Source organism: Salinicoccus halodurans, from assembly GCF_900114445.1.
GTDB lineage: Bacteria > Bacillota > Bacilli > Staphylococcales > Salinicoccaceae > Salinicoccus > Salinicoccus halodurans.
Genome location: NZ_FOTB01000001.1, coordinates 409,293 through 466,963 on the forward strand (window position 1 = coordinate 409,293; position 57,671 = coordinate 466,963).

At 46.4% G+C, this 57,671-nt stretch carries 51 protein-coding genes and 2 riboswitches (2 of these 53 cut by a window edge); of the genes, 48 read left to right on the forward strand and 3 right to left on the reverse strand.

Translation table 11 applies throughout. The features are described from left to right. The 27 genes from BM271_RS02015 to rny form a co-directional block, all read left to right on the forward strand. Window positions 1-641, forward strand: partial view of an isoprenyl transferase gene (locus BM271_RS02015; protein WP_046789972.1) — the 3' portion only. It extends 112 nt beyond the left edge of the window; the window shows 641 of its 753 coding nt (coding positions 113-753); the start codon falls outside the window, past its left edge; it ends in the stop codon at window positions 639-641. 1 nt (window position 642) lies between these two features. Continuing rightward, the gene (locus BM271_RS02020; RefSeq protein ID WP_046789973.1) at window positions 643-1,431 is read left to right on the forward strand and encodes a phosphatidate cytidylyltransferase; all 789 of its coding nucleotides are present in this window, start codon (window positions 643-645) and stop codon (window positions 1,429-1,431) included. 11 nt (window positions 1,432-1,442) lie between these two features. After that, entirely contained in the window at window positions 1,443-2,567 is a 1,125-nt protein-coding gene (gene dxr, locus BM271_RS02025; RefSeq protein ID WP_046789974.1) for a 1-deoxy-D-xylulose-5-phosphate reductoisomerase, read from the forward strand. Between the two features lie 4 nt (window positions 2,568-2,571). Then, window positions 2,572-3,855, forward strand: coding sequence for an RIP metalloprotease RseP (gene rseP, locus BM271_RS02030; protein WP_046789975.1), 1,284 nt, complete (start codon window positions 2,572-2,574; stop codon window positions 3,853-3,855). Window positions 3,856-3,867: 12 nt separating this feature from the next. After that, complete coding sequence (locus BM271_RS02035; protein WP_046789976.1) at window positions 3,868-5,556, forward strand: proline--tRNA ligase; 1,689 nt, start codon at window positions 3,868-3,870, stop codon at window positions 5,554-5,556. A gap of 50 nt (window positions 5,557-5,606) precedes the next feature. After that, a complete protein-coding gene (locus BM271_RS02040) occupies window positions 5,607-9,893 on the forward strand; it encodes a PolC-type DNA polymerase III (RefSeq protein ID WP_046789977.1) in 4,287 nt (1,428 codons plus the stop codon). A gap of 120 nt (window positions 9,894-10,013) precedes the next feature. Beyond that, window positions 10,014-10,481 carry a ribosome maturation factor RimP gene (gene rimP, locus BM271_RS02045; RefSeq protein ID WP_046789978.1) on the forward strand — a complete coding sequence of 156 codons (468 nt, stop codon included), beginning with the start codon at window positions 10,014-10,016 and terminating at the stop codon, window positions 10,479-10,481. 16 nt (window positions 10,482-10,497) lie between these two features. After that, entirely contained in the window at window positions 10,498-11,550 is a 1,053-nt protein-coding gene (gene nusA / locus BM271_RS02050; RefSeq protein WP_046789979.1) for a transcription termination factor NusA, read from the forward strand. 19 nt (window positions 11,551-11,569) lie between these two features. Beyond that, window positions 11,570-11,854 (forward strand): RNase P modulator RnpM, encoded by a 285-nt coding sequence (gene rnpM, locus BM271_RS02055; RefSeq protein ID WP_046789980.1) that lies wholly within the window; start codon window positions 11,570-11,572, stop codon window positions 11,852-11,854. Further along, window positions 11,851-12,159 (forward strand): L7Ae/L30e/S12e/Gadd45 family ribosomal protein, encoded by a 309-nt coding sequence (locus BM271_RS02060; RefSeq protein WP_046789981.1) that lies wholly within the window; start codon window positions 11,851-11,853, stop codon window positions 12,157-12,159. Before rnpM ends, BM271_RS02060 begins: the two co-directional genes overlap by 4 nt. Window positions 12,160-12,163: 4 nt before the next feature. Then, the gene (infB, locus tag BM271_RS02065; protein WP_046789982.1) at window positions 12,164-14,320 is read left to right on the forward strand and encodes a translation initiation factor IF-2; all 2,157 of its coding nucleotides are present in this window, start codon (window positions 12,164-12,166) and stop codon (window positions 14,318-14,320) included. Window positions 14,321-14,326: 6 nt separating this feature from the next. Continuing rightward, window positions 14,327-14,662 carry a 30S ribosome-binding factor RbfA gene (gene rbfA, locus BM271_RS02070; RefSeq protein WP_046789983.1) on the forward strand — a complete coding sequence of 112 codons (336 nt, stop codon included), beginning with the start codon at window positions 14,327-14,329 and terminating at the stop codon, window positions 14,660-14,662. 50 nt (window positions 14,663-14,712) lie between these two features. Beyond that, a complete protein-coding gene (gene truB, locus BM271_RS02075) occupies window positions 14,713-15,636 on the forward strand; it encodes a tRNA pseudouridine(55) synthase TruB (RefSeq protein ID WP_046789984.1) in 924 nt (307 codons plus the stop codon). Then, window positions 15,633-16,574 carry a bifunctional riboflavin kinase/FAD synthetase gene (locus BM271_RS02080; RefSeq protein ID WP_046789985.1) on the forward strand — a complete coding sequence of 314 codons (942 nt, stop codon included), beginning with the start codon at window positions 15,633-15,635 and terminating at the stop codon, window positions 16,572-16,574. The genes truB and BM271_RS02080 overlap by 4 nt, the downstream gene beginning before the upstream one ends. A 99-nt stretch (window positions 16,575-16,673) precedes the next feature. Beyond that, window positions 16,674-16,943, forward strand: a complete 270-nt coding sequence (gene rpsO / locus BM271_RS02085; protein ID WP_046789986.1) for a 30S ribosomal protein S15 — start codon at window positions 16,674-16,676, stop codon at window positions 16,941-16,943. 106 nt (window positions 16,944-17,049) lie between these two features. Then, window positions 17,050-19,164 (forward strand): polyribonucleotide nucleotidyltransferase, encoded by a 2,115-nt coding sequence (gene pnp, locus BM271_RS02090; protein WP_046789987.1) that lies wholly within the window; start codon window positions 17,050-17,052, stop codon window positions 19,162-19,164. A 1-nt stretch (window position 19,165) separates the two neighbouring features. Beyond that, window positions 19,166-19,423: a hypothetical protein gene (locus BM271_RS02095; RefSeq protein ID WP_046789988.1), complete on the forward strand. Its 258-nt coding sequence runs from the start codon at window positions 19,166-19,168 to the stop codon at window positions 19,421-19,423. A gap of 18 nt (window positions 19,424-19,441) precedes the next feature. Continuing rightward, complete coding sequence (locus BM271_RS02100) at window positions 19,442-21,115, forward strand: ribonuclease J (RefSeq protein WP_046789989.1); 1,674 nt, start codon at window positions 19,442-19,444, stop codon at window positions 21,113-21,115. A gap of 56 nt (window positions 21,116-21,171) precedes the next feature. Continuing rightward, the gene (locus BM271_RS02105) at window positions 21,172-23,595 is read left to right on the forward strand and encodes a DNA translocase FtsK (protein WP_046789990.1); all 2,424 of its coding nucleotides are present in this window, start codon (window positions 21,172-21,174) and stop codon (window positions 23,593-23,595) included. Between the two features lie 10 nt (window positions 23,596-23,605). Continuing rightward, window positions 23,606-24,871: an EF-P 5-aminopentanol modification-associated protein YfmF gene (yfmF, locus tag BM271_RS02110; protein ID WP_046789991.1), complete on the forward strand. Its 1,266-nt coding sequence runs from the start codon at window positions 23,606-23,608 to the stop codon at window positions 24,869-24,871. Further along, window positions 24,858-26,141, forward strand: a complete 1,284-nt coding sequence (gene yfmH / locus BM271_RS02115) for an EF-P 5-aminopentanol modification-associated protein YfmH (RefSeq protein WP_046789992.1) — start codon at window positions 24,858-24,860, stop codon at window positions 26,139-26,141. Before yfmF ends, yfmH begins: the two co-directional genes overlap by 14 nt. Further along, window positions 26,134-26,820: an SDR family NAD(P)-dependent oxidoreductase gene (locus BM271_RS02120; RefSeq protein WP_046789993.1), complete on the forward strand. Its 687-nt coding sequence runs from the start codon at window positions 26,134-26,136 to the stop codon at window positions 26,818-26,820. Before yfmH ends, BM271_RS02120 begins: the two co-directional genes overlap by 8 nt. Window positions 26,821-26,846: 26 nt before the next feature. Continuing rightward, window positions 26,847-27,650, forward strand: a complete 804-nt coding sequence (locus BM271_RS02125; protein WP_046791466.1) for a DUF3388 domain-containing protein — start codon at window positions 26,847-26,849, stop codon at window positions 27,648-27,650. An 8-nt stretch (window positions 27,651-27,658) separates the two neighbouring features. Beyond that, entirely contained in the window at window positions 27,659-28,486 is an 828-nt protein-coding gene (locus BM271_RS02130; protein WP_046789994.1) for a helix-turn-helix domain-containing protein, read from the forward strand. Between the two features lie 4 nt (window positions 28,487-28,490). Beyond that, the gene (gene pgsA, locus BM271_RS02135; RefSeq protein WP_046789995.1) at window positions 28,491-29,078 is read left to right on the forward strand and encodes a CDP-diacylglycerol--glycerol-3-phosphate 3-phosphatidyltransferase; all 588 of its coding nucleotides are present in this window, start codon (window positions 28,491-28,493) and stop codon (window positions 29,076-29,078) included. A gap of 169 nt (window positions 29,079-29,247) precedes the next feature. Beyond that, window positions 29,248-30,309 (forward strand): recombinase RecA, encoded by a 1,062-nt coding sequence (gene recA / locus BM271_RS02140; RefSeq protein WP_046789996.1) that lies wholly within the window; start codon window positions 29,248-29,250, stop codon window positions 30,307-30,309. A 166-nt stretch (window positions 30,310-30,475) separates the two neighbouring features. Beyond that, the gene (rny, locus tag BM271_RS02145) at window positions 30,476-32,035 is read left to right on the forward strand and encodes a ribonuclease Y (protein ID WP_046789997.1); all 1,560 of its coding nucleotides are present in this window, start codon (window positions 30,476-30,478) and stop codon (window positions 32,033-32,035) included. Window positions 32,036-32,079: 44 nt separating this feature from the next. Here rny and BM271_RS02150 read toward each other — a convergent pair whose 3' ends face one another. After that, window positions 32,080-32,301 (reverse strand): hypothetical protein, encoded by a 222-nt coding sequence (locus BM271_RS02150; RefSeq protein ID WP_234960372.1) that lies wholly within the window; start codon window positions 32,299-32,301, stop codon window positions 32,080-32,082. Window positions 32,302-32,380: 79 nt separating this feature from the next. Here BM271_RS02150 and BM271_RS02155 point away from each other — a divergent pair, with 79 nt between their 5' ends. The 15 genes from BM271_RS02155 (at window position 32,381) to hfq (ending at window position 50,087) form a co-directional block, all read left to right on the forward strand. Beyond that, window positions 32,381-33,154 (forward strand): TIGR00282 family metallophosphoesterase, encoded by a 774-nt coding sequence (locus tag BM271_RS02155; protein ID WP_046789999.1) that lies wholly within the window; start codon window positions 32,381-32,383, stop codon window positions 33,152-33,154. A gap of 87 nt (window positions 33,155-33,241) precedes the next feature. Beyond that, window positions 33,242-34,981, forward strand: a complete 1,740-nt coding sequence (locus tag BM271_RS02160; RefSeq protein ID WP_046790000.1) for a 2-oxoacid:acceptor oxidoreductase subunit alpha — start codon at window positions 33,242-33,244, stop codon at window positions 34,979-34,981. Further along, window positions 34,981-35,847, forward strand: coding sequence for a 2-oxoacid:ferredoxin oxidoreductase subunit beta (locus BM271_RS02165; RefSeq protein WP_046790001.1), 867 nt, complete (start codon window positions 34,981-34,983; stop codon window positions 35,845-35,847). Before BM271_RS02160 ends, BM271_RS02165 begins: the two co-directional genes overlap by 1 nt. 123 nt (window positions 35,848-35,970) lie before the next feature. Next, complete coding sequence (locus BM271_RS02170) at window positions 35,971-37,692, forward strand: ABC transporter ATP-binding protein (protein WP_046790002.1); 1,722 nt, start codon at window positions 35,971-35,973, stop codon at window positions 37,690-37,692. Further along, a complete protein-coding gene (locus BM271_RS02175; RefSeq protein ID WP_046790003.1) occupies window positions 37,685-39,511 on the forward strand; it encodes an ABC transporter ATP-binding protein in 1,827 nt (608 codons plus the stop codon). Before BM271_RS02170 ends, BM271_RS02175 begins: the two co-directional genes overlap by 8 nt. A gap of 51 nt (window positions 39,512-39,562) precedes the next feature. After that, window positions 39,563-39,655: riboswitch (TPP riboswitch) on the forward strand. 63 nt (window positions 39,656-39,718) lie between these two features. Beyond that, window positions 39,719-40,300 (forward strand): ECF transporter S component, encoded by a 582-nt coding sequence (locus BM271_RS02180; protein WP_046790004.1) that lies wholly within the window; start codon window positions 39,719-39,721, stop codon window positions 40,298-40,300. Between the two features lie 3 nt (window positions 40,301-40,303). Continuing rightward, window positions 40,304-41,719 (forward strand): ABC transporter ATP-binding protein, encoded by a 1,416-nt coding sequence (locus BM271_RS02185; RefSeq protein WP_046790005.1) that lies wholly within the window; start codon window positions 40,304-40,306, stop codon window positions 41,717-41,719. Beyond that, the gene (locus BM271_RS02190; protein ID WP_046790006.1) at window positions 41,703-42,494 is read left to right on the forward strand and encodes an energy-coupling factor transporter transmembrane component T family protein; all 792 of its coding nucleotides are present in this window, start codon (window positions 41,703-41,705) and stop codon (window positions 42,492-42,494) included. Before BM271_RS02185 ends, BM271_RS02190 begins: the two co-directional genes overlap by 17 nt. Before the next feature lie 141 nt (window positions 42,495-42,635). Then, a complete protein-coding gene (locus BM271_RS02195) occupies window positions 42,636-43,058 on the forward strand; it encodes a YlbF/YmcA family competence regulator (RefSeq protein WP_046790007.1) in 423 nt (140 codons plus the stop codon). Between the two features lie 80 nt (window positions 43,059-43,138). Next, window positions 43,139-43,636, forward strand: coding sequence for an energy coupling factor transporter S component ThiW (thiW, locus tag BM271_RS02200; protein ID WP_046790008.1), 498 nt, complete (start codon window positions 43,139-43,141; stop codon window positions 43,634-43,636). Window positions 43,637-43,677: 41 nt separating this feature from the next. After that, the gene (gene mutS, locus BM271_RS02205) at window positions 43,678-46,194 is read left to right on the forward strand and encodes a DNA mismatch repair protein MutS (protein ID WP_046790009.1); all 2,517 of its coding nucleotides are present in this window, start codon (window positions 43,678-43,680) and stop codon (window positions 46,192-46,194) included. 4 nt (window positions 46,195-46,198) lie between these two features. After that, window positions 46,199-48,076 carry a DNA mismatch repair endonuclease MutL gene (mutL, locus tag BM271_RS02210; RefSeq protein ID WP_046790010.1) on the forward strand — a complete coding sequence of 626 codons (1,878 nt, stop codon included), beginning with the start codon at window positions 46,199-46,201 and terminating at the stop codon, window positions 48,074-48,076. Between the two features lie 14 nt (window positions 48,077-48,090). Next, window positions 48,091-48,966: an alpha/beta fold hydrolase gene (locus BM271_RS02215; RefSeq protein WP_046790011.1), complete on the forward strand. Its 876-nt coding sequence runs from the start codon at window positions 48,091-48,093 to the stop codon at window positions 48,964-48,966. Next, window positions 48,959-49,903: a tRNA (adenosine(37)-N6)-dimethylallyltransferase MiaA gene (gene miaA / locus BM271_RS02220; RefSeq protein ID WP_046790012.1), complete on the forward strand. Its 945-nt coding sequence runs from the start codon at window positions 48,959-48,961 to the stop codon at window positions 49,901-49,903. The genes BM271_RS02215 and miaA overlap by 8 nt, the downstream gene beginning before the upstream one ends. After that, a complete protein-coding gene (hfq, locus tag BM271_RS02225) occupies window positions 49,890-50,087 on the forward strand; it encodes an RNA chaperone Hfq (RefSeq protein WP_046791467.1) in 198 nt (65 codons plus the stop codon). Before miaA ends, hfq begins: the two co-directional genes overlap by 14 nt. Window positions 50,088-50,137: 50 nt before the next feature. Here the strand turns inward: hfq and BM271_RS02230 are convergent, their stop codons facing one another. Next, entirely contained in the window at window positions 50,138-50,629 is a 492-nt protein-coding gene (locus tag BM271_RS02230) for a glutathione peroxidase (protein ID WP_046790013.1), read from the reverse strand. Between the two features lie 135 nt (window positions 50,630-50,764). Here BM271_RS02230 and hflX point away from each other — a divergent pair, with 135 nt between their 5' ends. The 6 genes from hflX to BM271_RS02260 all read left to right on the forward strand — a co-directional run bounded on the left by hflX (window position 50,765) and on the right by BM271_RS02260 (window position 56,603). After that, window positions 50,765-52,000, forward strand: coding sequence for a GTPase HflX (gene hflX / locus BM271_RS02235; protein ID WP_046790014.1), 1,236 nt, complete (start codon window positions 50,765-50,767; stop codon window positions 51,998-52,000). A gap of 4 nt (window positions 52,001-52,004) precedes the next feature. Continuing rightward, entirely contained in the window at window positions 52,005-53,252 is a 1,248-nt protein-coding gene (locus BM271_RS02240) for a methionine gamma-lyase family protein (protein ID WP_420806923.1), read from the forward strand. Between the two features lie 156 nt (window positions 53,253-53,408). Next, a riboswitch (SAM riboswitch) is annotated at window positions 53,409-53,519 on the forward strand. A 100-nt stretch (window positions 53,520-53,619) separates the two neighbouring features. Further along, complete coding sequence (locus BM271_RS02245; protein WP_046790016.1) at window positions 53,620-55,002, forward strand: LLM class flavin-dependent oxidoreductase; 1,383 nt, start codon at window positions 53,620-53,622, stop codon at window positions 55,000-55,002. Window positions 55,003-55,139: 137 nt separating this feature from the next. Further along, a complete protein-coding gene (locus BM271_RS02250; RefSeq protein WP_046790017.1) occupies window positions 55,140-55,622 on the forward strand; it encodes a DUF2975 domain-containing protein in 483 nt (160 codons plus the stop codon). A 10-nt stretch (window positions 55,623-55,632) separates the two neighbouring features. After that, window positions 55,633-55,845 (forward strand): helix-turn-helix domain-containing protein, encoded by a 213-nt coding sequence (locus BM271_RS02255; protein ID WP_046790018.1) that lies wholly within the window; start codon window positions 55,633-55,635, stop codon window positions 55,843-55,845. A gap of 71 nt (window positions 55,846-55,916) precedes the next feature. Next, window positions 55,917-56,603, forward strand: a complete 687-nt coding sequence (locus tag BM271_RS02260; protein WP_046790019.1) for a cyclase family protein — start codon at window positions 55,917-55,919, stop codon at window positions 56,601-56,603. 523 nt (window positions 56,604-57,126) lie between these two features. Here the strand turns inward: BM271_RS02260 and BM271_RS02270 are convergent. Next, window positions 57,127-57,671, reverse strand: partial view of a 2-dehydropantoate 2-reductase N-terminal domain-containing protein gene (locus tag BM271_RS02270; RefSeq protein WP_046790021.1) — the 3' portion only. 325 nt of this gene lie beyond the right edge of the window; the window shows 545 of its 870 coding nt (coding positions 326-870); its start codon lies off the right edge, out of view; it ends in the stop codon at window positions 57,127-57,129.

Below are 57,671 nucleotides of genomic sequence, written 5' to 3' on the forward strand. Positions count from 1 at the left end.
GGGTCAATGGCCATTACGAAGGCATGCAGAATGTCAAACGCATAACCAGGCATGCATCAGATATTGGTATAAAGTATTTGACGCTTTATGCTTTTTCCACAGAGAATTGGAGCCGTCCGAAAAGTGAAGTCAGCTATCTGATGAAACTTCCCGGTGACTTCCTTGGTGCGTTTCTTCCTGAACTTATCGAGAAAAATGTTAAAGTGATAACGATAGGGAATAATGAGGCACTTCCTGAACACACGGTGAATGCTGTTTCGGAAGCGGTGGAAAAGACCCGGGACAATACTGGAATGAGACTTGTATTTGCACTGAATTATGGCGGCCGTGATGAACTGATCAGAAGCATAAAAGCAATTGCAGAGGAAGTTTCGCAAGGTACCCTGGATAAAGAGGAAATCAACCAGGATACTGTAGATGCACACCTGTATACCAAAGGAATTCCGGAGCCGGAAATGATGATCCGCACGAGCGGCGAATACCGTCTGAGCAATTTCCTGCTTTGGCAGTCATCCTACAGTGAACTGTTTTTCACAAATACATTCTGGCCGGAATTTACAACAGAAGAACTGGACGGGATGATCTCACAGTATCAGAGACGGTCAAGAAGGTTCGGAGGTCTGGACGAAGAGGAGGTATAACATGAAGACAAGAACAATCACAGCCATCATCGCCCTGCTGCTGTTCATACCACTTGTGGTAATCGGCTCGTGGCCTATGCTTATTTTAGTCTATCTTCTTGCTTATACTGCACTTTACGAAATATTGAAGATGAACCGCATTCATATATTATCGATTCCGGGCATGCTGTCCATGGTGGCCTTGTTCATTGTCATGGTGCCGCGTGAGAATTATGCACCGAATATTTCCGCTTTCCAGGGGGATATGATCATAGTCATGGCCCTGGTCATGCTCAGTTTCACCGTCGTGAGTAAGAACAGGTTCTCATTCGTGGACATGGGCTTTTGTGTACTTGCAGTGGCCTATGTCGGTATTGGATTCATGTACTTTTATGAGACGCGTGAAGCAGGATTAATCTACATACTTTATGGACTTCTCATAGTCTGGGTGACAGACACGGGCGCCTACCTGTTCGGACGGGCCATAGGGAGACGGAAACTGTGGCCGCAGATCAGTCCCAACAAGACTGTCGAAGGATTTTTGGGCGGAATACTGTGCAGCCTCCTTCTTGCTGTCCTGTTTTGGACAACCGGCTGGATACAGGGAGGATCTGTCTTCCTCTTTGTGATCCTGACAATGATTCTGAGCATGTTCGGACAGCTGGGTGACTTAGTCGAGTCTGCATTGAAGCGTCATTTTGACGTCAAGGACTCGGGCAGGCTTCTGCCGGGTCACGGTGGTGTACTTGACCGTTTCGACAGTTTCATTTTCGTGCTGCCTCTGATGAATATTCTACCGCTCATAAATTAGGAGAATGATAAATGAAGAAAATATCCATACTCGGTGCCACGGGTTCCGTCGGCTCCCAGGCACTTGAAGTAATCAGTAACAATCCGGAGTCATTTTCGCTCTGCAGCATTTCTGCAGGCAGAAACATAGAAAAACTGGAAGAGATCATAACAACGTTCAAGCCCGCCCTTGTCAGCGTAGTGGATGATGATGACAGAAAATCATTGGCATCCAAGTATGCTGACATTGAATTTTTATCCGGTAAAGAAGGACTTTTATCAGTAGCGCGTGATGAGTCCGATATGCTGCTGACTGCAATAATGGGAAGCATCGGGCTCGAGCCTACACTGGCCGCGATAGAATCAGGAAAAGACATTGCGCTTGCCAATAAGGAAACACTCGTCGCTGCCGGAGAAATAGTAATGGAGAGGGCAAAGGAAAAAGGTGTATCAATCGTTCCGGTGGATTCCGAGCATTCAGCGGTCTTCCAGTGTCTGCGCGGTGAAAAGCTGAGCGAGATGAAGCGCATCATCCTGACAGCAAGCGGCGGTTCTTTCAGGGATTTATCCAGAGAAGAACTGGCAGATGTGACACTTGAAATGGCACTCGATCATCCGAACTGGTCGATGGGCAGGAAAATTACGATTGATTCCGCCACCATGATGAATAAAGGTCTCGAGGTCATTGAGGCAAAATGGCTCTTTGATGCTGATGTGGATCAGATTTCGACAATACTCCACCGTGAAAGCACAGTCCATTCCATGGTGGAATTCACAGATAATAGCATCATGGCCCAGATGGGGACAGCAGATATGAAGACTGCCATCCAATTTGCATTCAGTCATCCGGACCGGCTGCCGATGAATAATCCGATGGATCTGGATAAATTGTCCCAGCTTAACTTCAAACCGATGGATCTGGAACGGTTCAAAATGCTGCAGTATGCATATGATGCGCTGAGAACCGGCGGTACGATGCCTGCGGTGATGAACGCCGCCAATGAATATGCAGTGGCAAAATTTTTAGACGGGGAAATTTCTTTTACAGATATAGAAAAGGTAGTAGAATTACGGATGGATGATCATAATCCGGTTAAAAATCCGGATCTCGAAACCATTCTGTATTACGACCGGCTGTATAAGTCTGACATGAGGTGATTAAATGACCGGCATTTTAGCATTTATAGTAGTTTTCGGTGTGCTGGTGACTGTGCACGAATTGGGGCACTTGATTGTGGCGAAACGTTCGGGCATCATGTGTCCTGAATTTGCTATCGGCATGGGACCGAAACTTTTTTCATATAAATTCAATGATACACAATATACTTTGAGGCTGCTGCCGATCGGCGGGTATGTCCGCATGGCTGCAGACGACATGGAAGTGAACCCTCTGAATTCAGGCATGCGCATACAGCTCAAGGTGAATGACAGGGAAGAGATTACACATATCATCCTTGACGACAAGCACAACTTCACACAGATTGAAGAAGTGGAAGTGGTCGAATCTGACATCAAGGACAAAATGACAGTAAAAGCTTTACGGCTTCATGACAATGAGGAAGTGGAGTATAAACTTGCACACGAAGCCTACTTTGTACAGAACTCGGAGCTTGAACGCATAGCCCCACGGTCTGCAAGGTTCGAATCGAAATCGGTGCTTGCAAGGTTCCTGACACTGTTTGCAGGACCTGCGATGAACTTCGTGCTGGCTTTTGCCCTGTTCACACTGCTTTTCTATATAAACGGTAAACCTACTGAGGACCCGGTTGTCGGCACAGTAGCTGAAGAGACTCCGGCCGAAGAAGCGGGACTCGCTGAAGGGGACAGGCTACTGTCAATCAACGGTACAGAAGTGGACAGCTGGGATCACATGTCTGCCATCATTCAGAATGAAGGGGAATCCGAACTGGATATCCTTGTTGAAAATGATGGCGAAGAGCGGACACTTGAGATGACGCCAATGGTCAACACGACGGAACTTCCGGATGGGGAGACCGTGGACCAGCTCATCATAGGAATTGGAGCTGAAATGGAACGCGGCACTGTTTCACCGTTATGGTGGGGTGTACAGCAGACCTATGAAATGGGCACGATGATCTTCCATCTTGTGGTGGACATGTTCATCAGCATATTCGAGGGAACATTCTCATTCGACATGCTGAACGGTCCGGTGGGTATATACAAGGTCACTGAAGAAGTGGCGGCCCAGGGCATCCTGACACTAATCAATTTTACAGCAATACTCAGTGTAAACCTCGGCATAATGAACCTGCTCCCGATACCGGCACTTGACGGCGGACGCATCCTTTTCGTCCTGTATGAAGGGATTTTCAGAAAGCCGCTCAATAAGAGGGTGGAAATCAACATTCAGCTTGTTGGTGTCCTGTTCGTATTGATGGTGATGATATTAGTAACATGGAATGACATTAAAACATTTTTCCTTTAGGAGTGAAGTCCAATGAAACAATCCAGAATGTTTATACCTACGATGAGGGAAACACCACAGGACGCAGAGAGCCTGAGTCATCGTTATATGCTGAAAGCCGGCATGATCAAGCAGATGGCAAGCGGGATCTACACTTATCTTCCGATCACAAAACTCGTGCTCAACAATATCGAGCAGATTGTGCGTGAAGAGATGAATAACATAGGCGGTGTGGAAATCCAGATGCCGGTGCTGCATCCAAGGGAGCTTTGGGAAGAGTCCGGGAGATGGCAGGCATACGGATCTGAACTGATGCGTATGAAAGACCGCCACGACAGGGATTTCGCGCTCGGACCGACACATGAGGAAATCATTACGGCACTGCTTCGGGACGAGCTGAAAAGCTATAAGAAGCTGCCGCTCACTTTATTCCAGATTCAGACTAAATTCCGTGATGAACTAAGACCGAGATTTGGGCTTCTCCGCGGCAGGGAATTCATCATGAAGGACGCTTATTCATTCCACAGTAACGAAGCGTCACTCAATGAAACATACAGGGATATGTACAATGCGTATTCCAATATCTTTTCACGGGTTGGTCTGAACTACCGTGCGGTAGAGGCTGATTCCGGTGCAATCGGCGGCAGTCATACGCACGAATTCATGGCGCTGTCTGAAATCGGCGAAGATATCATCGCGTATACGGATGAAAGCGGCTATGCTGCGAACGTCGAAAAAGCGGCATGCCCGGTGCCTGAAATGATGGCAGACGCAGAACAGAGAGCTCTTGAAAAAGTGGCGACGCCGGGGGTGGATTCATGTCTTGCTCTGGCCGATCATCTGAACATCGAGCTTATTGATACGACGAAAACGATGGTGCTCAAAGTGGACGGGGAATTTGTCATGATCCTGATCCGCGGAGATCATGAACTGAATGAGATCAAAGTCAGGGATTACTTCAGGGCGGGTGAAATTGAATTCGCTTCTGATGAAGAAATCAGGGGTGTCATGAAAGCTTCACCGGGCAGCCTTGGTCCTGTGGAAGCCTCGGTTCCTGTATATATCGATCATCAGGTGAATGTGATGAGCAATTATCCAACAGGTGCCAATATCGATGGCTACCACTTTATCAACGTCAATCACGGCAGGGATTTTGAAACTGCCGGGACCGGTGATTTCCGCTTCATAACCGAAGGAGAAAGAGCAGAAGATGACAGCGGTGCAGTGAAATTCATGAAAGGGATTGAAGTGGGACAGGTATTCCAGCTTGGAACCAAGTATTCGGAAGCCATGAACCTCAATGTCCTGGATGAAAACGGCCGCAGTGTTCCTGTGCTGATGGGCTGCTACGGTGTAGGCGTCTCCCGTACGCTGTCTGCGATCATTGAAAGTCATCATGACGATCGGGGAATCATCTGGCCGAAATCTGTAACGCCTTTTGATATCCATATCATTACGGCAAATCCAAAAGACGAGGAAGCCCGAAATGCGGCTGAATCGCTTTATGAAACGCTCGGCAGAGAGTACAAAGTGCTCTATGACGACAGAAAAGAACGCGCTGGCGTCAAATTTGCCGATTCCGACCTGATCGGCCTGCCTTACAGAGTGGTTGTGGGCCGCGGCATCAAGGAAGGCAAAGTGGAAATAAAGGCCCGTGACAGTGAAGAGACAGCCGAAGTGGATATCAGTCAGGTCACTGAATATTTAAAAGCAAACTATTAATCGAAATTTTCAGCGCGTAAATCAATGATTTACGCGCTTTTACAGGAGTGTTGTCAGTGAAAGGGAAGGAACAGTTCAAGGTGCTTCTTGAACAGGCGGGCATACAGGATAATCAGCATTTATCCGGTGGCCAGCTTGAAAAGATAGTGGCGGACGATGAAGAGAGAGTATGGGAATTCCATATCCATTTTGACAGAATGATACCTGCTTCCCTGAGAGATCTGATGGAAGGAAGCATCCGGGAGGCCTTTTCATCGATTGCAGCGGCAAAAATTCATATTTCGGCAGATTCCTATGAAGATAAGGATGTCATAGATTATCTGGAATCTGCGCTTATGCAAGTTAAAGTGAACGATAATATCAGATTCCAGCTTTTGAATTGTGACAAGGAATTCAAGGACGGTGTGCTGACGTTTTCTGTTCAGAATGATATCGAAGTGGCCCATTTCAATAAGCATATCAACGGCAACCTGACTTCTGTTTACAAAATGTTCGGTCTGCCGATCACCGCCATCGAATTCAGGGCGGATGCAAACCTGGATAATGATAAGCGCTCAAAACTCGAAGCAAGGCTGAAAGAGGAGAAGACTGAACTGGTTCAGGGCTTCATCGAAAACCGCAAGGAAATGGAAGAGGAGCGGGAGAACCGCAAAGAGGATGTCGTCAAACAGATTGGCAAATCAATGGATCTGAATGGTGTCAGGCCGCTGCATGAAGTCGTGGATGAGGAATTCAATGTCAAGGTGGAAGGTGTCATATTCGCAAGCGAGGTCAGGGAACTCAGGACAGGACGCAAGATCCTTCAGCTTAAGATTACAGATTACACGGATTCCATCGCAACCAAAATGTTCTCAAGACACGGTAAAAATGATGAAGACGTCTTTGACGCCCTGTCTAAAAACGACTGGGTCGTCATCGAGGGCAACGTGGAATATGATGAGTTTGCGAGGGACATGGTACTCATGATCCGCAATCTGAATGTCATCCATAAGCCCGCCAAGCAGGATACGATGGAAGATAAGCGCGTGGAACTCCATCTGCATTCAGAGATGAGCCAGATGGATGCACTCAGGAATGTCGGGGAATATGTGCAGCGTGCAAAAGATTACGGTCACAAGGCGATCGCCATCACCGATCATAATAATGTCCAGGCCTACCCTGATGCGTATCATGCCGCACAGGCAGCAGGCATCAAGATGATCTACGGCATGGAAGGCCTGCTGGTTGACGACGGCGCACCGATTGCCTATAAGCCGCAGGATATCGTCCTTGAAAATCATGATTTCGTCGTGTTTGACGTGGAGACTACCGGCCTGTCTTCCAAATATGATCAGATTATAGAGCTTGCCGGTGTAAAAGTTCGAAATGGCGAAATTGTCGACCGTTTCGAACGTTTCAGCAATCCGAATGAACCACTGACGGAGACAATCAAGGAAATTACAGGCATCACCGACGACATGCTGGTTGGTGCACCGCCGATCGATGAAGTGATCACAGACTTCAAAGAATGGGTGGGGGACGCAATATTTGTTGCCCATAACGCGAGCTTTGATATGGGGTTCATTGAAGCTGCCTATAAACAGGTGGGCCTGGAATCGTACACGAACGGTGTCATCGATACGCTCGAATTGTCCCGCACAATCAACAAAGAGTTCAAAAAGCATGGTCTGAACATACTCGCCAAGAAATATAATGTCGAGCTGACCCAGCACCACCGGGCGATCTATGATGCAGAGGCGACAGCCTATATCTTTATCAAGATGCTTTCACAGATCAAAAAACTCGGCATTGAAAACCATAAAGAAATCAACAGCACACTGGCGGATCCGGATGCGTATAAACGTTCGATGCCGACACACGTCACCATCCTGGTTAAAAACCAGACAGGGTTGAAAAATCTTTTCAAAATCGTATCCAATTCGCTGACGGACAACTATTATAAGTCTGCGAGAATCAGAAAACAGCTTCTTGAGGAACACAGGGAAGGTCTGCTTATCGGCAGCGCCTGTGATTCGGGTGAAGTGTTCACAGCTATGATGCAGAAGCCATATGAAGAAGCGAAGAAGGCAGCCAAATTTTATGACTACCTGGAAGTATTTCCAAAACCACTCTACAGACGGCTGATGGATCGTGAGATCATCCGTGATGAATCCACGCTTGAAGAGATCATTAAAAATATCATCAAGCTGGGCGGGGAACTGGATAAGCCGGTTGTTGCGACAGGAAATGTCCATTACATTGATGAATCGGAGAAACTGTGCCGTGACATACTCGTCAAAAGTAACCCGGGGAATCCATTGAGCCGCGGCATACTGCCGGATGCACAGTTCAGGACGACGACGGAGATGTATGAAGAATTTGCATTTCTGGATGAAGAGACCCGCCGGGAAATCGTCATCGATGCACCGAACCGCGTGGCAGACAGCATTGATGACGTCACTCCGATAAAAGACGATCTATATACACCGAACATCGACGGTGCGAATGAAGAGATGAGGGAACTGAGCTACAGCAATGCCAGAGCACTCTATGGCGAAGATCTGCCCAAGATAGTTACAGACCGCCTGGAAACTGAACTTGAAAGTATCATAGGCAACGGTTTTGCTGTCATATACCTGATCAGTCAGAAACTCGTGAAAAAATCTTTGGACGACGGTTATCTGGTCGGTTCCAGAGGATCGGTGGGTTCAAGCTTCGTCGCAACCATGACGGAGATTACAGAAGTGAACCCGCTGCCTCCGCATTATGTATGCCCGACATGTAAGAAATCCAGATTCTTTACAGACGGAAGTGTAAACTCCGGATATGACCTTCCGGATAAGTCATGTGAAGAGTGCGGCGTCCCCCTCATCAAGGAAGGACACGATATCCCATTTGAAACTTTCCTCGGCTTCAAGGGGGACAAAGTTCCCGATATCGATTTGAACTTCAGCGGAGATTATCAGGCGGAAGCCCATAACTATACTAAAGTGCTGTTCGGTGAGGATAAGGTGTTCCGGGCGGGTACAATTGGCACCGTGGCCGAGAAAACGGCGTTCGGTTACGTTAAAGGTTATCTGAATGATAACGGCCTGCAGAGGCGCGGCGCTGAAATCGACAGGCTCGTCCTTGGGTGTACGGGCGTCAAACGGACAACCGGCCAGCATCCAGGCGGTATTATCGTTGTCCCTGATGACATGGACATCTATGATTTTACACCGATACAGTATCCTGCAAATGATATTGAAGCGGAATGGAAGACTACGCACTTCGACTTCCATTCGATTGATAATAACCTTCTGAAGCTGGATATCCTCGGCCATGATGATCCGACTATGATCCGTATGCTGCAGGACCTCTCAGGCATCGACCCTAAAACGCTCCCTGTAGATGACAAGGAGACAATGTCTTTATTCAGCTCTCCGGAAACGCTCGGCGTAACTGAGGAGGATATTATCTGCCGTACAGGCACCCTTGGTGTACCTGAGTTCGGTACGGGCTTCGTAAGACAGATGCTCGAAGACACGAGACCTTCGACGTTCAGTGAACTGGTTCAGATTTCAGGCCTTTCACATGGTACTGATGTATGGCTCGGCAATGCCCAGGACTTGATCAGAAGCGGTACATGCGATCTTAAGAACGTGATCGGCTGCCGGGATGACATCATGGTCTTCCTCATGTATCAGGGGCTTGAACCTTCTCTCGCCTTCAACATTATGGAGAAAGTGAGGAAAGGCAAGGGACTTTCAGAAGAACATGAGTCAGCGATGAAGGAACAGGGTGTCCCGAACTGGTATATCGATTCATGCAAGAAGATAAAATATATGTTCCCGAAAGCCCATGCTGCAGCCTATGTATTGATGGCTGTCAGAATTGCGTATTTCAAAGTGCATTATCCACTCTACTATTATGCCAGCTACTTTACTGTCCGTGCTTCGGACTTTGATCTGCTGACGATGGTGAAGGATAAGGCGACCATCCGTCACAGGGTGAAAGAGATGAATCAGAACTTCCAGGAACTTACCAAAAAGGAAAAGGATACGCTGGTCGTGCTGGAGATCACCAATGAGATGGCCCAGCGTGGTTACCGGGTGAAACCGGTCGATATTGAGAAATCCGACAGCTTTGATTTTAAAATTGAAGAGGATGCACTTATCCCGCCATTCATCGCGGTGCCGGGACTCGGTGAGAACGTTGCGAAGCGGATTGTGGAAACAAGAGAAACTGAACCATTCATCTCAAAGGAAGATATCAACAAACGTGCAGGAGTCTCCCAGAAGATCATCGATTATATGACAGAAATGGGCAGTCTGAATCACCTTCCGGACAAGGCCCAGCTCTCTATATTCGACATGTAGCTTGATGTTGCGGCGATTTCAGCCGTGTGGTATAATTATTATGATATTAAAGACTCACGTCACACGGAGAAGAACGGGCTTGCCCGTTCTTCTCTTAGTTTTGAAGGAGGCGAATGGACAATGAACCGCACTGAGCAAAACGTTATGGACAAAGCACAGCCGGTTGTCGAAACGTTGGGGTATAAGCTTATAGAAGTGGAATATGTCAAGGAAGGTCCGGATTTCTATCTTAGACTCTATCTTGATAAGAAGGGCGGTATCTCACTTGAGGACTGCGCACGTGCAAGCGAAGTCCTCAGTGAAAAATTTGATGAATGGGATCTCATCAAAGGAGGATACTTCCTGGATGTTTCTTCGCCGGGAGCCGAACGTCCCATTAAAGATGATGATGATCTTGAAATGACATTGGATCATGGTATCTATGTCAAAACTTACCAGCAGATTGCCGGTGAGAAGGAATGGACAGGTATTCTCAAGGAATATGATGAAAAATCAGTCACTGTAGAATACAAAGTCAAAACCCGTAAAAAAACGATTACTATCGAAAGAGAAAAGATAGCCACTATTAGAAAGGCGGTCTTATTATGATTGGAGGCGCTGGACAGTGAATCAGGAACTATTGAATGCGATCAATTACCTTGAAAAGGAAAAGAGCATTCCCCGTGAAGTGCTGATAGAAACAATTGAAGCGGCACTGATGACAGCTTATAAAAAAAATTATACACAGCATAAAAATGTAAAGGTTGACCTGAATATCGAAAACGGTTCGTACCGTGTCATTTCGAGAAAAGATGTGGTGGAGGAAGTAGAGGATACGACTGCCGAAATCGACCTTGATACAGCACGCACAGTAAACCCGGCTTATGAAATCGGAGATCCCTATGACGAGGATGTTACACCGAAAGATTTCAACCGTGTCGGTGCCCAGGCTGCAAAACAGGCAGTAATGCAGCGTCTTCGGGACGCTGAACGCGGCATACTGTACAATGAGTTCATCGATAAGCAAGATGAAGTGATGACAGGTCTGATCGACAGGGTCGACAATCGCTTTGTCCATATCCAGCTCGGACGGACAGATGCGGTGCTCAGTGAATCCGAAAGGATGCCGAATGAGACGTACACCCCCAACGAACGCATCAAAGTGTATGTCAATAAGGTGGAGCAGACGACAAAAGGACCCCAGATCTTTGTCTCAAGAACCCATCCGAACCTTCTGAAACGGCTGTTTGAAAAAGAAGTGCCGGAGATTTATGACGGCACAGTTGAAATCATGAGTGTGGCGCGTGAAGCGGGCGAACGTTCCAAAATCAGTGTATATGCTGAAAATCCGGATGTGGATGCGGTCGGTTCATGTGTCGGCGCCAGAGGTACACGCGTTGAGGCAATCGTAAACGAGCTTTCCGGTGAGAAAATCGACATCGTCCTCTGGGACGAGGATCCGAAAGTATTCGTTAAAAATGCACTGAGCCCTTCGCAGGTAGTGGACGTGGTCGTCAGTGAAGAGAACCAGTCGACTATGGTGATTGTTCCGGATAACCAGCTGTCACTGGCAATCGGCAAAAAAGGACAGAATGCGCGTCTCGCGGCGAAGCTCACAGGCTGGAAGATTGATATTAAAAGTGAATCTGATGCTGCAGAAGAAGGCAGCATAGAATAAATTTCGGGGTGAAAGGCTTATGAAAAAGAAAGTTCCACTCAGAAAATGCATACTGACACAGGAAATGCATCCTAAAAAAGATCTTCTCCGGATTGTAGTCAATAAGGAGAATGAAGTTTTCGCGGATGCGACCGGCAAGAAGAACGGGCGGGGCAGCTATGTTGTCAAAGATCTTGAAAAGGTGAATGAAGCCCGCGCCAACAAGGTACTGGAATCAAGGCTCGGTTTCGACAGTGAAAAACTGGAACCTGTATATGACGAAATAATACGTCTGATCTACAGGGAGGACATCCCTAAACGATGACGGATAAAGTACTCAATCTACTTGGGATTGCGAAACGTGCAGGCAGGCTGACGACAGGAGAGGAAAAGACGATAGAGTCTATCCGGAAGCAGACTGCAAAACTCGTTTTCATAGCGGGTGATGCCAGCAGAAACACCAGTAAAAAAGTTAAAGATAAATGTAGCTATTATAATATACCGCTGATTGATAAGTATTCCAACATGGAGTTGAGTCAGGCTACAGGCGCATCCAACAGGGTGGTTCTGTCAATCACGGACTCAGGCTTCGGCGACAAGCTGCTGGAGCTCGCAGAGAAAGGAAAGTGATTCAATGAGTAAAATCAGAATCCACGAATATGCAAAAGAAAATGGAGTTTCCTCCAAAGAGATTATGGAATTCCTTCAGAACAAAGGAATAGAAGTGAAAAGCCATATGAAATCATTGGAAGATGATGAAATCTCTGTACTGGATAAGAAATTCAAAAAATCTGCAACCAAACCGGAAGCAGGAAAAACGAACAAACCGGCCCAGAATAAGCAACAAGGCCAAAAGACTTCAAATACTACTGGTAATAATAAGCAAAATCAAAACCAGAACAAAACTCAGGGCCAGAACAAAGGCCCTCAGAATAAAGGGCCTCAAAACAAGAGAAACCAGAAAAGCAGACACCATAAACCAGGACAAAAAGGAATTAAAAAGGCTCAAAATCAAAAGCCTGCACCTAAAAAAGAGGTGGAACTGCCTAAGGAGTTCAAATATCAGGAAGGTATCACTGTCGGTGAGCTTGCCGAAAAAATCGGCGTAGAGGCTTCCAAAATAGTAAAAGATCTCTTCATGGTCGGTGTAATGACCAATATCAACCAGTCTCTCGATAACGACTCTGTTGAACTGATTGCGTCAGACCATGGTTTTACAGCCGAACTTGAAGTGGTTGTCGACAATACCGATCTTGAAAACTATTTCGAACTGGATGACAGTTTAAATGAAGAAAGACCAAGTGTCGTAACAATCATGGGTCACGTCGATCATGGTAAAACAACACTTCTCGACTCCATCCGTCATACTAAAGTGACTGCCGGGGAAGCCGGCGGCATTACGCAGCATATCGGTGCGTATCAGATTGAATATAACGACAAGAAAATCACGTTCCTCGATACGCCGGGCCACGCAGCCTTCACTACAATGCGTGCCAGAGGTGCCCAGGTGACAGATATCACAATCCTTGTGGTTGCAGCTGATGATGGTGTGATGCCTCAGACCATCGAAGCGATAAATCATGCAAAAGCGGCGGAAGTGCCGATCATTGTTGCGGTGAACAAAGTGGATAAACCGACAGCAAACCCTGACCGTGTAATGACGGAACTGGGTGAACATGGACTATATCCTGAAGACTGGGGCGGCGACACAATCTTTGTACAACTTTCTGCACTGAGCGGAGACGGCATCGACAGCCTGCTTGAAATGATTACACTTGTTGGTGAAGTTGAAGAGCTCAAAACCAAAAGTGACATGCCTGCAATCGGTACAGTGATTGAAGCGGAACTGGATAAATCCCGCGGGCCGGCAGCATCACTGCTTGTCCAGCATGGTACACTCCAGGTCGGTGATTCCATTGTTGTCGGAAACACGTTCGGTAAAGTCCGTGCCATGGTTGATGACCTCGGACGCAGAATCCAGAAAGCAGGGCCGTCCACGCCTGTGGAAATTACAGGGCTTAATGATGTCCCTCTGGCCGGTGACCGTTTCGTAGTGTTCACAGATGACAAGAAAGCGCGCAGCATCGGGGAAGCCCGTTCTGAACAGCAGGTCCTGAAAGACCGCGAGCAGACACAGAAGGTAAGTCTCGATAATCTGTTCGAACAGATGAAAGAAGGAGAGATGAAAGATCTCAACCTGATCATCAAGGGTGACGTACAAGGTTCTGTTGAGGCACTCAGTGCATCACTTATGAAAATTGATGTAGAAGGTGTCAATGTGCGGATCATCCATACGGGTGTAGGCGCAATCAACGAGTCCGACGTTACACTTGCTTCAGCTTCCAGTGCAATCATCATCGGATTCAACGTCCGTCCGGACGTCAATGCCAAAAAAGCGGCAGATCGTGAAAAAGTGGATCTCAGACTCTACAGCGTCATCTATAAGGTGATCGAAGAGATCGAATCCGCGATGAAAGGCATGCTGGATCCTGAATATGAAGAAAAAGTGATCGGTAACGTAGAAGTCCGACAGACATTCAAAGTATCCAAAGTGGGTACCATCGCCGGCGCTTATGTGACAGACGGCAAAATCACCCGTGATTCAAGTGTAAGAGTCATCAGGGAGGGTATAGTCATCTATGAAGGTGAACTGGATACTCTGAAGCGCTTTAAGGATGATGCAAAAGAAGTTGCGGCAGGATACGAATGCGGTATAACAATCAAAAAATTCAATGACCTTAAAGAAGGAGACCAGATTGAACCCTACATCATGGTCGAGATTGAAAGGTGATAATCTATGAGTAACAGACAGGAACGTGTTGCTGAGGAGATTAAAAAAGTGGTGAGCGAAGCTCTCAGGACGAAAGTTGACAATCCGGATATCGGAATGGTAACAGTCACTGATGTGGAGCTTACCAAAGAGATGGAAACAGCAACAATCTATTATACTTCACTGAACGAAAACAAGGAAGAAGTAGGAAACGCCCTGGAGAAATCAAAAGGGCTCATCCGTTCTGAAGTTGCCAAAGAGATCAGAATCAGAAAGGCACCGGAACTTGCTTTCAAATATGATAATTCCATCGAATACGGTAATAAAATCGAATCGTTGCTGAATGAGATCAAAGATCAATAAGCCTGTGGGGTCTCCCCCGGGCTTTTATTTTTACATATGGAGGTGACGGGATGCTTCATGGTGTAATCCCGATCAATAAACCGCGCGGCATGACGAGTCATGATGTGGTATTCAAGATGAGAAAAATTTTGGGAATGAAAAAAGTAGGACATACAGGGACCCTTGACCCTGAAGTGACAGGTGTACTGCCAATCTGCATCGGTGAAGGGACGAAACTCACGGAGTACATGCAGACGAAGCGTAAAAGCTACCGGGCGCGGGTGACCCTCGGCTTTGCTACCGATACAGAAGATCAGACAGGAACAGTCACCGGAAAAAGTGATATCTCGGGTATAACAGATGACCAGATTGACCGAGTGATTGCATCTTTTCCCGAGGATTATGAGCAGCAGGTACCGATGTATTCTTCTGTGAGAGTGGACGGAAGGAAACTATATGAGTATGCAAGAGAGGGCAAAACAGTAGAGCGCCCGAAAAGGACTGTTAAAATATACAGCCTGGAACGGACTTCCGGTATTACAAGGGAAGATGGTCTCATACATTTTTATGTGGATGTGGAGTGTTCAAAGGGCACTTATGTAAGGACGCTGGCAGTTGATATCGGCCGTCATCTTTCTGTGCATGCCCATATGTCCCACCTTATCAGAACCGCTTCCTGCGGCATCGACATCGAAAATGCGATCACAATGGAAGAACTGAAGGAAATGGATCATGAAGATGCTGTGGTGCCGCTGCTGGAAATCCTGAAAGATGAGCCTGCAGTGGACATTAAAGATGATGGTTTTTTATTTAAAATCCGTAATGGGCAGAAAATGCCCAAATCTGATATTATGGAAAGTGTCGAGGATGACGGGGCAGAACTCGTCGTTTTTACACACGAAGGGAAACCGCTTGGTATATATTACCCGCACCCGGCGAAACCTGACGTAATGAAACCATATCAAATGTTCAATATCCAAGAGGCGATGAAATGAAAATTATCCGATTACATTATCCATTAGACAACCGGCAGGATGAATTGAAGGATTCTGCTGCTGCAATTGGCTTTTTTGACGGTCTGCACAGAGGCCATCAGAATGTCATCAACAAAATGATTGAAATTGCGGAGGAAAAAGGTCTGAAGAAGGCCGTGATGACGTTTGATCCGCACCCTTCAGTCGTGCTCAGTCCCAAAAAACAACGTACAACTTATCTGACCCCGCTTGACATCAAGCTTGAAATGCTAGACGGCATGGGTGTCGACTACTGCTTTATCATCAACTTCTCAAGTGCATTTGCTGCACTCGAATCTGAGTATTTCGTGAGTGAATATCTGATCAACAATAAAGTCAGGGAAGTGATTGCCGGCTTTGATTTTTCCTACGGCCGTTACGGGAAAGGGAATATCGATACGCTGAAAGCAAACGATGCTTTCAATACGACGGCTGTCGCCAAACTGACTTCCGGAAGCGAAAAGATTTCCACAACGAAGCTGAGAGATGACCTGGCAGCGCACAGACTCGAAGAAGTGAATGATGCACTCGGCAGACCTTTTGAAGTGCAGGGTGTTGTCGTCCAGGGCGAGAAGCGCGGGCGGACCATAGGCTTTCCTACAGCGAATGTTGAGCCTGAATACCGTTATCATCTTCCTGCGAAAGGCGTCTATGCAGTGACTCTTAAAATTGATAATGAAGAGGAAATCTATAAAGGTGTCTGCAATGTCGGTGTGAAACCCACATTCCATGATAATATGACACGTGTTTCCATAGAAGTCCATCTGTTTGATTTCAACAGGAGCATCTATGGTGAAAATGTGACTGTATACTGGCACAACTTCATCCGCAAAGAACAGAAGTTCTCGGGCATAGATGAACTGACTGAACAAATTGGAAAAGACAAAGAAAAAGCGGCGGAACTGCTTGAAAATCATTAATGGTTGCCGTATAATGAATCAAGTGCCTTATCTTGGTGGAAAGAGACTCCGACGTCCACTCGGATGCAGGTGAACAATAATTAAAGGAGGCGTTTCTTCATGGCAATTACACAAGAGCGCAAAAATGAACTTATTCAGGAATACCGTACACACGAGTCCGACACAGGATCACCGGAAGTGCAGATCGCTGTTTTGACAGCTGAAATCACTGCACTCAATGAACACCTCGGATTTCATAAGAAAGACCACCACTCCAGACGCGGTCTTCTTAAAATGGTAGGACGCAGAAAACACCTGCTTAACTATCTTCGTGAAAAAGATATTCAAAGATACCGTGAACTTATCGGAAGACTTGGTCTTCGCCGCTAATTCACGTTTCGGCATATCCTTGCGGTATGCCTTTTTTTTATGTATATTTTTTTGCAAAAGTGATATGATTGAAATAAGCAGCCATACTAAGGAGAGTAGACAAATTATGATAGAATCAACAAAAAAGGTATATGAAACACAGTGGGGCAGACACAAGCTCACAGTAGAATACGGTGAAGTTGCCAAACAGGCAAACGGCGCCGTATTGGTACGCTATGGAGAGACTGTGGTACTGAGTACTGCAACAGCGTCAAAAGAGCCGAAAGACCTGCCTTTCTTTCCATTGACTGTGGCATATGAAGAAAAGCTTTACGCTGCCGGAAAAATTCCGGGCGGCTTCAATAAGCGTGAAGGACGGCCGAGTGAAGAGGCGACATTGACAAGCCGTCTCATCGACCGCCCGATCAGGCCTCTATTCCCGGATGGCTACAGACATGACCTGCAGGTAATGAATATCGTATTATCCGTTGACCCTGATGCATCCCCTCAGATGGCGGCGATGCTTGGTGCATCCATGGCACTTGGTGTAAGTGACATCCCGTTCGAAGGACCGATTGCAGGTGTCACAGTAGGGTTGGTCGATGGTGAGTTCATCATCAATCCGTCGACAGAGGAAATGGAGAAATCAGAAATCGATCTGCAGGTTGCGGGTACGAAGGATGCGGTGAACATGGTTGAAGCAGGGGCAAAAGAAGTTACTGAAGACACTATGCTTAAAGCAATCATGTTCGGACATGAGAGCATCAGGGAAATGGTAGTTTTCCAGGAAGAAATACTCTCCCAGCTCGATGTTGTCAAAAAGAATTTTGAACTGCCTGAACAAGATGCTTCATTGACAGCGGAAATGGAAGAAAAAGCAGTGTCCATGGGTCTGTACAGTGCAATACAGGATCCGGATAAGCAGGCGCGTGAAGAAGGCATCAACGCTGCCAAGGACAGCATTCTCCAAACGTTGGATGAAGAAGCTGAAGATTATGAGGAAACACATGCTGAAGCGTCGGCAATCATCGAAAAGCTTCTGAAGAATGAAGTGCGCAGATTGATTACAGAGGAAAAAATCCGGCCGGACGGGCGCGAGCCGTCAGAGATCAGACCGCTCAACTCCCAGATAGGACTCCTGCCGCGGGCACATGGTTCCGGTCTGTTCACACGCGGTCAGACCCAGGCGCTTTCAATCGCCACTCTGGGCGGGCTAGGTGAACACCAGATCATTGATGGACTGGGTGTCGAAGAGAATAAACGGTATATGCACCATTATAATTTCCCGCAGTTTTCAGTCGGTGAAACCGGACCGATCAGGGGGCCGGGCCGACGTGAAATCGGACATGGTGCCCTCGGGGAACGTGCATTGCTTCAGGTGATTCCCGATGAGACAGCATTTCCGTATACTATCCGTGTCGTATCCGAAGTGCTGGAATCCAACGGTTCCAGTTCACAGGCTTCCATCTGCGGTTCAACCCTGGCTCTGATGGATGCAGGTGTGCCGATCAAGGCACCGGTTGCCGGAATTGCCATGGGTCTCGTAATGAAAGACGACAAGTATACAATCCTTTCAGATATACAGGGCATGGAAGATGCACTGGGTGACATGGATTTCAAAGTTGCCGGCACTGAAAAAGGAATCACAGCGATCCAGATGGATATCAAAATCGAAGGTTTGAGTGAAGATATACTTAGGGAAGCACTTGCACAGGCACATGAGGGCAGAAGCAGGATACTTGAGAATATGCTTGCCACCATCAGCGAGCCCCGCACTGAACTGAGTAAATATGCACCGAAAGTGGAAGTAATGCATATCAATCCGGATAAGATCAGGGATGTCATTGGGCCGGGCGGTAAGAAAATCAATGAAATCATTGATGAAACCGGTGCAAAACTCGATATTGAACAGGATGGAACAGTCTATATCGGTCACAGCGACTCCTCGATGATTGAAAAAGCTAAGAAGATCATTGAAGACCTTACGCGTGTTGCTGAAGTGGGCCAGGTCTACATGGGTGAAGTCAGACGTGTTGAAAAGTTCGGTGCTTTTGTTAATCTGTTCCCGGGCAAAGATGCACTGGTCCATATTTCACAACTGGATACCAAACGTGTGGCAAAAGTTGAAGATGTTGCAAAAATCGGAGATAAATTCCTTGTGAAAGTAACCAACATTGACAACCAGGGCAGAGTGAATGCATCAAGGAAGGAATTACTGGAGGATAAAAAGGAGAGTAATTGATTTGATTTTTAACAAAATAAAACTCAATGGTACTGAATACGATATTACAGGGCAACTGAGAATCAAAGAGGACAATGAAGTGAAAATCATTTTTGACGACCTTATGTTCGGCAATACTTTAAAAGATATGTCCAACAGGAAGCAAAAGGCGGAATCTCTCATTTTAAAGAATAGCGAGGAAACGAGATACGATACAAAAAACGTATACGTTTCCCACCTTACGATTGATGGCGAACATTATCATGCCACTTTCAAGTAGGATTTAGGAGGAAATATTTTGAGCGCATCAAAAAATGAAAAGGCAAATATACAGATAATCCCTCTTGGCGGTGTCGGCGAAATCGCCAAAAATATGTACATTGTTGAAGTGGATGAGGAGATGTTCATACTCGATGCGGGACTGATGTTCCCCGAAGATGAAATGCTCGGTGTCGACATAGTGATACCTGACATTTCCTATATCCGCGATAACAAACATAAACTTAAAGGGATTTTCCTTTCCCATGGCCATGAAGATTCGATCGGCGCGGTTCCTTACATCATTGAGGAACTCAATGTACCGATCTATGGTTCAAAGCTTACTTTGGCACTTGTCAAAGACAGGCTCAGGGCAAAAGGCGTCAATAAGAAATTCAAATTTTATACAATAAACAGCAAATCCCGCATGAAATTCAAGAATGCCGAAATGGTCTTCTTCGAAACAAGCCACAGCATCCCGGACTCATACGGTGTAAGTATCGAAACAAAATATGGATCCATAGTTTACACCGGGGAATTCAAATTCGATCAGAGCTTAAGCGGTGACTACAGCTATAACATGGCTAAAATGTATGACATCGCAAAGAAAGATGTCCTGGCATTGATCAGTGACTCCACTGAAGCGGAAAAACGGGGTTATAATACGCCGGAAAATGTCATCGAAGAACATATTCTTGATGGTTTTGCCAAAGCAAAAGGCAGAGTCATCGTTTCATGCTATGCATCAAACTTCGTACGTATCCAGCAGGTGCTGACGAATGCAGCCAAGACAAAACGTAAAGTTTCCTTTCTCGGCAAAACCCTGGAAAATTCATTTAAGGTTGCACGGAACATGGGCTACTTCGATATTCCGGAAGGCCTGCTTGTTCCAAGCCATGAAATTGGCAACTATCCGGACAATGAACTGGTGATTGTTGCCACCGGTTCACAGGGTGAACCAATCGAAGCACTTGGCACAATGTCACGCGGTCAGCATGAAGTGACGAATATCAAGGAAGGTGATATCGTCTATATTCTGACGACACCTTCTTCCAATATGGAAGTCGTACTTTACAGTACAATGAACGAACTGGTCAAAGCAGGCGCGAACATCGCGACGCCTGAACAGAACATCCATGCCTCCGGCCATGGATTGAGCGAAGAGCTGAAAATGATGCTCAATGTAATGAAACCGAAGTACTTCATACCGGTGCAGGGTGAATTTAAAATGCAGATTGCACACGCCAAGCTCGCTGCGGAAGCCGGCGTGCTGCCTGAAAATATCTTCCTGCTTGAAAAAGGGGATGTCGCATCCTATGACGGCACCGATATGATCAGTGCAGAAAAAGTGACAGCGGGCAACGTACTCATCGACGGAAGCGGCGTAGGGGACGTGGGGAATATCGTCCTTCGCGACAGAAGACTGCTCAGCGAAGACGGCATTTTCATCGCTGTCATCACAATCGACCCGAAAGCGCGCAAAATCATGGCAGGGCCGGAAATCCAGTCCAGAGGCTTCGTCTATGTCAAAGAAAGTGAAAATCTGCTGAAAGACGCAGAAGAACGTGTCTATAATATCGTGCTGGATTCACTCGACGAAAAGAAACTGGAGTGGAGTACACTCAAACAGAGCATCAGGGACGACCTTGGCAAGTATTTATACGAAAATACGAAGCGCCGTCCTATGATCATTCCAATCATATCTGAAATATAAAAAGCATGAGACTGTCAATTTTGGCAGTCTCATTGTAAATCTGAGAGGAGCATACCATGGCACGAAAGCGAAAAAAGACAACGAAAAAGAAGCAGAATAATAGAACCTACTATTCAATTTCCGCTTTCATACTCATCGTTGTTTTATTTATAACCATTTTTCAACTGGGTGTCATTGGAACATACATAGATGCGTTCTTTGCCTATTTCTTCGGAACAAGCAGATATTTCACCTATCTGATTTTGTTTCTTGCCGGCATATATCTGGCTGCAGAGCAGAAAATACCATTCACCAGGAGAATGGGCGGCTATCTGCTTCTGCAGTTCGGATTATTGTTTTTATTCCACTCTATACTCTACATTACGAACCGCGGGAGGATAGAGAACTATTTCACTTTCGGAGAAACAATTGAGACGATCCAGACAGATGGCATCATGCATTTCTTCGGAGGCGGCATCATCGGCCAGCTGCTGTTCCAGTTCTCTTCGACAGGAGTGTCATTGATTGGGACGCTCTTCCTTGGTCTCATATTGATCTATTTCAGCTATCTGATCATCACTTCAAAAGATATCGAGCAGGCGCTGTCGAAAGATCTTTCGAACCTGGGGATGGTGCTGAAACGTACAGGGCTCATCATCATTTCAGGTGCAGCCGGATTTGGAGAATGGATGAAGCAGCTGTTTGCGGCACTGTTTGAAGGAAGAAAAGAAGCGGCATCGAGGCCTGAAAAGGACAAGCTTCAAAAATCAGGGACGAAGTCCCGTGTCGACCGGGCTAAGACCAAAAAAGACAGTCAGATGCCTAAAAATATCGAGGATTTCGAACCGGATGAATCGCTCATCGAAGATATGAACGCCATCGATGCCGATGCCGAAACTGAAGAAAGTACTGAGGCTGTTGCTGAAAAGGTTGAAACGAATAAGGAAGAATTTTCAGAGCCGAAGATTGACAGCGGAAGCAATGCATCCACAAAAATCGAATATGAATCGGAAGACCCGGGAAGCATACCGGAAGATATTGAATCGGATGCCGAAGGTGAAAGTGAAATTGAAACGTTTGATGACGGTGAACTGAATGCCCTGAAACAATATGAACTTCCGGAAATCACTATGCTGAAGGACACAGAAGTGACAGAGAAGGTCAGCAACAAAGAAGTGCTCAAGCAGGGGAGGATACTCGAAGAGACGCTTAAGAACTTCGGGGTTAACGCCAAAGTTTCCAAAATCAGGATCGGTCCTGCAGTGACCCAGTTTGAAATACAGCCTGACATCGGTGTCAAAGTCAGTAAAATCATCAACCTGCAGAATGATATTGCATTGAGCCTGGCGGCAAAAGATATACGGATTGAAGCACCGATTCCGGGCAAATCCGCAGTGGGCATAGAAGTTCCAAACTCCGTCATCAGCATGGTGACTTTAAGGGAAGTCCTCAAGAAGAAAAATTCCGGCAATCTGCTGGAAGTTGCTTTGGGTAAAGATATTTCAGGAAGCCCGATTACGGCCGAGCTCAACAAAATGCCGCATCTGCTTGTCGCAGGTGCTACAGGCAGCGGCAAATCAGTATGTATCAACGGGATTATCATCAGTCTCCTGATGAAGGCGAAACCGCATGAAGTGAAACTGATGATGATCGACCCGAAAATGGTTGAGCTCAACGTCTATAATGGTATTCCCCACTTGTTGTCACCTGTGGTTACGAATCCTCAAAAAGCGAGCGATGCACTGAACAAGATAGTGAGTGAAATGGAACGCAGATATGATCTGTTCTCCCATTCCGGGACGAGAAATATCGAAGCATACAACCAATATCTGGAACGTGAGAGCGAGGATCCGGAAAAAGTTCAGAAACTGCCGTATATTGTGGTGATCATCGACGAGCTTGCCGACCTGATGATGGTGGCATCGAAAGATGTGGAAGCTTCCATTACCAGAATTGCCCAGATGGCCCGTGCTGCAGGAATTCATCTGATCATCGCGACCCAGAGACCCTCTGTAGATGTTATTACTGGTATAATAAAAGCGAATATCCCGTCCAGAATCGCCTTCAGCGTGAGTTCGTCCACAGATTCGAGGACAATCATCGATTCGCAGGGAGCCGAAAAACTGCTTGGACGGGGGGATATGCTGTTCCTGCCTTCAGGGAGATCGAAACCGCTCCGTGTACAGGGCGCATTCCTGTCTGATGATGAAGTGACGGATGTTGTCGAATACATCACCAGCCAGATGAAGGCGAACTACGAAAAATCAATCATGAATAAACCGGTGGAGAAGGAACAGGTCGAATCTGAGGATGACCTTTATCCGGATGCGAAATGGTTTGTCATCGAAGAACAGCGTGCCAGTGCTTCACTGCTGCAGCGCCAGTTCAGAATCGGCTATAACCGGGCAGCAAGGCTGGTCGATGATCTGGAAGCGAATGGTGTCATCGGGCCGAGCAGCGGAAGCAAGCCCCGCAATGTGCTAATACAGAATGAAGAGTAAGGAGCAAACTATGTATAATGTCACTAAGACTGAAGTGAATCATATCCCTGCTAGAATCATCAATACTGATAAATTCAAGACGATCACCATCCAGCTACAGCTCAGAAGCCGGCTCAGTAAGGAGCGGGTGACAAAGCGCAATCTGCTTTCCCGCATGATGGTGAAGCGTACGCTCCGCCATCCGGCCGAAGCTGACTTATTAAATCATCTTGCCCATTATTACGGCGCCCATCTGACAACAAATGTCGGGCGCAAGGGCCAGGATCATATCGTAACTTTCAGCATGGAATTTGTGAACAATAAATTTATCAGGGAAGCTCTTGATATACCAAATGAAATGTGCAGAGTTTTAAAAGATGTGCTGGACACGCCGTTTGAATATGATGAGGATTTCACAGCATTTTTCGAACGTGAAAAACGCCTGTATAAAAACAGGCTGAAAAGCATGAAAGACAATCGTGCCCAGGCTAGTTTCCAGGCTATGGTGAATACGATGTTTGAAGATGAAGAATATAAGTATCTCTCTCATGGTGTGCTGGAAGATATTGATTCCATCACATTGGAAGACCTCAGGGAAGAACATGCGGAAATGATGTCAGCAGATGATATGGTGATTTTAACAGCAGGAAGTGTGGATGACGGCATACTTGAAAACCTGTCGCTTATCCATTCAAGGGAAGAGAAGGAAGAAATTGACCACCAGCCGTACCCCTACAGGGCTGTGTCAAAAGTAAAACGTGCAACGGACACACAAAAAATTGAGCAGGCAAAACTCAATATGGGATTCCGGGCTGAGCTGGATTCAGCTGAATCACATATGGCATTCAATGTGCTGAATCAGATGTTTGGCGGCACTGCTTCTTCATACTTATTCCGTAACATACGGGAAAAGCAGAGCCTTGCATACCAGATCAGTTCCCAGATAGATGTCAGGAACGGTTATATGTTCGTGATGGGCGGTGTGGATGCTGAAAATGTAGAAAAAGCTGAAAAAGGCATCCTTGAAGAGCTCGAACGCTTCAGAAGCGGAGATTTCGAAGATTCTTTCATAGATGAAATCAAAGGCATGATGCGTGTAAACAGAAAAGAAGTGATGGATAAGCCGAAAGGTCTTATCGCACTGGAATATAACCAGCTTCTTAAAAAACCGGATACGCCGGAGTGGGAAACACAGCTCGCGCGCGTGGACAGAGCCCTCATCATAGAAATAAGCAAGAAAATCCATCTGGATACCGTATATGTACTGACAAGGAGTGATGAAGATGCAGCTGACTGAGTATAGGGAAATAGATGAGAAAGTATACAGCCATAAATGCACCAACGGACTCGAAATTTTCGTTATCCAAAAACCCGGCTACAGTAAAAAATTTGCAACTTATACGACAAAATATGGTTCCATGGATGATCTGTTCATGGTAGACGGCAGGGAACACCGTGTGCCGGACGGCATTGCCCATTTCCTTGAACATAAGATGTTTGAAAAGGAAGACGGGGATGTTTTCAACTTGTTTTCAAAATACGGGGCGAATGCCAATGCATTTACTTCGTATGACCGTACCTCCTATCTGTTCAGCACAACAGAAGACTTCACAAAAAATCTCGACCTGCTGATGAATATGGTTGAGAAACCGTACTTCACGGATGAAACTGTGGAACGGGAAGTCGGCATCATCAATGAGGAAATAAAAATGTATCAGGATAACCCGGGCTATAAGCTTTATTTTGAGACACTCAACCAGATGTATCATCAACTTCCCGTGAAAACGGATATTGCAGGGACCCTTGATTCCATCAGTGAAATTACAAAAGAGCACCTCTTCACATGCCACTCGACATTCTATCACCCATCAAATATGGTGATGATCCTCGTCGGGGATTTTGAAGTGGAATCATTGATTTCCCATGTAGATGAGCATCAGAATGACCGGGGTATCACTCACATCCCATCCATTGAACGCAAATTGCCGGAAGAACCGGCGGAGATTGCTTTGAAACATAAAGTGCTTGAAATGGATGTGCAGGATACCAAGGTCATGATCGGATTCAAAAAGCTCCAGACTTTAGCATCAGCGTCTGAACGCCTTGTCCGGGACCTGTCGATGATGTTCGCACTTGATATGGTGTTCGGGGAGCAGTCACCTTACTATTATGAACTGATGGATTCTGGACTGATTGACGACTCCTTCAACTTCAGCCATATCGAAGAAATTTCATTTGCGCACACCCTTCTGACATCGACTTCAGATGAACCCGCTAAACTTAAGGAACGTCTGACTGAGATCATCAAAGAAGTGAAGAAGGATGAATTCTTCACAGATGAAAAACTGGCGAACCAGAAGCGTGAAGTGCTGGGGGATTATTTATCAAGTCTGAACTCACCAGAATATATTGCCAATCAATTCACCAAATATCATCTCGATGGCTATGACTTGTACAAGCTGCCGGAAATCATAGAAAGTATCACTCCGGATGATGCCAAAAAACACTTTATCGATGTCATGGATCCAAATAACATGGTAGAGTGTATATTGAAACCGCATGGCTAGATACGTCATTACCGGCAGTACAGGCGATATCGGAAGCGCGGTGCATAAAATGCTGAAAGATCATGAAATCATCACATTTTCCAGGTCGAGGCAGCCTGAATATTCAAGTACCCATCATCATCTCGATCTGTCAAAGCCATTTGAAGAAGATGTACTTGAAGACGCCCTGTCAGATATCGGGGTGCTGGACGGGCTGATATGGTGCCCGGGGGAGAGTCTGTATAACCTGATCCAGGATACAACACTCGAGGAAGTAGATGCACAGTATAACCTTGCTGTAAGATCCCTGGTAGCATTTGTCAGGGTCCTGCTGCCGAAACTCCGGAAAAGTGCCTCTGGCCGAATCGTCGTGATTACATCGGTATGGGGCAGGAACGGGGCGAGTTTTGAAAGCATATACGCTTCTATGAAAGGGGCGCAGGAAGCACTTGTAAAGTCTCTGGCAAAAGAATTTTCGGCCACAGACATTACAGTGAACGGCGTGGCACCCGGTGTCGTTGAAGGGGCGATGACGGACCTGCTGTCGGATTCGGACAGGGCTTTTTTAATGGAAGAGCTGCCGCAATCAAGATTTGTGCGCACAGAAGAAGTTGCGCATGCAGTCTGTTATCTGCTTGATTCAAAAGCAGGTTCTGTCAATGGTGAAATTATGAATATCAACGGGGGATGGTATACATGAATAAGCACGTAGAAGATAAAAAAGATATGTACCCGGAAAGAAACATCGAACAGTACATGGAATATGAAAATATCAATAACCGTCCCGGACTGCTCGGAGATGTTTCCTCATTGCTCGGCAACCTTGGAATCAGCATCAATACGATTAATGGTGTTGAAAACAGACGGCGGGGACTTCTGGTGCGTACCGATGAACTCAACAAGCTCAGACGCTTCCAGCTGATGAGCAGCTACATCGATGATATCAATATCCTGAAAATAAGAAAACCACAGGTGAGGGACAGACTGGCGGTCAGGCATGGCCGCTTCATCAAGCGTGCAGAAGAGGACAAGAAAGTCTTCCGATTCACCCGTGAAGAAATCGGTATACTGGTTGATTTCCTTGCTGAAATCTTCCAGGAGCCCGGACATCGTCTGATCGGCATCCGGGGGATGCCCCGTGTCGGGAAGACCGAGTCCATCGTTGCAGGGAGTGTCACGGCGAAGAAGAAATGGCTGTTCCTGTCATCGACTTTAATAAAACAGACGGAAAGAACAAGTTTAATAAAAGGGGAGTATAATGACAAGAACGTCTTCATCATCGACGGAGCTGTAACGACAAACTCCACCAAAGAGGAACACACGCACCTGATCAGGGAGATAATGAGTTACCCTGCCATCAAAGTGGTGGAGCATCCTGACCTTTTCATCGAAGGGATGCACTATACACTCGAAGATTTTGACTACATCATCGAACTTCGTGAAGATGAGAACCAGGAAATCACTTATGAAAAACACAAGAAGAAGCACTGGTTCCAGAATGAGGATATGGATTTCTTTGGTGGAATGTAGGAGGTACCATGAAACTCGGAGCATATTTGAAAGATAAACGCGAAAAATCCGGCATAACGCTTAAGGAAATGCAGGAGAAATCCGGCATCAGAAAAGAGATTATAAAACGCATGGAAACCGGCGATTTTAAAACCCTTCCCGATCCGAAGCATACTCGTTTTTTAATTGAACAGTATACGGCAGCGATTGGACTCGACGGCGGGGCGCTGATGGAAAAGCATGCGGATGAAATCCCCGATTCATCAGTGGAAGGCAAAAAACGCCAGCAGAATGATAATGAAGATTACCAGTACTTGAAAAAGGTACTGATCAGTTTCGTCATCATGATCATTGTACTGTTCATAGGATGGATGATTCTGCTGCAGATCGGATCCCAGGCCGGAATATTCACCCAGCAGCCTGTATACGATGTAGGTGAAACAGAAATCGCCGAAGAGGATACTGCCGAGGAGGAGCAAACTGAGGAAACGGCTCAGAATGAAGAGGAAACAGAAGAAGAGCCAACGGAAGAAGCACCTTCAGGAGCAGACTATTCCTTCACGGGCTCTGACGGCAATACACTGTTCTACGACATCAATGTGGATGGTCCGCTTACGATTTCACTGCAGGGTGAGAATGCATCCTGGGTGACACTGTCCGATGATGCAGGCAATACCTATGCCTATGAAGAGCTCTCAGAGGGAGAATTCGAAATCGCCGAAGAAGCAAAAATCCTGTATCTCACACTCGGAAATGCAACAGATTTCAATGTGCAGATCGACGGCCAAACACTTGATGACAGTCAGAGCGGAGATGCAGTCACGGTCTATTACCAATTTAACATAGTAAAGGAGTAAGCTTATGAATATCCCCAATCAATTGACGCTGTTCAGGGTAGTGCTTATTCCCGTATTTCTCGTATTTGCACTCATTGATTTCGGATGGGGCAGCATGTTTTTCCTCGGCGGGGAGGAAATCCGGATTGAGCAATTTACAGCAGCCATCATCTTCATTGTTGCGGCACTGACTGATTTTCTGGATGGCTATCTTGCGAGAAAATGGAATCTGATAACGAACATGGGGAAATTTTTAGACCCGCTTGCAGATAAAGTCCTTGTCACAACCGGTCTGATTGTCCTGGTCGAGTGGCATGTGATTTCATCCTGGATTGCTGTACTGATCATTGCGCGTGAATTTGCAGTGACCGGCCTGCGATTACTCCAGATTGAACAAGGGTATGTAAGTGCTGCAGGACAATTGGGAAAGATAAAAACGACATTCCAGATGATTGCCCTTGTACTGCTCCTGTGCGGTGATATGTTCACTGCATATATGCCATTTTCATTAGGCCTCGCAGCCATGTATATTGCAGTATTTTTCACAGTCCTGTCAGGGCTCGAATATTTCTATAAAGGCAGAGCAGTATTCCTTGATGATAAGGGTAAATGATTTTGGAAGCGGAAAAACACGGTATTCCATTAACAGGACCATTATCCGGACAAAAACAGCAAAAATGCGAACAAGTTGTGGAAAACAGCGTCTGAAAGCGAATATATGTTCGCTTTTTATTTTTATACATGGTATAATAAAGACCGAAAAGAAATGATGGAGGGTTATTATGGACGAGAGACAAAAAGCGATTGATACAGTGATAAAGAATATGGAGAAGTCGTTCGGTAAAGGGGCGGTCATGAAGCTTGGGGATGAGGCGGGCCGTAAAGTATCCGCAGTATCCAGCGGTTCCATTACCCTGGACAATGCACTTGGAGTCGGCGGATATCCCAAAGGCAGAATCATTGAAGTCTACGGTCCGGAATCCTCCGGTAAAACGACAGTTGCCCTTCATGCGATCGCTGCTGTACAAAAGGAAGGCGGTATAGCCGCTTTCATCGATGCAGAACACGCACTTGATCCCGAGTATGCAAAAAATCTCGGTGTTGATATAGAGAACCTTTACCTGTCACAGCCGGATACAGGCGAGCAGGGACTTGAAATAACTGAAGCATTCGTCAGAAGCGGTGCAGTGGATATCGTCGTTGTCGATTCTGTTGCAGCACTGACACCAAGAGCAGAAATTGAAGGTGAGATGGGCGATGCACACGTCGGTCTGCAGGCGCGTCTCATGAGCCAGGCTCTGAGAAAACTTTCCGGAGCCATCTCCAAAAGTAACACGACAGCGATGTTCATCAACCAGATCCGTGAAAAGGTCGGTGTGATGTTCGGTAACCCGGAAACAACACCGGGTGGACGGGCTCTTAAATTCTACAGTTCTGTCCGTCTGGAAGTACGCCGTGCGGAACAGCTGAAACTGGGGCAGGAAATCGTGGGTAACCGGACGAAGATCAAAGTCGTCAAGAATAAGGTTGCACCGCCATTCCGCGTTGCCGAAGTGGACATCATGTACGGTCTGGGGATTTCCAGGACCGGCGAACTCATCGATCTTGGATCGGAACATGAAATCATCCAGAAGAGCGGTGCCTGGTATTCCTACGAGGGGGAACGCCTCGGCCAGGGTAAAGAGAATGTTAAAGAGCATTTGAAAAACAATCCTGAGCTGCTTGCTGAAATTGAAGGGAAACTTAGAAATGCCCTCGGTTTTGGAGAGAAGTCAGAGGAAGAGACCGAAGAAGAGAAGGATAATGAAGCATCTTCAGATTCATTGTTTGAGGACGATAAATAAGCGGCGGTGCGAAACCCCGGAAAAATTATCAGGCACCTGAATGGAAATAGCCCGTTCTGGTGCTTGATTTTATTTACATTTATCTTTAGAATTGGTTATATATAATATTAAGTTCGATCTATATTATATACAACAATAGCTAGAGCCTGTTAGGGAGGTGTTTATTGTGGACATGATAGACATTTTCTTAATCTTGCTTGGCATTATTCTAGGTGTTGTTATCGGATATTTTATCGTCAGAAACACTTTGACTAAACGGCAGCAGGAGGCGCGGACATCCGCAGAGCATATTATTAATGAAGCGGAAAAAGAAGCAGAAAGCCTCAAGAAAGAAAAGCTGCTCGAGGCAAAAGAGGAGAACCAGAATCTCAAAGATGCCTTTGAACGTGATTCCAGTGAAAAACGGGAGGACCTCAAAGCGCAGGAATCCAGACTTCTCCAAAGGGAACAGACACTTGACCGTAAAAGTGAAGTTCTGGATAAAAAGGATGAAGCACTGGAGAGCAAAGAAGCCAAAATTGAAGAAAAACAGCAAATGGTTGATGCCGAGGATCAGAAGATTAAAGAAATAATCAGTCGGCAAGAAGAAGAATTATCCCGCATCTCCGGACTCACGCGTGATGAAGCACGTAATGAAATCTTCACTGAAGTGGAGAGAGAACTGTCACATGATATGGCCGTAATGGTGAAAGAGAAAGAAGATCAAATGAAACTTGAAGTGGATAAGAAAGCGAAAGAACTGCTCGCTGTAACGGCACAGCGCTATGCGGCCGAGTACACGAGCGAATCCACAGTATCTGTTGTAAATCTTCCAAATGATGAGATGAAAGGCCGGATCATAGGCAGGGAAGGTCGTAATATACGCACCCTTGAAACATTGACAGGTGTTGACCTGATCATTGATGATACGCCTGAGGCAGTCATACTCTCAGGTTTCGATCCAATCCGCCGCGCCATTGCCAAAAATGCTCTGGAAGCATTGGTACAGGATGGAAGAATCCATCCCGGACGCATCGAAGAAATGGTGGATAAGGCGAAACGCAATATGGAAGCGGATATCAGGGATGCCGGTGAAGCTGCGGCATTTGAACTGGATATCCACAATCTCCATCCCGAGCTTGTCAAACATCTCGGTAAAATGAAATACCGTTTGAGCTACGGCCAAAATGTATTGAAACACTCTGTCGAGGTCGGTTATCTGGCCGGCATGCTCGCAAGTGAACTTGGAGAGGATGTACAGCTTGCCAGACGTGCAGGATTGCTGCATGATATCGGCAAAGCGATTGACCATGAAGTTGAGGGCAGTCATGTTGAAATCGGCGTTGAACTTGCGAAACGTTATAAAGAACATCCGACAGTCATCAATGCGATCCATTCGCACCATGGTGATGTAGAACCGACAAGCATCATTTCGATTATTGTAGCAGCGGCTGACGCACTCAGTGCAGCAAGGCCGGGCGCAAGACGGGAGACGCTTGAAAATTATGTGAAACGTCTTGAAAGACTTGAATCGATCGCCGAAGGCTATGAAGGTGTTGAGAAAACATTTGCGATTCAGGCAGGGCGCGAAATCCGTGTAATGGTTAAACCGGATGAACTGGATGACCTCAGTGCACATAGACTGGCAAGAGATATTAAGAAACAGGTTGAAGATGAACTGCAGTATCCTGGACACATTAAAGTGACAGTGGTCCGAGAGATGAGGGCAGTAGAATATGCCAAATAGAAAAACCAGCAGGAATGCCTGCTGGTTTTCTTATTTTTCATTCTTTAAATATGAATTTCTATATCTCTGATATTTTTGAAAGCTTCACTTGTTTCCTGCGTGTTATTGGAGAAGCGTTCGTATTTTTCAGCAAGCTTGTATGCGCTGAGGTAGAGTTCAAGGCTGTCTTTAGCCTTGTCTTCGATGGATTCACTCTCAGAAGGATTGGCCATTAATGTCAATTTAGCGAATTCCCTGGGATCGATGGATAAAGTCAAATTATTCACTCCTAATTAATTTATAGGTAATAGATACCCCAAAGCGTGTATAATAAAACATGAAATCACAAAAAGAGGATGAAATTTAATGCGTATTTTATTTATTGGGGACATTGTCGGCAAAGTCGGCAGAAGGATGCTGGGTGAACATCTGATGAATCTGAAAAAAGAACATGGTGCTCAGATCGCAATCGTGAACGGGGAGAATGCCGCACATGGTAAAGGGATTACCGAACGTATTTATAAAGAGCTCCTGAGCTATGGTGCTGACTTTATTACACTCGGCAATCATACGTTTGCCAAACGGGAAATCTATGATGTGCTGGATCAGAATGTGAGAATGATCCGTCCGGCAAACTATCCGGATGGTGCGCCCGGAAAAGGCCACGGGGTCGTCAACGTAAACGGTGAAAAGCTGCTGATCTTGAATCTGCAGGGAAGAAGCTTCATGCCTGCAATCGACTGCCCGTTCAGAAAAGCGGATTCAATATTAGCAGACGTTGATGCAGATACGGTATTTGTGGATTTCCACAGTGAAACGACGAGTGAGAGCCTTGCGATGGGCCATTATCTGGACGGCAGGGCGGATGCGGTCGTCGGGACACACACCCATGTCCAAACAAATGACGAGCAGGTGCTCCCGAACAAGACGAAATACATTACTGACGTCGGCATGACTGGTTTCAAGGACGGTATTCTCGGCATCCGCAAAGAAGAGGTAATCGACCGGTTTCTCCATCAGCTGCCCGTGAGGCACAATGTTCCGGAAGAGGGTGCAGGCATCCTCTCCGGAGTCATCATTGATACGAAATCCAATAAAATAGACAAGATAAGAATAGAGGAAAAGAAGGCTAGGCCGTAGGACTGATTTTGTGTGAATCTATACACTGATTATCGAAAAACTGCCTCGATTCTGATATATTAACATAAGGACAAGGAGGCAATATGTATGAAAGAACAATTGTCATGGAAAGTCGGTGGCCAGCAGGGCGAGGGAATTGAATCGACAGGTGAGATATTTTCCACAACTCTCAACAGGATGGGGTACCATCTGTACAGCTACAGACATTTCTCAAGCCGTATCAAAGGCGGCCACACTAACAATAATGTAAGAATTTCTGCCAAAGAAGTAAGGGCAGTGAGTGATAATATCAATATTCTGGTCGCATTCGACCAGCAGACAATAGATTTGAATGCGCATGAACTGGTGAACGGCGGCATCATCATTGCAGACAGCAAATTCAATCCGTCCAAAGATGACGATCTGGATGTCCAGCTCGTTCCGATACCTTTCACGGAGACTGCCAAAAATTTAGGCAGCCAGCTGATGAAGAACATGGTGGCAATCGGTGCAAGTGCCCGTCTGATGAACCTCGAAATACAGCCGTTCCGGGATATGATATATACGATGTTCATCCGTAAAGGGGAGCAGATCGTAGAAAACAACAACGAAGCCCTGAAACAGGGATATCAGCTGATGGATCAGGAAATGACGCATATTGAAGGAGATTTCGAAATGGTGCCGTCCGGACAGGAAGAGCGTCTGTTCCTGATTGGCAATGATGCGATCAGCTTTGGTGCATTGAATGCAGGTGTCCGTTTTATGGCGGCATACCCGATTACACCGGCAAGTGAAATCATGGAATACATGATTGAAAATCTGCCGAAGGTAGGCGGCACCGTCATCCAGACAGAAGATGAAATCTCAGCAGTGACCATGGCCATCGGTTCCAACTATGCAGGTGCGCGCAGTTTCACCTCATCTGCAGGACCGGGATTGTCACTGATGATGGAATCCATCGGTCTTTCAGGGATGACTGAAACACCGCTCGTCATTGTCGATACAATGCGCGGCGGTCCTTCCACAGGACTGCCGACGAAACAGGAACAGTCTGATCTGATGCAGATGATATATGGTACACATGGTGATATTCCAAAAGTCGTACTTGCTCCGTCAGACGTTGAAGATGCTTTCTATGCGACAATTGAAGCATTCAATATTGCAGAGTATTACCAGGTTCCGGTTATTTTGCTTTCCGACCTGCAGATGTCCCTTGGAAAACAGTCCTCCCGGCCCTTCGATCCGTCACATGTCGATATCAACAGAGGCAAGACGATCACAGAGGACATGGACCGCGACGAAGCCGAGTATTTCGAACGCTATAGTAACGAAGAAGATGGTATTTCGAACCGGCCGATTCCTGGTGTCAAAGGTGGAATCCACCACGTCACGGGGGTTGAACACAGTCCGACAGGCACACCGAATGAAAGTGCGGAAAACCGTCAGGTACAGATGGATAAAAGGATGAGGAAGCTCAAAGACTTTACGATGGACGAACCATTTAAAGTGAACGGGAACGTTGAAAGCGAACTTCTGATCATCAGCTTCCTCAGCGTGAACGGTGTCGTTCAGGAAGCAGCTGAACGTCTGGATGCAGATATTACGACAATCAGCCTTAAACAGATCCATCCATTCCCGATTGATGCACTCCGCCCATACCTCGATGGTGCAGGCGGGATACTTGTCATAGAACAGAACTACAGTGCACAGCTGAACAGTGTGCTGAAAATGAACTACCACGGACACGACCGTATCAAGTCGTATGTCAAATATGACGGTACGCCTTTTAAGCCGAATGAAATTGAGACTCACATGAGTTCAATTCTAAAGATCAAGGAAGTGTTGTAATGGCTACATTCAAAGATTTCAGAAATAATATAAAGCCGAACTGGTGTCCAGGCTGCGGCGACTTCAGTGTCCAGGCTGCCATTCAGAAAGCATGTGCCGCCAACGGTCTTGAACCGGATGAACTCGCGGTAATTACAGGTATCGGATGCAGCGGACGTTTGAGTGGTTACATCAAATCCTATGGATTCCACGCCACTCATGGACGCAGTCTGCCGGTGGCACAGGGTGTCAAGATGGCGAACGATGAACTTACAGTCATCGCCTCCGGTGGTGACGGCGACGGCTTTGCGATTGGTATGGGACATACAGTCCATGCGCTTAAAAGAAACATTGATATTACTTATATCGTGATGGACAACCAGGTCTACGGTCTGACAAAAGGACAGACTTCCCCTTCATCGGAAAAAGGGTTTGTCACAAAATCCACACCGAACGGTTCCATCGAGAACGCCATCCAGCCGATCAGGACGGCAATGGCAAGCGGTGCGACTTTCGTAGCGCAAAGCGTAAGCTCCGATATCAAACAGCTCACTGCCATCATACAGGAAGCGATGAACCATAAAGGTTTCAGTTTCGTCAACGTCTTCAGTCCGTGTGTGACCTACAACAAAGTCAACACATACGACTGGTTCAAAGAAAACCTGACGGCAGTGGAGGATATCGAAGATTATGACCATACAGATTCCAAAACTGCCATGAATCATATTATGGAACATGAAGGCCTGCTGAAAGGCATCATATATCAGGATAAAGAAGCAAAATCCTATCAGGAACAAATAGAGGGCTATCTTGAGAAACCGACAGTCAAAAAAGAAATGACTCTTGAGAGGGAAACATTCGATGAACTGATGACTGCATTCAGATAAAATATTGTACATCTCCGGTGAGACAGTACCGGGGGTGTATTTTTTTATTTCTGTATCAAAAATGTTTGAATTGTGTCATAATTGAGATAATACTTCGGTAACCGAAAGAAGTGGGTGGAACGATTGCTTACAGTATATAAATATGCTTTAAAGTACAAATGGTTCATCATTGTTGCACTGTCCTTCATGACCATAGAATTGATTGTGGAACTGACGCAGCCTTATTTGATCTCCAAAGTCATCGATGATGGGATTGTGGCAGGCGACATCAACACTGTCTGGTTTTATCTGCTGGTGATGTTTCTAATCAGTATGGCTGCATTTTTCAGTGGGGTCGCCAACTCATATTTTGCGAGCCATATCGCCAACAGTTTCAGCTATGATCTGAGAACGGCACTTTTCAAAAGAGTACAGTACTTTACGCTGGCCACTCTTTCAAAATTCCCGACCTCGAGCTTGATTACACGGATGACACAGGACGTCCTGCAGACAGAAATGCTTTTGTATATGTCACTCAGGATCGTTCTGCGTGCGCCTCTGCTCGTCATCGGTTCACTGATCATGTCCTTCGTGGTCAATCCGACACTCGGTTTTTATCTATCGTTTCTGACGCCTGTACTGCTTGTCTTCTTGTTTATCATCTCCACTAAAGGCGTCAAAATATTTCTGCGCGTTCAAAAACGTCTGGATAAGATCAACCGTTTCATCCAGCAGAATCTGGAAGGAGTCAGGCTGATCAAGGCCAACGACAGGGGACTTTTTGAAATCGGCAGATTCCAAAAAGTTGCCGGCAGGCTGAGGGATGACACGATTTATGCATTGAGACTGATGGAGTCCATCATGCCGGTACTGCTTCTCATCATCAACGGCAGCCTGCTCGTGGTGATTTGGATGGCATCCGATCTGCTGCAGGCGGGTGATGTGCAGGTCGGGGAAATCGTCGCAGTCATCAACTATGCTCTCAGAATGCAGGGCGGCTTTTCCATGTTCGCTTTCATTATCATAGCGTTCAGCCGGTCCAAAGCCTCGAGTGAACGTATGGAGGAAGTCCTGAAGGCGCCGATCAGCATCAATAAGAAAGAAGATATACTGAAAGAGGACAAGGCTGGGACGGTGAAATTTGAAAATGTATCATTCAGATATCCGGGCACATCCAGATATGTTCTTGAAGGGATTACGTTCGATGTGAAAGCGAATGAAAAATTCGTCATCATGGGCGGCACGGGTTCCGGTAAAAGCACACTGCTCAGTCTGATTCCGAAAATGTATGATGTCAAAGAGGGTAATATTTATGTCAATGATATCGACCTCGCGGAATGGAATGAGGATGATCTGAGACAGACGATCGGTTATGTGCCCCAGTCCGCGGTATTATTCTCCGGGAGCATCTACGAAAATCTGCTCTGGGGCGATCTTGAAGCGGATGAATCTGAAGTTTTCACTTCCACTGAGAAAGCCCAGATCCATCAATCAATAGAATCGTTCGATCACCGGTATGAAACAATGGTCGGGCAGCGGGGCGTCACTCTATCCGGCGGACAGAAACAAAGATTGTCCATCGCTCGTGCACTGGTCAGAAAACCTTCCATACTGATTCTGGACGACAGTACTTCAGCGCTTGATATACGGACTGAATCTGCTCTATGGGAAGCACTGAAGGATGAAAATGCAACGCGCATCATCGTGACGCAGAAAGTGGTCACAGCGAAAACGGCTGATCGGGTGCTTCTTCTTGAGGGCGGGAAGATCAGTGCCATCGGTTCACACGATGAACTGATGGAAGCATCCGGTTTATACCGTTCGATAGTGGAATCGCAGATGGAAGGAGGGCATCTCGATGATTGATTTTATCAGAAGGCCTTTCGGCCATGAACCCATATTGAAGAAAGAGGATATCGGACGCAGTAAACGCAAGGAGGACCAGCGTGCTAATGACGTAGGCGGAACGCTCCGGCGTCTGTGGAAGTTTATATCGGAAGAACGGAAATTACTGTACGGGATCATCATACTGGTGACGCTGACCAGTCTCCTCAGCATCACTGCACCGTTTCTGGTCGGATATATTGTGGATAACTACTTTGTCCAGCAGAGGTTTGACGGGCTGTTCAGGATTTTAATGATTCTGCTTGCGACATATGTGCTGCTGTCGGCGACACAGTATATTGCGGCCTTTCTTATGGTGGGCCTCTCACAGAGAACCGTCTACAAACTCAGAGATAGACTGTTTTCCCATATGCAGAAACTGCCCATCCGCTTCTTTGATAAGCGCCAGCACGGCGAACTGATGAGCCGGATGACAAATGATATTGAAACGATATCCCAGACCCTCAATACGTCTTTCATCCAGTTCACAACGAGTGTCGTCACACTTATCGGGACAGTCAGTGTCATGATCTATCTCAGCCCCCTGCTTACGTTGCTTACAGTGACGATCATCCCGGTTCTCATACTGGCAGTCGGTTTCATTACACGCCGTACCGGCCCTTTGTATAAGAGGCGCCAGCGTGCAACAGGTGAATTGAACGGATATATTGAAGAGATGGTGTCCGGTCAGGAGATTGTCAAAGTGTTTTCACAGGAAGAGACAGCGATTAAAAATTTCAACAAACGTGCAGGAAATCTGAGGGACATCACTTTCTGGGCCTTCCTGTATGCCGGTCTGATCCCCAAAGTCATGAACATGCTCAACAACATCAGCTTTACGATTGTTGCCGGTGCCGGCGGGCTTCTGGTGTTCTACACCGACGGCATGGTAACAATCGGGACGATTGTGGTGTTTGCAGAATATGCCAGACAATTTACCCGTCCGCTTGCCGATCTTTCCAATCAGTTCAACCAGGTACTGTCGGCACTTGCCGGTGCGGAGCGTGTATTCGGCATCATCGATACTGAGCCGGAAGCCGATGCAGGCAGGATTGAAGATAAAGAGATCAAAGGTGAAATCAAGTTTGACGAAGTGACTTTTTCCTATGATGAAAGTCAGCAGTTTCCTACGATCAGTAATCTCAGCTTTGAAATCGGGGAAGGTGAATCTGTAGCGCTCATCGGTGCAACAGGTGCTGGCAAGACGACGGTGATGCAGCTGATTGCGAGATTTTACGAGACCGATGCGGGAAGAGTGCTGATCGACGGCGCGGATATATTGGACTATAAACGGGCCACCATACGTTCCCAGACGGCATTCGTACTGCAGGATCCTTATCTGTTCGAGTCTACGATACGGGAGAACATCCGTTACGGAAAACTCGATGCCACAGACGTGGCTGTCGTCGAAGCGGCAAAACTTGCCAACGCCCACGACTTCATCATGGAACTCGAGAATGGTTACGATACGATGCTTGAGATGGATGATGGGTTCGTCTCTCAGGGACAGAAACAGCTGATATCCATCGCGCGTGCGTTGATTACAGACCCCGCGATACTGCTGCTGGACGAAGCGACGAGCAGCATCGATACCGTGACGGAGCTCAAGATACAGGAAGCACTTGAGAGGCTGATGAAAGACCGGACAAGCATCATCATAGCGCACCGTCTGAACACAATCAGGGCAGTCGACCGGATTTTTGTACTGGACCAGGGCGAACTTGTCGAGAGCGGCAGCGAAGATGAACTCATGGCGCTCGGAGGACGGTACTCTCAGATGATTTCTGATAACAGGCGGTAGGCTTTACAAAACCCGCCATATGTATTATGATGGTATTAATCGAATAAAAGACATTACCACTAGGGGTGTCCATCCGTGGACTGAGATTTACCCTTACTACCTGATCTAGATCATACTAGCGTAGGGAAGTGGCATATTTTTCAATATGCACACCACTCCGCTAGTGGTGTGTTTTTTGTTTGAAAAATATTATTGGAGGTTTTTTATTTGGCGGCGAGGAAAGGGTTAACACTTACGGATGTGCTGATTACAGTGGTAATCGCACTGGTATTTTCAATTATCTATTCAATTTGGGGCGGAGTGTACACAGCACTTCAGCCGTTTGGATTACATCTGAATGAACTGGTATACGGTATGTGGTTCATCGCAGCGGTCGTTGCCTATCTCATCATCAGAAAACCGGGGGTCGCAATCATTGCAGAATTTGCGGCCGCTTCCGGAGAGACGATTGTCTTGTTGCAGTTCGATGTCATGCTCATGCTGTACGGCCTCATTCAGGGATTAGCATGTGAAATCGTGTTTGCAATTGTAAGATATAAAAGCACCGCATTGATGGTTGCAGTGCTGGCGGGCGTGGCAGCAGCATTGTCCACGCTGCCGCTTGACTGGTACTACGGTTATCTCGGTCACTTGGAAACGTGGAATCTTGTGCTGATGGTCGGCTTCAGGGTATTGAGTGGTGCACTGATCGCCGGCTGGCTGGCACATCTGCTGTATAGAGGATTAAAAGAGACCGGGGTGCTCAAACTTGTGGGCAGCCGCGAAGCGAACCACAGCGGGGAATTATAGGTCATGGTCATAAATATTAAAGATCTGAGGCTCCGTTTTCCGGAAGAAGAGGAGCGCCTGTTTGCCGGGCTTGACATCAGGATACAGGAAGGTGAAAAAGTTCTGCTGCTCGGTCCGAGCGGTTCGGGTAAAAGTACGCTGCTCAATATCATGGGCGGTCTGATTCCGGAAGTTATCGATGTTCCCATGAAAGCCGAAACTCTGAAAATATCGGATGACGGGGCATACGTTTTCCAGGACCCGGATTCACAGTTTACGATGCCGACAGTCGGTGAAGAGCTCGGTTTTGTACTGGAGAATAAAGGCGTGGAAAAAGCAGAAATGGAGCGCCGGTTCCCGGATGTCCTGAAGGCCGTCGGTCTCGATGTGTCCCTTGAGACAGGCATCCAGTCACTGTCCGGGGGCATGAAGCAGAAGCTTGCGATCGCATCCGCTCTGCTGCAGGGTTCCGATACGCTGTACCTCGATGAGCCGGCAAGCATGCTGGATGATGGCTCTGCCAGGCAGGTATGGGATACGGTCGAAAGCATATGGAAAGACCGCACCGTCGTAATCGTCGAACACAGGGTGGATTATATATGGGATAAGGTCGACAGGGTGATTCTCATGGATGCTTCAGGCGGCATCGCCGGCGACGGGACGCCCGAAGATATACTCACGGATCATCTGGATCTACTTGAAGGATTTGGCGTCTGGCACCCCCGTTCATGGGACGCGGCTCCGGTATTTGAAAGAACTGAAACTTCAGAGGAAAACCTGCTGAAGGCGGAAGGTATGAACATCCGGCGGGGTAAAGACGACATCCTGAAAGTGGAAGACCTGAAAATAAGAAAAGGTGAATGGGTGACCATCGAAGGTGCCAACGGCACAGGCAAGACCAGTCTGCTGCTGGCGCTGATGAAACTCATTCCATCGGCCGGTGATGTTTATTACCGCGGAAAGAAAATCAGGAAGACAAAGCAGATTGCAGGGGATGTATATCCCGTGTTCCAAAATCCCGAGCTGCAGTTTATCACCAACAAAGTTTTTGATGAAGTATTCATCAATCTTGAAATGCACTTTGACAAGACAGAGGCGATGCGGCAGACAGGAAAGATACTGGAAAGAATGGGGCTGTCCCATGTGTCGCATCTGCATCCTCTTGAAATATCGACCGGACAGAAGCGCCGTCTGAGTGTAGCCACCGCTTTTGGCGGCGTGCCGGAAATCATCATGCTGGATGAACCGACTTTCGGCCTTGATCAGAAACATGCGTTCAGGCTGCTTGAAATATTCGACGGAATGACAAAGTCCGGCACAACGATCGTCATGATCACCCATGATGAAGAGATCAAAAAACGGTATCCGTCAAGGCGGCTGCTGCTGGATGGTGGAATATTAAAGGAAAAGGAGGGAATGACTGATGTTCGGGTCCATTAAGAAATATGAGACTTTTGCCGATCGTTCCAATCCGATCACCAAGATATTCATGGCGGTCATCCTTTTCATCACAGTCGTTTTCATCCATAATCCAAACTATCTGTTTCATCTTTCCATCATCATGATGCTTGCGATGATTGTTTTATCCGGGGTGAAATTCAGGTATTTGGCGGCATTGCTTTGTTTCATCCTGCTGATCGGCTTCATTTCGAGCCTTTACATGATATTCTACGGTGAAGGAACGACGACACTGTACAGGCTCGGAATCATCCACATTACGGAGGAAAGTTTCGTGCGCGGCATCCATATCATGATGCGCGGCCTGGTTCTGTCATTCTTCGGGGCAACCGTCATCTTTACAACCCGGATTACAGATGTATTCTACAGCCTGATGCAGCAGCTGAAACTGAAGCCGAAATATGCCTATTCGTTCATGGCTGCGGTGCGGATGGTACCGATCATCGCATCTGAGTATATGGCATTGAGACAGGCCAGGAAAGTCAGAAGGGCACTTATCGATAAAAAATATGTGTCGGGCTTGAAAGGGTTCAGGACGGCAGTCATTACGCTGCTCAGCCAGAGCATAAGGCGCGCATACCGGCTTGGAATCGCAATGGAGGCAAAAGGTTTTGATGATGGTCCGAGGACGTACTACCATAAAACTTCATTTTCACTGTCGGATGTCTTCCTCATCCTCTTGACTGCCGCATGCATTTATACAGCCATCCAGCTCGGCCAGACAGCCGCACCATTTGCGAGCACGGATGCAAGATAGTCATTTTGGTCAAATGGCTTTGAAATATGTCTGGAAAACAGATATACTTATAGGAGATTTTATAAATTCTATAAATGCACGTGCCCGTGTTTCATATATAAAACACTGAACGCTGTAATATGATATAAAGGTGGAAGCAGGATGTATAGCAAAGATGAAATCGTAAATGAGGCAAAACAGCTCGGGAAGATGATGGGGGAGACTGAACAGGTCGAATTCTTCAAAAAAGCGGAGGCCAAGATCCACGAGAACAAGGATGTCCGTGAAAAGATGGCGAGTCTGAAGAGCCTTCAGAAGCAGGCGGTCAACTTCCAGAACTACGGCAAGGAACGCGCCTACAATCTGACAGAGGAAAAAATCAAAAAGATCGAAGCGGAACTGGATGAGATGCCAATCGTCAGCCAGTTCAAGGAATCACAGGGACAGGTCAATGAACTGCTGCAGATGGTATCCCACGCAATCAGCCAGACTGTGACGAATGACATCATCACGTCAACCGGCGGCGATCTGCTTCAGGGTGAGACAGGTGCGGCGATGAGGAACAGGCCGAACCAGGGTAACTAGAAGAACGTAAAATTGAATAATCAATGGGAAACTGTACATCCTCCAGGATGTACAGTTTTTTTCTAAAATGGAGGATATTTATGACAAGGAAACTGACGCTGACAGCCGTATTCACTGCCTTGAACGTCGTATTAAGCATGTTCATCATCATCCCTCTGGGACCCGTCAGAGCGGCACCCATGCAGCATCTGATAAATGTCATGAGTGTTGTGTTTACCGGCCCCTGGGGTATTGTGCAGGCCTTTTTGTCCTCAACCATACGGATTCTGCTCGGTACAGGTTCACCGTTTGCATATCCGGGCAGCATGATCGGGGCGCTTCTGGCATGGCTTCTCTACAGGAAATTCAAAAAACTTTCGATGGGGGCGATCGGGGAGGTCATAGGTACCGGAGTGTTCGGATCCATCGCAACACTGCCGCTCATCATGGTTCTGGGTCTCGACGCCGGATTTTTTTATGTGCTTGCACCGGCCTTTATCGCAAGCTCCCTGATCGGCGCTCTGGTATCATGGGTGATGCTGAGGCAATTAGAGCGAAAAGGTGTTCTCGACCGCTTCAACAATCAAAGGCGGCCGTGATATAATCAGAGATATACAATTAGAACAATGGAAGTGTTGATATGCAGAAAGTAACACCGATGATGCAGCAGTATTTAAGTATAAAAGATGAGCATCCTGATGTTTTATTATTATACAGACTGGGCGATTTTTATGAACTTTTCTATGATGATGCGATTACAGCAAGTAAAGTTCTTGAAATCACTCTGACTTCAAGAGATAAAAAGAAAGATCCCATCCCGATGTGCGGTGTGCCCTATCATTCTGCAAAAGGATATATAGAAAGACTGATTGGGCAGGGATATAAGGTGGCCATCTGTGAACAGATGGAGGATCCGAAACAGGTCAAAGGCATGGTGAAGCGGGAAGTGGTGCGCATCATCACTCCGGGCACATTGATTGATGATTTCGGCATGGATGACGGGAAAAGCAACTACATCCTCGCCCTTCAGGAGAATAAAGGTATGTACAGCACCGCCTATTCCGATATCTCGACCGGTGAAATCCATGCATTTACGACGGGGGATCTCACTATACTGAAAAGTGAAATCGACAGGATCCGTCCGAGTGAAATCGTTGTCGAAGAGAGCATCGCCGGAATCTTGGATGAGCTATACCAGGATCCGCCGTTCAATACACCGTATGCAAGTGATGAAATCCATGCGCTTGACTGCAGTGACGATATTACAGAGGATGAAAAAGGAACGCTGAGCCTGCTTGTATCCTACATCCGCGCGGCGAACATGCGTGATCTGAAGCACTTCAGGACAGTGGAGAAGCATAAGATCAAAGAGACGATGCAGCTGAACTATGCTGCGATTTCCAATCTGGAGCTTTTGGAGAGTCTCCAGACGAAGAAGACGAAAGGGTCGCTGTTCTGGTATTTGAACGAGACCGGCACCCCGATGGGCAAACGCAAACTCAGGAAATGGGTGGAACGGCCGCTGCTCAACGAAAGCATGATCAGACTCCGGCAGGAAGCGGTCGGCACACTGCTCGGCCATTTTCTGGAACGCGAGGATATGCGGACACTGCTCGACTCGGTCTATGATATCGAACGGCTGGTCGGCAGACTCAGTTTCGGCAACATCGATGCAAAAGATCTGGTACAGCTGAAAGATTCACTGAGCGTGCTGCCTCAGATGGAATCGCTGCTCCGGGATACCGGAATGCTTGAATCGAACTTGTTCACAGCTTTCGACCCCCTCCGTGATGTACATGCAATCCTTGAAGGAAGCCTTCATGATTCCCCTCCGAAGACGATACGGGAAGGCGGCATCTTCAAAGACGGCTACAATGAGAAATTGGACGAACTGCGCTATATTTCCAACAACGGCCGGACATGGCTGAACGGGTATATCGAAGATGAACGGAAAAGAACGGGCATTAAAAACCTGAAAGTCGGGTTCAATAAAGTATTCGGCTATTATATCGAAATTTCCAAGGCAAATGCTGTGAATTTTGATGCAGAGGCCTTTGAGTACAACCGTAAGCAGACACTGGCAAATGCAGAACGTTTCATCACTCCTGAACTGAAAGAAATGGAATCAAAAATTTTAAGTGCGCAGGATGAAAGTATTATACTGGAGTATAATCTGTTCAACGATCTGAGAAACCGGATCGAGATGTATATTGCAAGACTGCAGAATACGGCAGATCTGATCAGTACGTTGGACTGCGTGATCTCATTCGCAACTGTTGCAAATGAATACCGTCTGGTCAGGCCTGAGTTCACTCAGAATGAACTCAATATCGAAGACGGAAGACACCCGGTGGTCGAGAAGGTCATTGGTGAAAATACGTATGTACCGAACTCGCTTGATATGGACGGCTCCACGTTCATCTATCTGATCACCGGGCCGAATATGTCGGGCAAGAGTACTTACATGCGTCAGACGGCAATCATCAGTATACTGGCGCAGATGGGGATGTACGTTCCTGCAAAATCTGCGAGGCTGCCGATATTCGACCAGATATTCACACGTATCGGTGCGAGTGACGATCTTGCCAGTGGCAAATCCACATTCATGATAGAGATGATGGAAGCGAACGATGCGCTTAAAAATGCCACGAAGGACAGCCTGCTGATCTTTGATGAGATCGGCCGGGGGACATCTACTTATGACGGCATGGCCCTGGCTCAGTCGATGCTTGAGTTCATACATGAAAAAATCGGCGCGAAGACTTTATTCTCCACACACTACCATGAAATCACGAGATTGGGGCAGACGCTTCCCGGCTTAAAAAATGTACACGTCAAAGCGACGGAATACGATGGTAAATTGGTATTCCTCCATAAAGTGAAACCGGGTGCGGTTGAAAGAAGCTACGGCATCCATGTGGCAAGGCTCGCCGAACTTCCGGCAACTGTGACTAAAAGGGCGGACGAACTGCTTCATATGTTTGAGAACGGTACGGAAGCACCATCCCAGCAGCTGGAGCTGGCGCTTGGTGACAGTGAATCCTATAATGACCATCCGGTGGTGGAGATGCTTAAGGACACCGATGTCAACAACATGACACCGATGGAGGCACTGATGGCATTGAACGAGATGAAAAACAGATTAAAAGGCGAGTGATGACATGTCTCCGATCAAAGTGCTTGATCCAAAGATACAGAATAAAATAGCTGCAGGTGAAGTCGTTGAGAGACCGAGTTCCGTCGTCAAAGAGCTGATTGAGAATTCATTGGATGCCAATGCGGACGAGATCGAGGTGTTCATCGAAGAATCCGGCATGAAGCTGATCCGGATCGTTGATAACGGGGACGGCATCCATCAGACCGATGCTCCCCTCTTGTTCCAAAGGCACGCAACGAGCAAGATAAACGATGATTATGACCTGTTTCAGATCCGGTCGCTCGGCTTCCGCGGTGAGGCGCTGGCAAGTATCGGCGCTGTAGCCAAAGTGAAGGTGGAGACGAAACATATTGAGGGGGAAGCGGTCACCATTCATTTTGAAGGGGGGAGTCTGAAGGAGCAGGGCCCGGGCAAAGAACGGCAGGGGACGGATATTTCCATCAGCGAACTGTTCTATAACACCCCTGCCCGCCTGAAATATGTCAGATCCATGCGGACGGAGAGCGGCAAGATTATCGATATCATCCAGAGAATGGCGCTCGCATACCCGCACGTGAGCTTCCGGCTGGTGCTCGACCACAGTGAAAGGATTGCCACAAAAGGAAACGGCAATCAAAAAGAAGTCATCAGTGATATTTACGGCCTGAATATTGCAAGGCATGCAGTCAGGGTGGAGGCAGAGGATGCCGATTTTAAAATTACGGGCTACGCAATCCGGCCAGAAGTGAACCGCAGCAACAGAAACTATATCAACCTTTCTGTAAACCAGCGGCATATCCGGAACTTCAAGTTGTCACAGTCAATCCTCGGCGCCTACCATACGCTGCTTGCGAAAGATAAATATCCAATCGTCATCATTGATATCGAGATGGATCCTAAAATCGTCGATGTCAATGTTCATCCCTCCAAAATCGAAGTGCGTTTTTCCAAGGAGAGGGAACTGAATGCCCTGCTCGAGAAGTCAGTGCGTGAAACGCTGCAGGGGGAGATGCTGATTCCGGATGTAACGAAAACCGTCAGGGAACCCAAACCTAAAGCTGAACAATCCTCATTGGATTTCACAGTGCGTGAGGAGTATACCGGGACAGTGGAACATCCCCGGTATGCAGAAAGAGAAACACCCGGCAAAAGGCAGCCGGATACATTTGAAACGGAACAGAAAGCATCATACAATGCAGTGAAAAAAGAGGCTCAAAAACCAGGTTGGGATCACAGTCCTGTCCGGAAACAAGAAAGTGAAACGCCCGTCCCGCAGGAAACAGCAGCGGCGGAAACCATGGAAAAAACGATGAAAGAAAAACTTCCGTATCTTGAAATTGTGGGCCAGCTGCACGGCACCTATATCATCCTTCAAAATGATTCGGGGATGTATATGATGGACCAGCATGCCGCCCAGGAACGGATAAAATATGAATTCTATTATGATCATATCAACGTGCATGCGGACGACGGGGTCCCGCTTCTGATCCCATACACGTTTGAATTCCCGTTAGATGATATAATAACAATTGATGAGAAGCTCAAAGATCTGCAGCAGCTTGGATTTGAAATTGAAAAAAGCGGGATAAAACAGTATTCGGTGACACGGCATCCGTCGTGGATCGATGAGAAGAACCCGGAGGCGGACATTGAACAGCTGATTCATTTCGTGGCGGAAAAAGAACATTTCCAAGTGAGTGAATACCGTGAAGAGATGTCGATCATGATGAGCTGCAAGCAGTCGATCAAGGCGAATCATTATCTGGATAAAAAGCATATGGAGGCGCTTCTTGATGAACTCGGGAAATGTCATTCTCCGTATACATGTCCCCACGGAAGACCGGTCATCATCCACATGACTACCTATGAAATAGAACGGATGTTCAACAGAATAATGAAATAGGGGGAAGCACAGGCATGAGAATCAGTGAACAATATATCGACAATGAAGACAGGCGTATACGGGTCAAGGTTTTCATGCCTGAAAACCCTATCTGCGCCATCCAGGTCCTGCATGGCATGGCGGAACATATGGAAAGATACAATGAAATGAACACATGGCTTGCGATGAACGACTGCATGGTGGTCATGCATGATCATAGAGGGCATGGCAGGGATGAAAGGAATCTCGGTCATTTCGACAGTTTCGATCTGCTGATCAGCGACGCAATCGCAGTTTCGACACTTATCCCGGATACAATGAAAAAATTCATTCTGGGCCACTCCATGGGCTCGATTGCAGCACGCCGTCTTCTGGAATCACCGCTTTATGACGGGGGGATCATTGTAGGGACAGGCAGCAAGGGCAGTATGATGGACTCTGTCGCCATATCCGGATTATCTGCCGTTTCCCGGCTCAGTAAAAGACAGAAGTCACAGACCATCAACAAACTTGCATTTCTGGGCTATGACAATGCTTTCAGTGGGACGGAGGAGAACAGATGGCTCTGCGGGGATCCGAAAGTGGTGGATCTTTACAACGCAGATCCCCACTGCGGTTTTCTGATGTCGAACGGCGCGCTGCATGAAATCGTAAAGCAGATAAGGGAAGCCGGGAAACAGAGCAATTTAAAGTCATTGGCTTCTGATGTGCCGATTCTTCTGATAGGCGGCAAAGAAGATCCTTTTTCGAGTAAAGGCAAAGATATACGGGCCCTCGCCCGGACACTGATTCGGTTCACCGATTCTGTGACAGTGCAGCTTTATGACGACAGCAGACATGAAGTACTCTTTGAAAAAAACCGCGAACAGGTATACAACAGATTATTCGAATGGGTGATGAGAAATGTCTAATTCTAAGAAAGTGATGATCCTGGTAGGACCGACAGCCATCGGTAAAACAGCTTTGAGTATTGAAATTGCCAAAAAGTTCAATCTGGAAATCATCAGCGGTGATTCCATGCAGGTATACAGGGGCATGGATATCGGCACGGGGAAAATCAGCGAAGAGGAAAAGAGCGGCATCACGCACCATATGATTGACGTGATCGAGCCGGAATCCTCTTTCTCGGTGCAGGAGTTCCAGAAGCATGTGACCGAAATCATTGATGAAATCCATGAGGACGACCGGATTCCATTCATTGTCGGGGGAACAGGACACTACATCCGGGCACTGATCCACGGTTATGAATTTGATGAAGAGGACGATAAAGAAAAACGCGAGCTCACTGAAATGCTTGGACAGTTGGGGTCGAACGTACTGCATGACAGGCTGAAGAATATAGATCCGAAAGTTGCCGGCGAGATCCATCCCAACAACCGCCAGCGTGTCATCCGCATGCTCGTGAAGTTTGAACTGAGTGACAGGATCAGCAACAGAATTGGTCCCGGCTACACAGATGACGTGAAATATGATACATTTATAGTAGGATTGACACGTGAACGTAAAAATATACACGCAAATATCGAAGACAGAGTGGATCATATGTTCGAGCAGGGACTCCCTGAAGAGGCGCGTCATCTATTCGAACATCACTCGCCGTCAAAAACTGCCTCTGCTGCAATAGGTTATAAGGAGTTTATTCCTTACTTTGAAGGCAGTGCAACGCTCGAGGATGTCAAAAGGCAGATTAAACAGAATACGAGACAGTATGCCAAACGCCAACTGACATTTTTCAGGAACCAGCTTCCGGTTGAATGGTATGATCTGGACAAGGTGCAGAAGGATATAATCATGGAAGATATATATCAATTCCTACATGCAAAGGAGAGAGAGAATCATGGCAAATGATAATTTGCAGGACAAGTTTCTCAGCAACTTCAAAGAATCCGGGGTGGAAGTCACAGTATTTCTGGTTAATGGCTTCCAACTGAGGGGTACGGTTATTGATTTTGACAAGTATGTAATCCAGCTTCATTCCGGCGGGAAAGACCACCTGATCTACAAGCATGCGATAAGCACATTCCTGAAGTAATGAATCAAGCATCCTGTCCCAGTACTGGGACAGGATGCTTTTTACATGTATCAGTCAAGACCACGCAAGAGATTTTTGACATCTTCCTCAAACGACGAAGGTGCTCTTTGGGGTGCGTATCTATAAGCAATCTTCCCTTCTCTTGAAACGAGGAATTTCGTATAGTTCCATTTGATGCGATTGATGAGCAGACCGCTTTTGCCCTCGGTCAGGTACTTGTATAGAGGATGTATGGATTTTCCGATGACATCGGTCTTTTCCATTATCCTGAATGTAACACCGTAATCGGTGTTATAATGTTCTTTGGCCTCGGCAGCGCTCAGCGGTTCCTGATTCATGAAATTATCAGATGGAAAAGCCAGAATGACGAATCCTTCATCTTTGTATTTCTGATAAAGTGTTTCGAGGTCTGAAAGCTGATTTTTGAATCCGCACTCACTTGCAGTGTTGACGATTAAAATAACTTTGCCTTTGAAGTCAGACATTCTGACGAGGCGGCCTTCATCATCTTTTGCCTCAAGGTCGTAAAATTGTGTTTTCATCCTACACGGCCCCTTTCTGTTCATGGGCATATATACATTAGTTATTTACACATCTCTGCAAATACTTAAACATAATATTTTGAGAAATGATAAACAGGGTAATCAATATATAAATATACAAACGGAGGTGCTGTTATGACAGAGACATATAAAGGAATCATCATAGCGGTCAACACACCAGACAGGAAAAATATAGATGCTGAAATAAATGAGCTCATCAGTCTTGCGGGTTCCATCGGTGTGGAAATTTCAGGCGTCCATGTACAGAACCGTTCAACGATGGATCGGAGAGCCTATGTCGGCAGTGGATTCCTGAATGAGGTGGCTGAACAATATGCGGACGATGAACTTGGATATATCATCGTGAATGATGAAATTACAGCTAGTCAGAACCGTTCGATTGAAGCCGTCATGGATACAAGAATCATCGACCGGACCCAGGTCATACTGGATATATTCAGCTTGAGGGCCCATTCGAAAGCGGGACAGCTGCAGGTCGAACTTGCCCAGCTCCAATATCTCGTGCCACGGTTAAGAGGCCAGGGGATCAACCTGTCGCGTCTCGGGGCCGGCATCGGTACAAGAGGACCGGGGGAGACAAAGCTTGAGACGGACAGACGCCATATCAATCAGCGGATCAAGGAAATCAGGAAACAGCTGAAAGTTATCGAGTCCCATCGTGAGCGGTACAGGGAAAAACGTAATCGCAACCAGGTTGTCAAAGTATCCCTGATCGGCTATACAAATGCGGGGAAATCTTCATTGTTCAATACGATGGCCCAGAGTAATACTCTGGAGGAGGATGCGCTGTTTGCGACACTTGATCCGAAAACGAGACGGCTGGTACTCCCATCCGGGTTTGAGTGTGTAGTATCCGATACGGTCGGTTTTATCCAGAATCTGCCGACGACACTGATTGAAAGTTTCAAATCGACACTTGAAGAGGCGGCGGACAGTGATTTTCTGATTCATGTGATTGATAACAGCTCAGAAGACCTGCAGACACATTACGATACTGTGAAAGATTTGACCGGACAGCTGGATATGAAAGAAATTCCGTCACTCATATTTTTCAATAAGACTGACATTGATGACACGAGGCATTACACACCGCCCGAAGCGCATGAATATGTGCATAAAGATATGGAGAGCCAGCATATTCTGGGTCTGTTGGAAACATTCATGAAAAAGCATATGGAATCGTATAAAGCGGAAATTCCATTATCGGAACCCCAGAAATTATATGATCTGAAGCGCCACACCATCGTGGATAAAGAGATTCTCGATGAAGAGGCTGAAGTATACCGACTTGAAGGTCATGAACCCGACGGGGCATGGAGCAAGAGAATTATGGAGAGAAATGAGGAATAGAGGCGTGCAGCATACAGAGAGATTGATAGAGGAATCATTGGAGGAAATTGCTCCAATCATGAAAGAAAATAAAAAAATCAGCAGGTTCAATTTCAATAAAATGATGAAAGCATTCAATGAAACAGGTGTGACCGAAAGCGATTTTAGCGGTACGACGGGATATGGATATGATGATACCGGCAGGGACAAACTTGAGGAGATATACCGGCAGGTATTTAAAAGTGAAGATGCCATCGTAAGGAGCCAGATCATTTCGGGCACCCATGCCATCAGTCTTGTACTGCTGTCACTTCTGGAGCGTGGCGATGAACTCATCTATATCAGCGGTGAACCCTACGATACACTGGAGAAAGTCATCGGAACGACAGAGAAGGATATCGGCAGCCTGAAAGAAAAAGGGGTGCATTACAAGGCAATCGAGCTCGTGGATGACCGTTTTGATGAAGAGGCAATCATGGATTCCATTTCCGGGAAGACGAAAATGATCGCCATACAGCGTTCACGCGGTTACAGTATGAGAAAATCACTGACAATAGATGAAATCGGAGAGATCATTGCAAAAATCAGGGAAAAACATCCGGGTATAATCGTATTTGTTGATAATTGTTACGGAGAATTTGTAGAGACGAGGGAACCCATAGAAGCCGGGGCGGATGTCATCGCGGGAAGCCTGATAAAAAACCCCGGCGGGGGACTCGCCAAAATGGGCGGATACATCGCGGGGAATAAAGATCTCATCGAACGAATCAGCTACAGGCTCACAGTGCCGGGGATCGGCAAGGAAATGGGCGCCAGCCTGACAGTGCTGACAGATATGTATCAGGGCTTTTTCCTTGCCCCGCATACTGTTATAGAAAGCCTGAACGGTGCAGTGCTGATCAGCCACCTGCTGCGAAAAGCCGGATTGAAAACAGATCCGTCCCCTGCTGCGAAAAGGACAGACCTGATCCAGAGTGTATCCTTCAATACTGAAGAGGAAATGATCACTTTCACCCAGATGATTCAAAAGGCTTCTCCGGTAAACTCGCAGTTCCTGCCGATACCGAGTGATATTCCCGGGTATGAAAATCCGGTAATCATGGCTGCAGGAACATTTGTGCAGGGGGCATCGCTGGAACTCAGTGCCGATGGTCCGATCAGAAGCCCCTACACTGTTTTTGTACAGGGCGGTCTTGTGTTCGAACACGTCGTTTATGCTCTCGGGGAAGCACTCCGGGAGATGAAAGAGAAAGAAATGATCGCTTTCCAGTGACATCATATATTCTGATGACCAGCATCAAACTATAAATGACTGACAATGCCATTTAAACAGAGTTTTTAAGTATAAATTAATTTTCTCAATATTTATATTTGACAGAATATTCAAACCCTGATAGTATTACATCTAACATTAAAAATTCAATAGTATTCCTTATCAAGAGCAGGGGAGGAACTTGGTCCCACGATCCTGCGGCAACCTCACTTATCCATTAAGTAGAAAGGTGCCCATTCCAACGAGCTGATGCTTGAAAGATAAGGGAGAGTGTTCAGTCTTAAACTTACCTCTTCCTTACCGGAAGAGGTATTTTTTAATCTCCGGCGTCTTGGTAGGAATAAATAAAATCAGGGAGAGATCATTTATGAAAAAACAAATTCGTCTGAACGGCTTCACTCTGAACTCTGTTGCTCCGCATTCACCGGGATTATGGCGTCATCCGAAAGATCAGGGACACCGTCACGGGGACCTCGACTACTGGACTGACCTTGCAAAGCTTCTTGAAAAAGGGAAGTTTGACGCAGTGTTTCTTGCAGACGTTCTGGGTATCTATGATGTATATGAAAACAGTCCTGACGCTGCGATTGAACATGCTGTCCAGGTGCCGCTCCATAATACACTGCTCCAGATCTCAGCAATGGCTGCCGTGACGGAAAACATCGGATTTGCGCCTACGTATTCGGCGACTTACACTGAACCGTATAAACTGGCACGCGACTTTTCAACACTCGATCATCTGACAAAGGGCCGTGTGGCATGGAATATCGTGACATCATACTTGAAGAGCGAAGCGGTGAACCTGGGACTTGAAGATCAGATTGAACATGATAAGAGATATGACCGGGCAGATGAATATATGGATGTAGTCTATAAACTCTGGGAGCACAGCTGGGAAGAGGGTGCTGTGGAAGCAAATGTAGAAATAGGTGTATACACGAACCCGGGGAAAGTGCATCCGATCAATCATAAAGGGGAGTATTTCAGTGTTCCGGGAAGTCATCTGGTGGAACCATCCCCGCAGCGCACGCCGGTATTATTCCAGGCAGGAGCTTCGGAAAAGGGCAAGGCATTCGCTGCAAAGCATGCGGAGGCTTTATTCACCACGCTTGCAAGTGACCTGGATGAACTGAAGGCATTTACAAAAGAGATCAGGGAAAGAGCGGTTAAGGCAGGAAGGAATGAGGATGACATTAAAATCTTCCCCGGCATCGTCCCGATTGTCGGAAGGACAGAAGAGGAAGCACAGGCGAAATATGAGGAACTGTTATCCTATGTCAGCTACGAGGGGACAGCGGCAATGCTTTCAGGACATACAGGCATTGATTTCTCCCAGTTTGATCCGGAACAGTATGTTGAAAATGCCGCTACCAATGCATCTCATGGTTTTCTTCAGAAATATGCCGCAAGCACTACAAGAAAATGGACGGTAAGGGAAGCGGTGCTCCATCACGGCCTCGGCATTGGTGCAACCAAAGTGGTCGGAACCCCTGAACAGGTTGCCGACGAACTGGAGGCGATGGCGAATGAAGGGGATGCGGATGGATTCAATATCATCCAGGCTGCAAGCCCTGTCACTTTTGAAGATTTCATTGAACTTGTGGTTCCTGTGCTGCAGGAACGCGGAAGCTACAGGACTGAATATGAAGCAAACACCCTGAGAGAAAACCTGTTTGGTAAAGATAAGGTGAGAATTCCAGAAAACCACCAGGCTAAAAAAGTGGGCGGACTTTCCAGTGTGAATGTTTAAATTATATATTTTCTTTGGCCTCTGGATTATGACCAGGGGCATTTTTTATCTTTTATAAATTGATAATTAATAAAAATTTATTGATATTCGATAAAATATTATCCATAATCAATATATAAAATATAAGAGGTGAAAACATGAAACGCAGTTCAACGTTATTTTTGAAATTTGCTCTGATTATCATCGGTCTGCCTGTACTTGCAATCTGCATCGCATTGATGCCGTTGATAGTAAGAAATGTGAGTGATGGTATTGAAGGATGGGATATCTTGATGCTCGGTCTGCTGACTTTTATGTATTTAGCGGCCATTCCATTTTATATGGCATTGTTTCAGGCATTTAAACTACTAATATATATAGACAGGAATACGGCATTTTCCGATCAATCAGTAAGAGCACTGAAAAGAATAAAATATCATGCCATGATAATTACGGGACTGTATATATTGAACCTGCCGTTATTTTATATATATGCAGAACTTGATGATGCCCCGGGAGTAATCATCGTGGGGATGGCCTTCATATTTGCCCCGCTTGTGATCACAGTTTTCGCGGCACTGCTTGAAAAACTGCTGCAGGAAGCGATAAGGATAAAAACAGAAAATGATCTTACGGTCTGAGGTGTAACGGATGGCTATAATTATAAATATCGATGTGATGCTGGCAAAAAGGAAGATGAGTGTAACGGAGCTTTCCGATAAAGTCGGGGTTACGATGGCTAATCTTTCTGTGTTGAAAAACGGCAAAGCCAAGGCGGTACGCTTTTCAACGTTGGAAGGAATATGCAGGGCACTGGATTGCCAGCCGGGGGATATTCTGGAATACGAGGACGATGAAAACTGAGGCCGTTGAATATGGAAAATGTACCCTCTATGCTATAATCTGGATAAATATAAAAAAGGGGATGAATCATTGTGAGTCGCTATGTTGAAATCGGCTATCCGATACATGAGGATATGCCTGTCCATCCTGCCTTGCCGAAAGTGGGCCTCGTGCCGCGGGAGCGCAAGGAAAAAGGGGATGACTGGAATGGATCGGTCCTGAATATCTATCTGCATGCAGGCACCCATGTTGATGCCCCTTGGCATCATATGGACAACGGCCGGGGAATAGACGCTATCCCGATTGAAGATTTTATTTACAAAAACCCCCTGATGCTGGATGTCCCGCTTGGAAAAAATGAGTTTGTCACAGTGGAGATGCTGGAGGAGAACAGTGAAGTCGGTGAGGCGGATCTCCTGATTTTCAATACGGGTCACTGGAAGTACAGAAATACCGATATTGAGGAGTATGCCAATGATTTTCCTGCAGTGTCACCGGAAGCGGCGGAGTATCTGCGCACCCGGCTGCCGAATTTGAAGGCTGTGGCAATTGATACTTTAAGCATAGAAAATTTGAATGAAGCACCGGAAAACGGTTATTTTGTACATCATGCATTTTTGGATCATGAGAAGTATGATGAGCCGACAATGCTGATATACGAAGACATCAATCCGGAACCTCTGATTGGCAGAACGCTTAAATCAGCATTTACTGCACCATTACGTATTGTGGACCACGATGCATCCATTGTAAATGTAATTGTGGAAACTGAAGAATAGTAAAAGAAGCAGACCCCGGGAAGTTGGATCAGTATCTGATTTTCCGGGGATTTTCATTACAAAAAAGTGTACTATTACATTTCTGGCAATTGTGTCATAATATGAAGTATAGGTTAAAGGGGAGGGGAAAGCCGGATGCTTCATATACTTATAATGATGCTGGCATGTTTTCTAATAACACTGATCTACACGGCAGTAGTTGGAAAATTTATAAAAAATAAAATCATTTTTTATCTGCCAACAGTTGTTGCCACAGTATGGTTTGTTTCAACTTTATACTGGCACTTCACTAAACCGGCGGAGGGGCTGGAAGGTCTGACGGTATACCTGGTTGCGATATTTGCAATAGTAATTATAACCACTAATATTTTTTTATCTCTCTTTTTTAAAAGGAGATAAAAGGCGAAAGTGATAAATGCCGGATGCCTGGAATCCAATAATCCATGACCCCATATCAGCAATGGTGTCCAGGCAGGAGTAAGAATGAAGAATACGGAGTCAGATCAAGACCAGTGATGGAGGCTCATCGCTGGTCCCTTTCATATTCGTAAGCCCCGAGGAGCACTGTGCATATATCCAGGACCGGTGTACTGACATCTCCTTTATGGTTATGCAGATACTTCTGAATGAACTCAAATTCCGTCGGTTTGGCTGCAGTAATATCATAGTACATGCTCGTGCCCATTTCACGGTTGTAGTCGTTATAGATGCTGAGTGCTTTATCCATGAAATCAGAATCTATGATTTTTCTGCTCTGATTGACGATTTGTATGCCTTCATCCAGTAATTTAGCAGTAAGCTCCGCAACCTCTTCCAAATCGAATATTTTAGCCGTATTCCCTGTCAGACCGGTCAGAGTGTTGATGCCGAGATTGATCAGCAGCTTCTCATATCTCAGCTTTTCAAAATCACTGGATTTTATTATTTCAAGTTCGGTCGTTATGATGTTTTCGATAAGCGGGTCAAGATATGTGTAGTTTTTATTCTCAACGATCAGCCGCGAATCCTGAAAATGTTCAATCATATCTGAATGCTTCTGTCCGCTGATATAGACGACTGCCGGAATGC

Bases quoted from the DNA above. Each gene is read 5' to 3' on its own strand.
- BM271_RS02020 (WP_046789973.1), top strand. From the start codon at position 643: ATGAAGACAAGAACAATCACAGCCATCATCGCCCTGCTGCTGTTCATA.
- dxr (WP_046789974.1), top strand. From the start codon at position 1,443: ATGAAGAAAATATCCATACTCGGTGCCACGGGTTCCGTCGGCTCCCAG.
- rseP (WP_046789975.1), top strand. From the start codon at position 2,572: ATGACCGGCATTTTAGCATTTATAGTAGTTTTCGGTGTGCTGGTGACT.
- BM271_RS02035 (WP_046789976.1), top strand. From the start codon at position 3,868: ATGAAACAATCCAGAATGTTTATACCTACGATGAGGGAAACACCACAG.
- rimP (WP_046789978.1), top strand. From the start codon at position 10,014: ATGAACCGCACTGAGCAAAACGTTATGGACAAAGCACAGCCGGTTGTC.
- rnpM (WP_046789980.1), top strand. From the start codon at position 11,570: ATGAAAAAGAAAGTTCCACTCAGAAAATGCATACTGACACAGGAAATG.
- BM271_RS02060 (WP_046789981.1), top strand. From the start codon at position 11,851: ATGACGGATAAAGTACTCAATCTACTTGGGATTGCGAAACGTGCAGGC.
- infB (WP_046789982.1), top strand. From the start codon at position 12,164: ATGAGTAAAATCAGAATCCACGAATATGCAAAAGAAAATGGAGTTTCC.
- rbfA (WP_046789983.1), top strand. From the start codon at position 14,327: ATGAGTAACAGACAGGAACGTGTTGCTGAGGAGATTAAAAAAGTGGTG.
- truB (WP_046789984.1), top strand. From the start codon at position 14,713: ATGCTTCATGGTGTAATCCCGATCAATAAACCGCGCGGCATGACGAGT.
- BM271_RS02080 (WP_046789985.1), top strand. From the start codon at position 15,633: ATGAAAATTATCCGATTACATTATCCATTAGACAACCGGCAGGATGAA.
- rpsO (WP_046789986.1), top strand. From the start codon at position 16,674: ATGGCAATTACACAAGAGCGCAAAAATGAACTTATTCAGGAATACCGT.
- pnp (WP_046789987.1), top strand. From the start codon at position 17,050: ATGATAGAATCAACAAAAAAGGTATATGAAACACAGTGGGGCAGACAC.
- BM271_RS02105 (WP_046789990.1), top strand. From the start codon at position 21,172: ATGGCACGAAAGCGAAAAAAGACAACGAAAAAGAAGCAGAATAATAGA.
- yfmF (WP_046789991.1), top strand. From the start codon at position 23,606: ATGTATAATGTCACTAAGACTGAAGTGAATCATATCCCTGCTAGAATC.
- yfmH (WP_046789992.1), top strand. From the start codon at position 24,858: ATGCAGCTGACTGAGTATAGGGAAATAGATGAGAAAGTATACAGCCAT.
- BM271_RS02120 (WP_046789993.1), top strand. From the start codon at position 26,134: ATGGCTAGATACGTCATTACCGGCAGTACAGGCGATATCGGAAGCGCG.
- BM271_RS02125 (WP_046791466.1), top strand. From the start codon at position 26,847: ATGTACCCGGAAAGAAACATCGAACAGTACATGGAATATGAAAATATC.
- BM271_RS02130 (WP_046789994.1), top strand. From the start codon at position 27,659: ATGAAACTCGGAGCATATTTGAAAGATAAACGCGAAAAATCCGGCATA.
- pgsA (WP_046789995.1), top strand. From the start codon at position 28,491: ATGAATATCCCCAATCAATTGACGCTGTTCAGGGTAGTGCTTATTCCC.
- recA (WP_046789996.1), top strand. From the start codon at position 29,248: ATGGACGAGAGACAAAAAGCGATTGATACAGTGATAAAGAATATGGAG.
- BM271_RS02155 (WP_046789999.1), top strand. From the start codon at position 32,381: ATGCGTATTTTATTTATTGGGGACATTGTCGGCAAAGTCGGCAGAAGG.
- BM271_RS02160 (WP_046790000.1), top strand. From the start codon at position 33,242: ATGAAAGAACAATTGTCATGGAAAGTCGGTGGCCAGCAGGGCGAGGGA.
- BM271_RS02165 (WP_046790001.1), top strand. From the start codon at position 34,981: ATGGCTACATTCAAAGATTTCAGAAATAATATAAAGCCGAACTGGTGT.
- BM271_RS02175 (WP_046790003.1), top strand. From the start codon at position 37,685: ATGATTGATTTTATCAGAAGGCCTTTCGGCCATGAACCCATATTGAAG.
- BM271_RS02185 (WP_046790005.1), top strand. From the start codon at position 40,304: ATGGTCATAAATATTAAAGATCTGAGGCTCCGTTTTCCGGAAGAAGAG.
- BM271_RS02190 (WP_046790006.1), top strand. From the start codon at position 41,703: ATGTTCGGGTCCATTAAGAAATATGAGACTTTTGCCGATCGTTCCAAT.
- BM271_RS02195 (WP_046790007.1), top strand. From the start codon at position 42,636: ATGTATAGCAAAGATGAAATCGTAAATGAGGCAAAACAGCTCGGGAAG.
- thiW (WP_046790008.1), top strand. From the start codon at position 43,139: ATGACAAGGAAACTGACGCTGACAGCCGTATTCACTGCCTTGAACGTC.
- mutS (WP_046790009.1), top strand. From the start codon at position 43,678: ATGCAGAAAGTAACACCGATGATGCAGCAGTATTTAAGTATAAAAGAT.
- mutL (WP_046790010.1), top strand. From the start codon at position 46,199: ATGTCTCCGATCAAAGTGCTTGATCCAAAGATACAGAATAAAATAGCT.
- BM271_RS02215 (WP_046790011.1), top strand. From the start codon at position 48,091: ATGAGAATCAGTGAACAATATATCGACAATGAAGACAGGCGTATACGG.
- miaA (WP_046790012.1), top strand. From the start codon at position 48,959: ATGTCTAATTCTAAGAAAGTGATGATCCTGGTAGGACCGACAGCCATC.
- BM271_RS02230 (WP_046790013.1), bottom strand. From the start codon at position 50,629: ATGAAAACACAATTTTACGACCTTGAGGCAAAAGATGATGAAGGCCGC.
- hflX (WP_046790014.1), top strand. From the start codon at position 50,765: ATGACAGAGACATATAAAGGAATCATCATAGCGGTCAACACACCAGAC.
- BM271_RS02245 (WP_046790016.1), top strand. From the start codon at position 53,620: ATGAAAAAACAAATTCGTCTGAACGGCTTCACTCTGAACTCTGTTGCT.
- BM271_RS02250 (WP_046790017.1), top strand. From the start codon at position 55,140: ATGAAACGCAGTTCAACGTTATTTTTGAAATTTGCTCTGATTATCATC.
- BM271_RS02255 (WP_046790018.1), top strand. From the start codon at position 55,633: ATGGCTATAATTATAAATATCGATGTGATGCTGGCAAAAAGGAAGATG.